Source organism: Psychroserpens sp. BH13MA-6 (assembly GCF_052983595.1).
This window is the reverse complement of sequence record NZ_JBRJGE010000004.1, coordinates 230,685-288,355: the sequence shown is the minus strand read 5'-3', so window position 1 is coordinate 288,355 and position 57,671 is coordinate 230,685. Positions and strand designations below refer to the sequence as shown.

Genomic DNA, 57,671 nt, shown 5'->3' with positions numbered 1-57,671 from the left:
ATGCAAACATTGTCTAGCCATGACTTATTTCAAATTGGATTTTATAATTTTATTGTTGGTGACTTTGCAGGTATTGAACACGTTATAATTTCTGCTACAGGCTATACAGGCAGCGGAGGTTTTGAAATCTATTGCAAAAATAGTGAGGTGAAGCAAATTTGGGATAAGGTTATGGAAGCTGGTGAACCCTATGGTATCAAACCTATTGGTTTAGCAGCCAGAGACACTTTGCGTCTTGAAATGGGTTACAGCCTTTATGGAAATGATATTGACGACAGTACATCGCCTTTTGAAGCAGGTTTGGGTTGGATTGTAAAATTCACGAAGTCCTTCACCAATTCTGATAATTTATCTGAGCAAAAAAAGCGTATTTTAAACAGAAAATTAGTCGCATTTGAATTGGATGAGAAAGGCGTGCCAAGACGCGGTTATGACATTGTAGACGCCAATGGAAAAGCAATTGGTAAAGTAACTTCAGGCACGATGTCACCATCCTTAAAAAAGGGCATTGGCCTAGGGTATGTCTCACCCATTTTTTCTGATTTTGGCAGCAAAATTTTCATTCAGGTACGCAAAAATGCGATTCCTGCAACGGTTGTAAAATTACCTTTCTACAAGGCATAGCCAATCAATGAGGAAAGATTCATGAAGGCGTTCGACAGTAAACATCGTATTTTGATTTTAGGCGCTAGTGGATTCATTGGTAATGCCATCTACAAAGAGCTCTGCGCTTATTTTAAAACGTTTGGCACCTATCGCATTCCAAAGAAAGACTATGATAACAACCAGCATTTCTTTCAGTATAATGTGGAGGAAGATGATATTTATGACATCCTAAAAGCGACGAATCCTTCCATAGTGATTTCCTGTTTGAGAGGTGATTTTAGAGCGCAAACCATCGCACACCAACACATTTCAGAATACCTTCTAGAACACGATTGTAAAATCATATTTTTATCTTCTGCCAATGTATTTGATGCCTACAGCAAATACCCAAGTTATGAATTTGACAAAACCCTTAGCGGAAGTATTTACGGACACTTCAAGATTAAAATAGAGAACATGCTATTGCGGTTACCAAAGAAAAAAGTGGCCATTGTTCGTTTACCTATGGTTTTGGGGTCGCAATCACCAAGACTCAAGGAAATCAAACAGCATTTACGAGATAAGACAGCGATAGAAATTTTTCCAAATATCATTATGAATGTTACGACTGACTCTAAGGTCACGCAGCAAATTCATTATATGATCAATCGAAATAAATATGGCATTTTTCATTTAGGAAGTATTGATTTGGTGCACCATGATGAATATATCAAGGATATCATCAAACAAATTCCCTATAAAAATGGTGTCACCTACAAACACGTCTACACCACCAATGAAGACCGATATCTGGCCGTTTTACCTAAATTTAATAAGCTGCCTAAACATCTTGAAATCACGAGTGCTGAAGTGCTCAAAGACCTTACAAAATAAGGTTAAGCATTCTGCGAAAGCAATAGCTTTACGAAGTCACTTCAAAGAAAAAACCATTCGCTTTATCTTTTTTTATAGCCTCAGTTATCAATATGCCTTATATTTATAAGAAATACACTAATTTTATTTAAAATACCTACCTATGAGTTTAATGAAAGATGAAACGATAGAAAAGCGATTACTTCGCTTTCCTGACTGGGAACACAGAAACAACACCTTATATGCTGAATTTGAATTTGATAATTTCAAAGATTGTTTTAGCGCGATGAGTAGAATTGCCTTCGAGTGTGAATCGCAAAATCATCATCCAGAATGGACGAACGTTTACAATGTGCTTAAAATTTCATTGTCAACACATGATGTCAATGGTGTCACTGAAAAAGACTTCAAATTAGCCCAAGCCATTGAAGATATCGTAGAAGTACAAGACTGAAGTTGACCACGTTTATTTATGTTACACGTCACTACCATTCATTATGCTTAAACGCACCGTATTTTTTTTATGCACTTGTTTTTCGTTGTCATTCGGTTTCTCTCAAGACAACCAACGCTTTTGTGAACAGTTACAAGCGCTACAGAAGTTAGTAACATCTAATCATTACCAACCTAAAGTCATTAATGATAGTTTATCGAGTAGCGTTTATGATTTATTCCTAGATAACTTGGATGATAGTAATCGTTTATTTATGCAGGAAGATATCGATGTTTTTGAAAGCGACCGCCTTCAAATAGATGATTATATCCATACGAATAATTGTGAGTTCGTCACTAAATATGCCGAGGTTCTGAATCAACGCATTGAGGATTCAAAAGATATTCTTAGAGCATTAGAAACCGTCACTTTTGACTATTCTGGTAAAGATACTTTACGATTTAAAAAAGATTCCAAGTGGCCTTATTTTAGAAGTAAGGAAGCTGTTAAAAGCTATTGGAGCAAGCGCATGCGCTATAATATTTTATATGCTTTAGTAGAAAATGATTCGGTTTTAGACCGTTTAAAAACGGACTTTAAAGACCTAGAAAAAGAACTAAAACCCAAACTCATTCAAAAAGAAATTTGTCAGTTAGAAGCTTTACAAAATAAGCTGGGAAGTCTTGATGCTTTTGTTAAAGAATCCTTTCTTAATGCCTATCTCCATTATCACGATCCAAATTCATCGTTCTTTACACCTACGGAAAAGGAAATTTTTGAAAGTTCGCTATCTAACCATCAATTTTCATTTGGTATCACCACAGAAAAAAACGATGATGGTGATATTGTCATCGTACATATTTCTCCTGGAAGTGCCGCCTTCAATAACGGTGAAATTGAAGTCAACGATGTAATTAAATCGCTTCAAACAACCTCACAAACGTTGGAGACTTATTGTGTTTCCAATGAAGACGTTATAGACTTTTTATTTGATCAAAAGCACAACACCATCACCTTTAAAATAAAAAAGAAAAATGGTCCTGTTCTTGATATTGAACTCACGAAGACCGAGACCAAAACTGAAGATAATACGGTTTCAGGATTCATCATAGAAGACCAATCAAAGGTAGGGTATATCAGTATTCCTAGTTTTTATTCAGATATGGATTCTCCAAATGGCCTCGGACTTGCGAATGACGTCGCCAAAGAATTATACAAACTACAAAAAGAGAATATTGAAGGCTTGATTCTTGATTTAAGATTCAATGGTGGTGGTTCCATGAAAGAGGCAGCAGATCTTTCTGGAATGTTTATCAATAGAGGTCCGCTGTCCATTTTGAGATACAACAATGGTGAGACCATAACTATTAAAGACTTTAACAGAGGATCGCTTTTTACAAAGCCCATAGTCGTTTTGGTAAATAATTACAGTGCTTCTGCTTCTGAATTTTTCGCGGCTTCTATGCAAGATTATAACAGAGCCGTCATTGTTGGAGCCACAACCCATGGCAAGGCTTCTGCTCAAGTGATATTTCCGCTCGATGAAGATGAAACACTTGGTTATTCAAAATTAACAGTTGAAAAATTTTATCGGGTGACCGGACAAAGCCACCAATCTAAAGGCGTTGTGCCAGACATCATTCTACCTAATTTATACGACGGCTTTAAAACTCAAGAGCAATTTGAAGCCTTCGCTCTTAAAAACGACACGGTAGGTAAAACCATCAAATTTCCGAAACTAAAAAAACTACCCGTTTTAGAGCTCAAGAAAAAAAGTTTCAACCGATTAGTAAATCACACACCATTTGAGGCTATAAAAGGACTCAATCAATTGATTTTGAATAACTATTTCAATTTGGATACCGAATACCAGTTAACGCTTGATAATGTCTATAACGAAATCATGAATTATCGCCAACATTGGAGCACTATCAGTCAACCACTGGACGTCCACCAATCTAGATTTTTAGTCAAAAACTCGCAATCAACAAAAGAAGTGATGCGTTATAATGAAGACCAAAAGCGTTTAAACGAAACCATTCTTAAAGACATTAAACAAGATATATATATAGAAGAAGCTCAAGCCATACTTCAAGACTTACTCAAATTAAACGCCTTAAACTAAACATGAAAACCATTACTTTAAAACTTACCGTCACATTATTCTTAGTTGTTCAATTCTCGAACGCGCAAAAATTTAATAATGCCGCAGAATATCTAGACTTTATAGGTGCTGAACAACAGACCATCATAAAAAACATGTGGAAATATACCAAAGCAATTGCCCACAGTAAGAGCGACAGAAGTATCAATGGTAAGCGACAAAATCTTCTAAAATCAATGGAGCGTGCTATCGCAAAAATTCAAAAAGCGGAAGGTTTTGACGGTGACGATTATAAAAATAAAGTTTTAGAACAGCTCATTTTTAAAAAGGATTTACTCAACCAGGATTATGCAAAGATCATTGATATGAAAGCAGTCGCCGAACAATCCTATGATGCCATGGAAGCTTACATTATTGCGCAAGAGATGGCCGACAAAAAGATGGAGGAATCCCAACAAGAATATGAAAAGAACTTCTACGATTTTGCCGCTAAACACCAAATTGACATCATTGAAAGTGAAACGGATTTAGGCCATAAAATGAAACTTTCTAATGAAGTATTCACGCATTACAATGACTTATACCTTATTTATTTTAAAGTCTACATGAATGAAATATACTTGTGGGAAGCTATTGAGGAAGGTAATGTTAGTGCGATTCAGCAAAATGCCAATGCCCTGAGTGTGTCAGCCCATGAAGGCCTAGAAATCTTAGAAACGCAAACAGCTTATAACAACGACGACTCCATTATCAAAGCGACAAAAAATGCCTTTGAATTTTTTATTGATGAAAGTGAAAATAAAATACCTCAAATCACTGAATTTTTAATTTTAAATGAAGATTTTGAATCTATAAAATCCAATTTAGAACAAACACCTGAAAAAAAACGAACTAAGGAACAAATTGATAACTATAACAAAAAAGTAAAAGCCATTAATAAAGCCGTGAATACTTACAATAAGACCAATACAGAGCTGAATAATGAGCGACAAAATATGATCAATAGCCTCAATAACACAAATGCCAACTTTTTGTCTAAACACATCCCAAATGATTAAGCATGGGTATTGTCTGTTAGCTATAATTTCAATAATTTTGAATCGAATTAAAACGATATAAATAAGAAAAACCATGGGAAGAGCTTTTGAATTTCGCAAAGCAAGGAAAATGAAACGATGGTCTGCAATGAGCAAAGCCTTTACACGTATTGGCAAAGACATTGTTATGGCCGTTAAAGAAGGTGGTCCAGATCCTGATGCAAATTCTCGCTTACGTGCCGTCATTCAAAATGCAAAAGCCGTTAATATGCCTAAAGATAATATTGAACGCGCGATCAAGCGAGCGTCTGATAAATCTCAAGGTGATTATAAAGAAGTGGTTTTTGAAGGCTATGCACCGCATGGTATTGCTGTTTTAGTAGAGACAGCTACAGATAACAATACGCGAACAGTAGCCAATGTTAGAAGTTACTTTAATAAGTGTGATGGTAGTTTAGGAACTTCTGGTTCAGTGGTATTTATGTTTGATCATACTTGTAATTTTAGAATCGACGCTGAAGGTTTAGATCCGGAAGAAATTGAACTTGAATTTATAGATTATGGAGCTGAAGAGGTGTTTGCTGATGACGACGGTATATTAATTTATGCTCCTTTCGAAAGCTTTGGAGCCATACAAGCAGAATTGGAGTCTCGTGGGATCGAAATACTATCCTCTGGTTTTGAACGTATCCCGCAAGTCACTAAAAAGCTTACACCTGAAGAAGCCGAAGATGTTGAAAAACTTTTGGAAAAACTAGAAGAAGATGATGATGTTCAAAATGTCTATCACACCATGGAAGAATCCACAGAAGAATAAATTTTCTTAAATAATTTTACAACCCGAACCCTGTTTCGGGTTTTTTTATACCTCATTTTGAGAGGTCTTTATCTCAATCCACCGACTCATATATTTCGTACTTTGCATCGTATGATGCTGCAACATTTGACCGACGAAATTTTGTCGTCGATGTGCTTCTAAATCTGCCGTTAAGCGCTGTAACCTTTCGGTTAGTTTAATGATATAATCGTCTTTTGAAAAATCTGATTCCAATAATTCAAAACCAAATTCTTGTTGTGCAGACCAAAGTGTATGGTCCTTATATAACGCCACAGCAAAGGCTACAAATTTTTCTGGATCATCACAGACTACCATGGTATCATCATCCGTTTCAATAATACCCTCTGCTCCTATAGTTGTTGAGACAAAGGGTGTTCCACTTTGCATAGCATCAAACAGCTTTCCTTTTAATCCAGCTCCAAATCGCAGTGGTGCTAAAAGCACTTTCGCTCCTTGCATGACCTCACGGGCATTTTCTGCAAATCCTTTGATTAAGAAGCCTTCCTTTTCATTATGCAATTGGTCAATCTTTTGAGAACTATAAGCGCCGTAATTGTGTAATTCTGCAGTTGGCAGCTGCTTACGAATAGCTTTCCATAGGGATTGTTTCAAATAAAGCAGAGCATCATAATTGGGTTCATGCAGAAAGTTTCCAATACTGATAAAGTGCTTACGTGAAGCAAATTCTGGAAGCGCCATTTTGACATCCTGAGGTATTGGATCCAATAAAAAGGGCACGTAAAGTAATAAGGATGGATCCAATTTGAAGGTATTCATGAGCACTCGCATTTCAGCTTTAGAGATAATCAAACTCAAATCACATCGATAGATACTGGCTATTTCTCGTTTTGTCGTGTCATTTATCAAATGCTGTTCGATACTTTCAGAAGCACGCTTAAAAGCATCTTGTCTAGCACGTCTTAAAAAATGTAAGTCTTCAGTATCCAAAATTTTAAGTGCTTGCGGACACTGCTGAGATACACGCCAACCAAATTGTTCTTCGGTCATAAACCTGTCAAATAAAACGATTTGTGGCTGTAAGTCTAAAATGAACGTATCAAAGCTCGAATGATTCAATTGAATAGGAACACTATCAATGGCCATGGCCGTTAAATCCGTGGCATTGTCTGTTTTGTTGCAAGCACTAGCAAAAGTAATCTGGTAATCATGGTTTTTAAAAAAGGAAATGAGTTGCATCATTCTTTGACCTGCTGCAGAACTATTAGGTTCAGGCCATACGAAACCTATGATTAAAAGCTTTTTCAATTGATGCAATGCCTATTGTGGTTGTTCTTCACGCATGACATAACTAAATCGTGCCATTTCTGCCCATTCTACAATGGCTTTGATCTCTTCATCGGTAAGTTTGGCGTCATCATGGGTATAAGTATATGATTCCAAAGGCATTTTTTTCTCCTTCACCTCCTCTATCAATTCCTCCAACTTGTGGCGCTTCTTTTTTACACTGTAATTTTCCCAGTCTGAAACATCGAAATGTTTCTTTCCATCTTCAACATGCTCTGCCATCCAATAATTAACAGGTGTAATACTGCTATACCAAGGATATCTTGTGACATCGCTATGACAGTCAAAACACGTGTTTTTTAAAATGCCATGAACTTTTTCTGGTGGATTGGTATCGGCAATAAAGTTATCAATTGAGGATAATTCACCTTGATTTCTGTCTGGACCAAAAAATTGCATGACCACAAAAACAAACAATAAAGCCACTAGTATTTTTTTTACGATTTTCATATTTTTAGGAATTAAAAGACAACTATTTCGAATACATAAGAAACCAAGAATGGTTTGTTTTACAATCCATAATATTCATGTCATACGTTCGCTAAAATTAACAAAAACAACTTGACGACAAAAGAACTTTATAAAGAATTAACGTATGTAAATCATTCTAGGGAGAAGCGTTTACATTATGCGTATTTAGTTATTAATCATCCTGAGCTAATTCCCAAGCTATTGAATATATTATTCATGGTGGACGACAAAATCTCCTGTCGAGCTGCTTGGGTGTTTGAGTTTATGTGTGGTGAAAAATTGGAAGCCTGTATTCCATATTTGGATGAATTTACCGAGAATATCCATCGGGTTCATTTGGATCCTGCTGTACGTCCAGTCGCTAAAATATGTGAATATTTAGCGAAAGCTTATTACGCGAAAGACGCTAACCGAATCAAGACTTCTTTGAGTCGTAAACACCAAGAACGCATTATTGAAGCATGTTTTGATTGGATGATTAACGACGAAAAAATTGCACCTAAGGCCTATGCTATGAATACCTTATTTCTTTTTGGAAATGATCATGATTGGGTACATCCTGAATTACGCATGATCATAGAGCGCGATTATCAAATGCAAAGCTCAGGTTTTAAAGCCAGAGCACGACAAATACTTAAAAAATTGAATAAAAATTCGTAATCCTAGATGGCAAATCGCCAATCAAATGCTTATCTTTGCGCCTTCTAAAACACACAACCAATGTCAATTTCATCTCTCAATGCTATCTCACCAATAGATGGCAGATATCGTAATAAAGTCGATAAACTAGCGCCCTATTTTTCTGAAGAAGCACTCATAAAATATCGCGTTTTGGTTGAAATTGAATATTTCATTGCATTATGTGAGCTCAAACTACCGCAACTCGCTGATATAGACTCTAAGGTGTTTGATGATTTAAGAGCCATTTATAAAGGCTTCACACCGAATGATGCACAAGCGATTAAGAAGATAGAAGCCATCACGAATCATGATGTAAAGGCTGTGGAGTATTTTATCAAAGAACAATTTGACAAGCTCCATCTTTCACAGTACAAGGAGTTTATACATTTTGGATTGACATCGCAAGACATCAATAATACCGCGATTCCTTTGAGTATAAAGGAAGCTATGAACGATGTCTATATACCAGAATATTTAGAGGTATTAGAAAAATTAAAGTCCTTAGCCGAAGAATGGAAGTCGATTCCTATGTTGGCAAGAACCCATGGACAACCTGCCTCTCCTACGCGATTAGGCAAGGAAATTCAAGTATTTGCAGTGCGGTTGGAAGAGCAATTCAATTTATTAAATGACATTCCAAGTGCTGCTAAATTTGGAGGAGCCACTGGAAATTTCAATGCGCATAAAGTCGCTTACCCAACTGTAGATTGGAAAGCTTTCGGAACCGAATTCGTGCAAACAAAATTAGGATTGCAACATTCGTTTCCAACCACTCAAATTGAGCATTATGACCATATGGCAGCCTTATTTGATGCCTTGAAACGTATCAATACCATCATTATAGATTTAGATCGTGATATTTGGACTTATGTCTCTATGGACTACTTCAAACAGAAAATTAAAAAAGGGGAAGTTGGTAGTAGCGCCATGCCACACAAAGTGAATCCTATAGATTTTGAAAATTCCGAAGGTAATTTAGGAATTGCCAATGCCATTTTTGAACACTTATCTGCAAAATTACCTATATCCAGATTACAACGTGATTTGACAGATAGTACAGTATTGCGAAATGTAGGTGTTCCTTTTGGCCACACATTAATTGGATTTAAATCGACGTTAAAAGGCTTGAACAAGTTATTACTGAATGAAAGTAAATTTGCACAAGATCTAGAAAATAATTGGGCTGTTGTTGCAGAGGCTATTCAAACCATCCTCAGACGTGAAGGTTATCCCAATCCATATGAAGCGTTAAAAGGGTTAACCCGAACCAATGACACAATCAACGAACAATCCATTTCAGAATTTATTGATACCTTAGCAGTCTCTGACGCCATAAAATCAGAATTAAAAGCCATCAGCCCAAGCAATTATACAGGCATTTAAATAGCATGAAAAAACCGACACGAAATACGTTGACCTTAATTTACTCAGGGCTCATAGTTGTTGGCTTTTTTATCGCTGGTGTCCTAGATATTTTAGATTATTTAATCGTAAAAGCCATTCTCTTTTTGGCATTCGCATTGCTGGCCGTATATCTAGTGATGATTATCTTGAAGGATTCTGAAAAAGAAAACCACCCTAAGTAGTCAGACCTAAGGTGGTTCATTAACATTAAATAAATATCTGTGATAAGCTTATTTAAAGAATTTACTTATTTGTTTTAATTGTCCTTGTTGAAAATCGCCTTCATCCAAAACAGATGACAATTTCATAATCTTATTGAAATTCATATCATCTCCTAAAATTCGTACTACGGCAAATCCCGTTTCCTCAGAGTTTCCAAAAAGTATAAATTCATCAACATCTTCACCATCACCTATACATTTGATGACAAATTTCCCTTCTGTAGAATTTCCACCACGCATTAATTCTTCATACTTAGGATCTTTAAGAATAGCTTGTACTTTTGCAATTTCCACTTCCATTTTAGAGGCATTGACACTGTCTTTTAAAAAAGCTAAAACACTTAATTTTTCAACAGATTCATAAGCTTCTTTTAACTCTTCAGACAACTGTTCCTCATTAATATTCAAGATACTCACAGGAACGTCCAAAGAGGTAAATCCCGGTGACAATTCATGATCAACATAATAGGACTGAAGCGTTAAATCTTGGTTGCAACTCTGTAAAGTCACAACCAAAATTAACAACTTGATTATAGTTTTGATTGATGTGTTCATAATCTAATTATTGCTTTTTACCAGCTTTTTTCAACTGCTCTCCACCAGGCATGTTCATTTGACTGGTCAACTTAGAGATTTGTCTTAAATCGATATCTCCAGTTAAGGATAATAATACCGTTTCTACTTCTCGCTTTTTACCATTGATAGTAATGTCCTGTCCATTAGTAAATTCCTTTAAACCATTCACGAACATTAAAAGTTCCTTTACATGATTCTCATCTTTACCTTCCTTTACATAAAAGTTAACGGTTTGGTCACCATCCTTAATACGCATCAACTCATCCAATTTTGAAGTTCTCAAATAACTGGTAACTGTTGCGTTCATATCTGCAGAAATTTTTTCATCACCTGTTGTAAAAACTTTCAAACCTGTGATATTCTTTGCCATATTGATATATTCTTGCGCTTCCGGATCGTCTACGTCTATATTCATTGTGGCCAACATGCTAAACATTTTTTGGTTCACAACTACGGACATCACACCTTTTTGATCTTCATATTTATCAAAAATTCCTTGGGCAAAACTTACTGATGATGTCAAAACGACTGCTAATATTACTACTAATTTCTTCATGATTTCTACTGTTTAAGTGTTTTTTTCTTTTTTACTAATTTGTTTGTTGATTTTGCAAATTCATTTACATGATTAACTTGCTCTGCACCTTTATTTAAATTGGATGATACAAGATCCAATGTATTCACGCTACTTGCTGCATCGTTAAAATTAATTGACAACATTGATAACGCTTGTTTGGTTTTTTGGTAAGTTTCCTGTTGTTCTTGTGGCAAATCTGCTACCGAAGAATAGGTCTCTCCTCCAAAAACCTGCGGGATAAAAATCCCTAACATTAGAACGATTACGGCTGCGACAGAAATCCATTGATAGATATAACTTTTTCTAGGTTTTAATGGAACGTCTTTGGTATAATGTTCTTGTTTTGTATTATTAAAGTATTGAAATAGAATTTTATAGGATTCTAAATGTGGTGCTACGTCATCTTGAGCAAAATAAGCTTTTAACTGCTGCTCTTCTTTTAGTGTCGTTTCACCATTATCATACTTTTCAAGTAATTTCTCTATACTATTTAATACCATAGCGATGTGTATTAGTTAATTTTTCTCTTATTGTTTTTCTTGCTCTGGATAAGGCCACTCTAATAGCTGTAGGGTTCATATCCACTACTTTCGCTATCTCATCAAACTCATAATCCTCAATATCTCTAAGCTGTAATATTATTTTTTGTTGTTCTGGTAATTCTTCAATTATTCGCGATACCCAGTCTACACTATCTTTGTTTTCAACTTCTTTTTGTAACGACGTGTTATTATCTTGATAATTACTGTGAACTATTTTCAAATTCTGTGCCTGTTTTGATTTGAGTCGGTCTAAACAGAAGTTTTTAGTCATCGTCATTGAAAATGCTTCCACATTTTTATAGTCACTTATTTTCTGTTTATTACGCCACAATTTCATTAAAATCTCTTGCGTTGCATCTTCAGCTTCCTCTTTGGAAACCAGAAGTCTTTTAGCTAGACGAAAGACTTTATCCTTAAAAGGCATCACTAATTTTATAAAATCAGTTTGTGTCATTGGTGGTTTGTTAGTTAGAAGCAGTTGATTATGCCGCTTTCTATTATTACGACGACTATGTATAAGTTTTGTTACACGATATTTTTAAAATTACAATAATGTCAGTAAATTTAGAGTTTAATAGGAGGTGCTTTCTGGCAGTTCCACGAGTTTTAAAAAAGAAAAAAGTATAGAAGTTATTCGGTTTTTGCTATGGTCCATATAAACTTCTGAAATGTTATATTAAAGAAAAATTACAAATGAAATTATTAAAATTAAGTGTCGTATGTCTTCTAACCCTTGTTATGACAAGTTGTTATGAGGATAGAGATGATAATACCATCTCTGCCAGTGAAATCAACGATTTCGTATGGAAAGGTATGAATGCCGTTTATCTCTATAAAGCTGAAATTCCTGATTTAGCCAATGATCGGTTTTCAACCAATGAAGAATATGCTAGTTACTTGAATAGTTACGGAACTCCCGAGGAATTGTTTGAAAGTTTAATCTATGAAAGAGAAACTGTCGATCGCTTTAGTGTTATCATTCCAGACTATATTGCTTTTGAACAATTACTGGCTGGAACCTCTAAAAGTAATGGCTTAGAATACAATTTCTACTTCAAGCCTGGAAGTGCAACGGAAGTGTTTGGAATCATTCGATTAGTGCTCAATAACAGTGTCGCGAGTGGTCTTGGCTTAGAACGCGGACAAATTTTTGATGCGGTCAATGGCACACCACTAACCCAAGACAACCTCAGTAGTTTATTAAACCAAGACTCATATACCCTGAATTTTGCAACCTATAACGACAACGGTACTGAAACCATTGACGATGATACGATAGATTCTACAACGGATAGTGTTCAGTTAACCAAGCAAACCTATACCGAAAATCCAGTGCACCAAACCAATATTTTAAATGTAGGTGGCACTAATGTTGGATATCTGGTTTACAATGCTTTTAACAATAATTTCAGCAACCAATTGAATGCTGCATTTGCCGAATTTCAAGCTAATAACGTTCAAGAACTCGTATTAGATCTCCGTTATAATCCTGGTGGCAGTGTTTTAACGGCATCTTATTTAGGGAGCTTGATCACAGGGCAATTTACTGGAAGTGTTTATTCTAAGTTAGTATATAACGATGACTTACAAGAATTGAATACTGATTTTAACTTTGTAGACAATATTAATAACACTGCCTTGAATAGTTTGAACTTAAATAAAGTATATGTTTTAACAACTTCCCGCTCTGCTTCAGCAAGCGAACTTGTTATTAATAGTTTAAGCGCCTATATTGACGTTGTTCAAATTGGTGATTTTACTACTGGAAAAACTCAGGCTTCTGTGACCATTTATGACTCTCCAGATTTATCTTCTCAAAACATCAATCCGAGTCATACCTATGCTATGCAACCATTAGTAGCAAATTCTATTAATGTCAATGATGTTGAAGTGCCTTCCAATGGTATTGCTCCAGATATTACTATTATAGAATCCCCTAGAAACTTTGGCACGTTAGGAGATGTTAATGAACCGCTTTTAGCTGCTGCCTTGGCCGATATTGAGGGCTTAGGACGTTTCACACAGCCACAAATAGAATTTAGACCGTTGATGACCACAGTGGATAAAAAGGTTCACGAAGAACGTTTGTACATAGACAACGACATGTATTTCAACAGACTAACTATCGAATAACATAAAAAAAGAGCCACACGGATGTGGCTCTTTTTCTTTACAGCTTAATCTGACAACCTAAAAGCACATTTCGACCTTTTGTAGTGTATCCATATAATTCTTGATAATCAGTATTTAGAATATTGCTCATATCTAAAAAGAAGGTCACTTTTTCATTGATTATCTTTTGACTAAAATAGATATTGAATAAACTGTAAGCATCCAATGACACAAAGTCGGTCATAAAGGTCTCATTATTGAAAAACGAATCATTACGTTGATCATTAAATTGGTAGCTCAATCGGAAATAAGTACGCTTATAAGTATAATCCATGGTCGCATTTACTTTGACTTCAGGAATTCTTAAATTTAAATCCTCTTCCACTTTGGTGTAGGCGCCATTAACTCTTAAATTCAAACGCTTTGCCATAGTGAGATCTGCTACCACCTCAATACCACTTGCTGTGAAATCGTTATTCGTATTCGCATATTGATATACAAATTGTCCTAAATCCACAAAGTCTACAAAATTTTTCTCATGCCTGTTGAAGTAGACCACACTCAAAGTTGCTTTCTTATCAAATTTTACTTCGGCTCCTATTTCTATTGTTCTGTTTTCCTCGGGTTGTAAGTCTGTATTTCCGTAGGTAGGTTCAAATAATTGGTACAGTGATGGTGCTATAAAAGCGGTGCTATAACTTGCCAAACCTTTTATGTATCCAAATTCAAACGCTTTTTTATAAGATGGATTCACACTGTACACCACGTGATTACCATAGATATTATGATGATGCCATCGCAATCCAGCGTTCACATTTAACCCAAAATCTGAAGCAAAGACAACATTAGCATAAGGGTCTATGGTTTTAAAAGTCGCTTGGTCTGAACTGATATCTTGAGACAAACTAGTACCACCAAATGGTATCGATGAACTCTCCATACTATTTTGCTGGGCATTCACACCTAGAACGACATAAAATGTATCTTTAAAATTATAACGGTTATACAAATCACCGATATAGCTCTTGGCATAAAATTCAGTTGGAAAACTAGATGATATCTCACGATGCGTTTCATTAAATGCCGCATTCAAAACAACACTCCCTTTATCGTAAGTGAACTCAGGAGATATACCTATACGGTGTTGTTCGGTAGTTGACAAATTATCAGCGTCCATAAGGCTAAACCCATCATCAAACTCGGCCTTGAACTTATCAAAACTAGCATAGCCTTGAAATTTTAAGTTATCAAAAAAGCGATACCCTAATTTTAAATAACCATTATGAGCGTTGTAAGCATCTGCTTCCGAGCCATTGACTACAGCAGATAATCCATTGGTATATTGGTGACCAAAACTCGCCAAATAATTCCAAGACGCAGTACCTCCATTAACCGACACACTATTCATGAAATGTTCTAAAGCATAATCGGTAACCGTTTGTGATTGATTTGATCCAATGGCTGTGTTGACGCTTACAGCTATCGGTCGCTTACTTGAATCCTTTAGTTTAATATTGATAACAGCAGTCGCGGCTCCAGAGCCATATAGGGTACTTGACGCTCCTTTTAAAATTTCGATATTCTCAACCTGGTCTACATTTAACAACCGTAAATCATAGTCATTTGCAATTTGTGAAGCATCTGTTACGGCAATACCATCAATAAGCACTAATACTTGTCGGTTGCGTCCACCACGAATAAAATAACTTAAATTTTGCCCTGCATGGCTCCTTGATCCATTAATTTCAATACCTACGGTATTATTGATAATCTCTGCCACAGTCTTACCTTGTAAATGTTGCAGCTCTTTTTGTGTAATTTTTGTAATCACCTTTCCTGAATTCTCTCGTTTCAATTTGAATTTAGAATCTGTCACTACAACTTCCTTTAGATGTTCCACTTCTAAGGAATCGGTTTGCTGCTGTGCAAAACCACATGTTGATATACCAAGAAATAGCATACCCAAAAACCTGTTTTTTTTGTGCATTATAATGTTTAAAATACTCGGAATAGCATGACTAATCACACCAAAACTTTTATCCCGAAAGTTTGACTTCTATGTTTGAATTTGGCAGGTCTCCTGACTTGCGTCTTGCTATTGGTCTTCCCGGAGTTATATTTCCAGTGACATTGAAGGTAATAACAAGCTGAATAGCTTACAGTTGCGGGAACAGTTCTGGATTTGCACCAGATTCCCTTTTAATCTACGAGGTTACGCCTAGTAGAACCTAAATTCATTGCAAAAATAGATGCTTTTTTAAACAGACACTTAAAAAACTTATTTTTTCTTACTTAATTTATAAACCAAATAAACAAATCCGATCAAAAAATGCCCCAAAATAAGGCCTCCTGCTATATATATTAGTACATTTGAACTATGATGCATCCGCATAAATTTTTAATCAAATTTAAAGACTTGACAACTTTCAAGGCGTTACAAATGTTACATAGGAACTACGTTTTCATCCTTTTTTTACCCTTCTTTGTATTCACCCATTGTAAAGGTGATAAATCAGAAAACAAAGACCTGACCGAGCTTGCTGCTCAAAACAACAATTCCTACGCTACAGGATTCAATGTAGAGCAACAATCTATCGGTAAAATTCTTAGCATTACGAATCCTTGGCCAAAATCCGATAAAAGTTATAAGTATTTATTACTGACCCAAGAAGAGGCTATAAAAAGCACCTTTAATAAAGAGGCGTATGACGGTATTATCACCGTTCCAGTAGAACGAATTGTGGTGACTTCCACAACACATATTCCAGCCTTAGAGCTTTTAGATGTTGAACACACCTTAGTTGGTTTTCCAGGCACAGATTATGTGTCATCAGAAAAAACGAGAGTTAGAATCGATAACCAAGCCATTCGAGAATTAGGGAAAAACGAAGGAATCAATACAGAAGTTCTATTGGAATTACAACCAGAACTGGTCGTTGCTTTTGGCGTAGATGGTACGAATAAAAGCATGGCAACGATAGAGAAAACAGGAATTCCAGTGATTTACAATGGTGATTGGGTTGAAGCTTCGCCATTAGCAAAAGCAGAATGGCTTAAGTTTTTTGGTGCATTGTACAACAAAGAAAAACAAGCTGACTCTATATTCCAACGAATAGAAGCCGATTATTTAAATGCCAAAGCCATAGCTGCGAAAGCCACCAATAAACCAACAGTACTTTGTGGAGCGATGTATAAGGATATTTGGTATTTACCGAGCGGTACGAGTCCGGAAGCGCAATTTCTAAAAGACGCGAACACCAACTATTTATGGCATACTACTGAAGAAGCAGGTAGCCTAGCACTTAGCTTTGAAGCTGTCTATGAAAAAGCTAAAGATGCCCAAATATGGTTGAGCCCTTCTTATTATGACAGTTACAAGGCCTTGGAAGCATCTAATGAGCATTACACCCAGTTTGATGCCTTTCAGAATAAGAATATCTTTACATTTTCTAACACGACTGGCGCAACAGGTGGTGTAACTTATTACGAGTTAGGGACAGCTAGGCCTGATCTCGTATTAAAAGATATGATTAAAATTTGCCATCCGCAATTGCTAACAAACTATGATACGACGTTTTTCAAACCTCTAAAATAATTGAAAACAACATACACATATACTTTTCTAATCCTCATTTTTATCACCTTGATATGCTTTTTAATGAATATTAGTTTGGGATCTGTTCAAATTCCTTTTACAGAAGTGGTAGGGAGCATTTTTGGACATTCAGAAAACAGTTCGTGGCAATACATTGTTCAAGACTATCGCCTGCCAAAAGCTATGACTGCAGTTTTAGTCGGTTCAGGATTAGGCATTGCAGGTCTCATCATGCAAACACTTTTTAGAAATCCTTTGGCTGGACCATTTGTTCTTGGCATTAGTTCTGGAGCTAGTTTGGGTGTGGCACTAATTATTTTGGGTTCTGGTTTGTTCGGTGGAATTTTTGCTGCTTTTTTAGCCTCTAAATGGAGTATCGTCATTGCGGCAAGTTTAGGTAGTTTTCTGGTGCTGTTAGCTGTTTTGGTGGTATCATCTAAAGTTAGAGACACGATGGCTATATTAATCATTGGATTGATGTTTGGGAGTATCACCGCTGCCGTGGTGAGTGTGCTTTCCTATTTCAGCTCTGCCGAACAATTACAACAGTATATTTTTTGGGGATTTGGAAGTTTGGGAAATTTGTCATGGCAAGAGCTCTTTATTTTCTTATGTATTTATCTTTTAGGACTCTTTTTATCCATTCGATCTATAAAAGCCTTAAATTCCTTTCTATTAGGTGAAAATTATGCAAAAAGTTTAGGATTGAATATAAAACAAAGCCGTTTGATGATCATCGCAGCAACTAGTTTATTGGCAGGAACTATAACAGTCTTTGCCGGACCGATAGCTTTTATTGGTTTAGCCATTCCACATATGACGCGGCAATTTTTTAACACCTCTGATCACAAAATTTTATTGCCAGCCGTGTTTTTGTTTGGTGCTATCGTCATGCTCGTTTGCGATAGTATCGCTCAGTTACCGGCAACTGACTACACGCTACCTATCAATGCTATAACATCACTAATAGGAGCTCCAGTTGTGGTTTGGTTACTGGTGAGACAACGAAAAATGATATTTTAAGGGTCATGACAGACAAGCACACACATAGCATTCTAGAGACCAAAAATCTTTGTATTGGCTACCCATCCAATAAGACTAAAAAGGTAATTGCCGAACATATTAATATTCAGCTGAAGGAAGGAGAACTTATTGGACTTGTAGGTGCCAATGGTATTGGTAAATCAACGATGCTGCGAACCTTAGCCAGTATTCAGCCTGCATTGAGTGGTGATATTTCTATCAATGGGAAATTATTGGGCACCTATACACCTATCACGCTAGCTAAAACCATGAGTTTGGTTTTAACGGAACAACTCATGTCCAAAAACCTGTCTGTTTTTGAATTGATTGCCTTAGGAAGACAGCCTTACACGAATTGGGTTGGCAACCTGACAGAAACGGATACCGTGATTGTTGAAAGCGCCATGGAGCAGACCAACATCACCGATTTAAAGCATCGAAAATGCTATGAATTAAGTGACGGTCAGTTTCAAAAAGTTTTGATTGCGCGTGCGTTGGCACAAGATACCGATTTAATTATTTTGGATGAACCCACAACACATCTTGACATGTATCATAAAGCCTATATTTTAAAACTACTACAACGATTAGCGCAAGATACGGGTAAAACCATCCTATTTTCCTCACACGAAATTGATTTGGCCATTCAGCTTTGTGATCGAATGGTTGTTATGACCAAAACAGGTGTGATTTCCGACACGCCATGTCACCTTATTGAACTAGGCGTTTTTGAAACACTGTTCCCTAAGGACTTAATTGGGTTTGATGATAAAACAGGAAGTTTTCGGGTAAAAAAATAAGTCGGTAGTTTTCAATGCCTGTTTTCAATCTTACAACCTTTTCCATTATCTTTGGTTAAATTTCAATAGTATACATGAACGACAACCTCATTCTTATTTTAGCAATCTTAATATCTGGTGGTTTGGGCGCCTATATTGGTATGCTCTTTATTAAGCTGAAAAGTAAAAGTGAACAGAGTACATTAGAAGAACGCCAACACCAAATGACCACGACCATCAATGAACTTAAACAACACCTGTCGCGTATAGAATCAGAACGTGACACTATAAGACAAGAAAAAGAATTTCTAAATACAGAACTCACAAGACGCAATACAGAATACGACAACCTTCAGCAACAAAACCTAAAGCGCGATCAAGAATTAGAAGAGCGTCAAGAACAATTGCGCAAGGACTTTGAATTGTTGGCCAATAAAATTCTCGATGAAAAATCTGAGAAATTCACCCTTCAGAATAAAGAAAATATTAAAAACATACTAAATCCTCTGCAAGAGAAGATTCAAGTATTTGAGAAAAAAGTTGAAGACACACAAAAGGAAAGTATTAGCATGCATTCGGCTCTGAAAGAGCAGCTACTTGGGTTAAAAGATCTCAATCAACAAATGACTAAGGAAGCTACCAATTTAACAAAAGCCTTAAAAGGCGATAGTAAAATGCAGGGGAATTGGGGCGAATTGGTATTAGAGCGTGTTTTAGAAAAGTCAGGATTGGAAAAAGATCGTGAATATTATGTACAACAAAGTTTTACGCTTCCAGATGGCACACGTGTCTTACCAGATGTGGTACTGCACTTACCTGACAGTAAAAAAATGATCATAGATAGTAAAGTATCGCTCACCGATTATGAGCGCTACGTGAATGCAGACGATGAGGACCGAGCCCTATTTTTAAAAGCCCATATCAATTCCATCAAAAAGCATGTGGATCAACTTTCGGAAAAAAATTATCAAGATTTGTACGATATAGAATCGCCAGATTTTGTCTTATTGTTTATTCCGATAGAACCTGCTTTCGCTGTGGCTATTAACGAGGATAATTCGCTGTACAACAAGGCTTTCGAACAAAATATTGTCATTGTAACACCTGCGACCTTATTGGCTACTTTACGTACCATTGACACCATGTGGAATAATGAAAAACAGCAACGAAATGCCATTGAAATTGCCAGACAAGCTGGCGCTTTATATGATAAATTTGAAGGATTGGTCAAAGATCTTACTGGTGTAGGTAAAAAGATGGATGATGCTAAAAAGGATTATTCGGCGGCCATGAATAAACTCGTGGACGGTAGAGGCAACCTCATCACCACCGTTGAAAAACTGAAAAAAATGGGTGCCAAGGCTAAAAAATCACTTCCTGAAGCGATTGTTAAGCGTGCGAAGGACCATCAATAATTTAAAAATGACTTATAAAACTGTTGACGCAACGCGGATTAGCATTTCCGAATTAATGCAACCCTCCCACTCCAATTTTGGCGGTAAGATTCATGGTGGCTACATTTTAAACCTCATGGATCAAATTGCGTTCGCTTGTGCCTCTAAACATTCAGAAACGTATTGCGTGACAGCTTCTGTAGACACGGTAGATTTTTTAAATCCAATTGAAATTGGTGAATTGGTAACCATGAAAGCCTCTATCAATTTTGTGGGTCGGACCTCTATGGTTGTTGGTATTCGCGTTGAATCTGAAAACATTAGAACAGGTAAAGTAAAGCACTGTAATTCCTCATACTTTACGATGGTTGCCAAGGATGCATCTGGGAATAGTGTCGAAGTTCCTGGCTTAATTGTTAATGACAACACTGAGGTCAAGCGTTTTTTAAAATCCATTAAGCGTAGTGAAACAAAGCGCTCAAGACAGCAAGAATTTGATCGCGCTGATTTTACACACATGGATTATCTTGACGATTTAAAACCTTACCGCGTAAAAGTGGAGCTTCCAGAAAATCATTAAAAATAAAAGCCACCAATAATTTGGTGGCTTCAATGATCATTTTAAGTGAATGCGCTTTATTGTTTGATAAAACGCTTCGTTTGAGAGATATCATCATTAGCGACTCTCACAATATAAATTCCAGTATTCCAATCACTGACATCTATAGAGATCGATGTTAAATTACTTAAGGTCGTATCTAATACTTTTTTGCCTAATAAATCAAATACACGTAATGTAGCATCTTCAATATTGCTAGGAATTGAGATATTTAAGCTAAGCGTAGCCGGATTAGGAGAAATTGAAAATTTTAAATTATCATTAATTTCTTCCACGCCTAAAAGCGTATCCCAAAATGCTACACCATAATCAGTAACTGTTCCAGTAAATTCATAAGGCGGACTCACATTGATAAAGGTTCCTGCGGTCCAAAAACCATTTTGAACTGCGAGGTTTTCTCGTCCGTTGCCACCACTTCCCCATTGCGTAAAATCAATCATATTTGCAGCCGTACCGAAACTCCCTGTTGGCAAATACAAACCTAGATCGGCTTGATCATCTAAGGCATTACCACCCGATAAAGCGACAGTTACAGAGACTTCAGCATTTGGCATCAATTGCAATGAACCACTTACTACCGTCATATTACTTAACGTTCCATATTTTATTTTGGAGCACAATCGGTAAGTAGAAATATCCAGCATCGACGCACCGAAATTCTTAATTGTTGCTCTTTCAGTAGCTGGATCTACTTCAACAATCCTGACTTGGGCGTTGAAAAAAGCAGTCGTTATTCCAAAAATGAATAACATTAAAAGGCTTATTCGTAAGTAATTTTTTTTCATAGAATTTACTTTAAAAATCTTAAATGCTTTTACAATTTAGTGATTTTTTTTAATTAGTTCTCAATTATTAACATAAAAATATGCCCATCAATAGCGTTGATGGGCATACTCATGTTTTAAAAAGAAATATTTTATTGCTTCACAAATCGTTTAGAAATTGTACCGTTATTACTTGAAATTCTTACAAGATATACTCCTGAATTCCATTTTGAGACGTCAATTGAAGAAACCATGGTATTTAATGATTTTGAATAGACTCTTTTCCCCAAAACATCGTAAACCGCCACAGTTGCATCCATAGATGATTGTGGAAGTTTGATATTGAGTTTAGAAGACGCAGGATTTGGTGAAATTTCAAAACCTATTTGATTGACTTCCGTCGTACCCAAAGTGGTTGATGCTGTGATATTATCAAGATCCATGGTTGCATCTATCGCGTCACCAATCCATCCTGGCGTTGTTCTACTAAGAATTCTCATAATGGTGACATCTCCTAAGGTAGCATTAATATCTGAACCTCCGAAGGGTGTAAACCCAGCAGGAGAAATTGGAATAGTTACTGACTGCCAACCAGAACCTGCAGGGACTACTACAGCATCCGTTGTACAAAAAATACCACCAGCACCATCAAATGCTACACGCACATGCAAATCATTGTCGGTCGCTCTAACGTCCATTTTTATCGCAACAACTCCTTGACTTGTATAGTTACCAGTCCAGTTGCCTGCTTGATTAATGATAATCATTTTACTTCCAGCTCCTCCTGGAGAACCCGTAGTTTCGTATCTCAAAAAGTTATCATCTACACCTGAAGGACCATCGGTAGCGACGTTAAAAGGTAAAGGCGGATTAGAAGCAAACCCACTTCCATTGATAATCCAACCCTGTACGGTACCATCCTCAAAATCATCAACCTGATTTGCTACCACTTGAGCAGTCATAACAAATGAGACCAACATAAAAGATAAAAAAAGTAGTTTTGTTTTCATAGCTTATAATTCATTTTCAAAAATTCCTTATCAAAAAGGTATCAATAATGATTCCATTTTAAATCTGACCTAAAATTTTTAGCTAAATTAATCATTTAGTGACAATTGAAGTCTACAGTTTAACGAAAATTTCAGACGTATACCTTTATAAACTTCCATGCTTCCACATCACAATAACAGCAGACTTTTAAACTTATTTGCTCAAATACATTTTACGTCGTGAGTACAAATTGTAAAAATCGTCATCTTTTAAACTATCAATAAACAAGATACTTTCACCTGTACTCTTCATTTCTGGCCCTAACTTCTTATTGACATTAGGAAATTTATTAAAAGAGAAAACAGGCTGTTTAATAGCATAGCCTTTTAAATGTGGTTTAAAATCAAAATCTGTCACCTTCTTTTCACCCAGCATCACTTTCGTCGCATAGTTGACATATGGTTCGCCATAGGCTTTCGCGATAAATGGTACTGTTCGAGACGCTCGCGGATTTGCTTCGATGATATAGACTTTATCATCTTTAATCGCAAACTGGATATTAATAAGTCCGACGGTTTTTAAAGCCAAGGCAATATTTTTTGTATGATCTTTAATTTGCTGCATCACAAACTCCCCTAAATTAAAAGGAGGCAATGTGGCATTACTATCACCAGAATGAATACCACATGGTTCGATGTGCTCCATAATTCCGATAATGTAAACATTTTCACCATCACAGATCGCATCAGCTTCTGCTTCAATGGCACCATCTAAATAGTGATCCAATAATAACTTGTTGTTTGGAATTTTACGTAATAAATCGACGACATGCTCTTCCAATTCCTGTTTATTAATCACAATTTTCATTCCTTGTCCGCCCAGTACATACGATGGTCTTACCAAGATTGGAAAATCAAGTTTATCTGCTACTGCAAGGGCTTCATCAGCTGTTTCAGCAACATCAAATTCTGGATAAGGAATATTATTTTCTTTTAAGATGTTAGAAAAACTTCCACGATCCTCAGCTAAATCTAAGGATTGGTAAGTGGTTCCTAAAATTTTAATACCATAGCGGTCTAATTTCTCAGCTAGTTTTAATGCCGTTTGACCACCTAACTGTACAATGACACCTTCCGGTTTTTCATGACGGATGATGTCATAAATATGTTCCCAAAACACGGGCTCAAAATACAGCTTATCGGCAATATCAAAATCGGTAGAGACCGTTTCAGGATTACAATTAATCATGATGGTTTCATAACCACATTCAGAAGCTGCTAAGACCCCATGAACACAGCAATAATCAAATTCAATTCCTTGACCAATACGGTTTGGTCCAGACCCAAGTACTATGATTTTCTTTTTATCAGTGACTTCACTTTCATTAGCTGGATGGATAGCACCATCTGAGGTTTCTACTTCATTTTCGAAAGTTGAATAGTAATATGGTGTTTGTGCTTTAAACTCGGCTGCACAGGTATCTACTAACTTGTAAACTCTATTGATATTTAACTCATCGCGTTTATTATACACTTGGCTTTCTAAACATTTAAGCATATGTGCGATTTGGCGATCTCCATATCCTTTTTGCTTTGCTTCAAGTAATAAGTCGCGTTCTATCGTATCAATAGTAAATGTTGAAATCTGCTTTTCGAGTTCATGTAATTCTTCGTATTGCTTTAAGAACCACATATCAATTTTCGTAATTTCATGAATTCTACTCAACGGAATTCCGATTTGGATAGCATCATAAATTGCGAATACACGATCCCAACTAGCATAGGTTAATTTCTCGATAATTTGCTGATAATTCGTATACCCCTTACCATCAGCACCAAGACCGTTACGTTTGATTTCTAAAGACTGAGTTGCTTTGTGCAAGGCTTCTTGGAACGAACGTCCGATAGCCATAACCTCACCAACCGCTTTCATTTGTAGACCCAATGTTCTATCAGATCCTTCGAATTTATCAAAATTCCATCTAGGTATTTTAACGACCACATAATCTAATGTTGGTTCAAATAATGCTGATGTGGATCCTGTAATTTGATTGCTTAGTTCATCGAGGTTGTAACCCGTAGCCAGTTTGGCAGCTACTTTAGCAATAGGATATCCTGTAGCTTTACTTGCCAAAGCAGAAGAACGGGATACTCTTGGATTAATTTCAATCGCAATAATATCTTCATTATCGTCCGGACTCACAGCAAATTGCACGTTACATCCACCCGCAAAATCACCGATACTGCGCATCATATGAATGGCCATGTCACGCATTTTTTGGAAGGTCTTATCAGATAAGGTCATTGCCGGAGCAACCGTAATGGAATCTCCTGTATGAATACCCATAGGATCCATATTCTCTATAGTACAGATAATGACGACATTATCATTTTTATCACGTAAAAGCTCTAATTCATATTCCTTCCAACCTATCAAAGCTTTGTCAATCATGACTTCATGGATAGGTGAAATTTCTAATCCTCTAGTCAATGACTCATCAAACTCCTTCTCATTATATACAATGGAGGCTCCGGCACCACCTAGAGTAAAAGACGCCCTTATACATAAAGGAAATCCAAATTCTTGGGCAATTTCTTTTCCTTTCAAAAAAGATGTAGCCGTTGCTTGAGGCGCCATTCCGATGCCAATCTTAAGCATCAATTCTCTAAACTTCTCTCGGTCTTCAGTGATATTAATGGCATCAATATCCACACCAATAATTTCTACGTTGAAGTCTTCCCATATGCCTTTTTCATCTGCTTCAATGCATAAATTCAAAGCCGTTTGCCCACCCATCGTTGGCAACACAGCATCAATTTGGGGGTGTTCCTTTAATATTTTAATGATAGACTTTGTCGTCAATGGTAATAAATAAACGTGATCTGCCATGGTAGGATCTGTCATGATCGTAGCAGGATTAGAGTTTATTAATATGGTTTCGATTCCGTCTTCTCTCAAAGATCTTAAGGCTTGTGTTCCGGAGTAATCAAACTCACAGGCTTGACCAATGATTATTGGACCTGAGCCAATGATAAGGATGGATTTTAACTTTTCGTTCTTTGGCATTTTTGTTATTTTAAGTGTTCAAAAATAGGTAACATATAGGTACAAAAAAAGGTGTTACACCTAAGCAACACCTTTAAAATATTAACAATTGTTAATCATTATCTTTTATGTCTAGTTTCAGATGATACAGACAATTTCTTTCTTCCTTTAGCTCTTCTACGTGCTAAAACTTTTCTTCCGTTCACAGAAGCCATTCTTTCTCTAAAACCGTGTTTATTTCTTCTTTTTCTTTTTGACGGTTGAAACGTTCTTTTTGGCATTGTCTTATATTTTTAAAAAACTTATCTCTTTATTTAGGGTTTCGAGCTGTCCTCAAAACTGCGTGCAAATATACAAAGAGTTTTTACTTTGCCAAACCTAAAATTAAATTTATTTTCATTTTTAGTCATCCCTTTCTTCTAATCCTATAAATATCGTCCTTTGAAGTTAAAATTTCAGGATATGACATGGAATTGCTAGCGACATATTGATAAAAAATTAGTTTCTTTGTAACCTCTAAAAATAATAGACGATGAAGTCCTTTTTAATAACGTTTTCCCTGGCTTTTTTGGCAACCATTCATTTGGTTTCTGGACAGGATAAATTATCATACCGATTGCAAGTTGGTGATAAATTCACTGTTCATCAAGTGGCCAAACAAGATATTGTACAAGAAATGAATGGCTCCAAACATGAAATGGAAAATCATGTTGAAGGCGATTATATTTTCACGGTGACAGGCGTTTCGGATAGTTTATACAATATCACCTTTAGGTTTGCACGATTTAAAATGTCATCGAACTCTAATCAATTAGGCACCATTATATCTATAGATACCGATAAACAGGTGACGGACGAAGATATTGAAGCTAAGTTATTTTCACAATTAATCACGGTAGATCTTCAAATGGAAATGTACAAAAGCGGTAAAATAAAATCAATTGAAGGTGCTGATCGTATGATTGATAAAATGGCAAGTGCTGCTGGTGATTTTGATGAATTTACGAAAGAATTGATCCGAGAATCGATGAGATCTGAATTCAGTAATGAAAGCTTAGCGAAAAGCTTTGAACAAATGACCTTTATCTATCCAACGGAATCTATTAAAAAAGGAGAATCGTGGACAAATACTTTTGAAGGAGAATTAAGCTCTCAAAATACATGGACCTTAGATGAGATGACTAAAAACAACATCCTTATTAGTGGAAAAAGTACCATAAAGTTTGTCAATGCAGACGCAGACTTAGAAATGAATTTAACTGGAGATATGACTAGTAATGTGGTGACATCTACGGATCATGGTTTTGTAAAATCGATGTCTAGCACATCAGTTGCAAAGGGACACTCTATTATGCATAATATGAATGATCTTAAAGTACCAACATCCATTACCTCTAATATAACTTACAAAATAGAAAAGCATGTTCAATAAAAACATAAAACTTGTCATTGCAGGTTTAATCATCGCCTACGCCATTTATCAATTTACAGAAGGCTACATTGGAAATGGTATTATGTTTATTTTATTATCCTTAATATTTGTATTTCTTTACTTTAAAAATGAGTTCATCCTTTTGGCGTTTCTTAAACTTAGAAAGCAAGATTTTGAAGGTGCTAAAAACTGGCTTAATAAAATAAAGAATCCGTCAAGTGCTTTGGTCAAAAAGCAAGAAGGTTACTACAATTACCTACATGGTATTATGGTGTCACAAAGTAATATGAATGAGGCTGAAAAGTATTTTAAAAAAGCTTTGAATTTGGGACTTTCCATGGATCATGATGTGGCCATGGCTAAATTGAATCTTGCGGGTATTGCTTTTAGTAAACGACGGCCAATGGAAGCCAAGCAACTTCTTGCGGAAGCACAGAAACTTGATAAACGAGGTATTCTTACGGAGCAAATCAAGATGATGAAAGATGGGATGAAACGTTCTCAAGGCCCTAAACAACACTATGGTAATCGCCATATGAGACGTCGCTAAACCAGCGAAACAACGTTCCTTTTGTCGATTTATTGTTCCATTTTCTTTCATTTCCCTAATAATTTGACGTTTCAACGACTATTTTAGCCCTTCTACATATGCGCTAATACATTTGTAATCAATTGTTAACCTACAAATAATTAGACATGCGAATTAGTTTAACCATTACCATGTTTGTATGTACGCTTTTAGTATTCCCTCAACAACAAAAGAGGTACTTCGACACCCAAATCGACAAACATTTAAGAGCTTATAATAGGCAATCTGAAACCGCCATTCAAAATGGGGATTCAGAACGTGCGGAGTTTTTATATGATTCTCTCTTCAATAATCATCTTAAATCGAGCTATCTTAGAGACTTTAAAATGAATAAAGTAAATGGTGGTCATTTTAATACAGCGAAATTAGATAGGCCTTTTTTATTGGTTACAAAATCTGCTTGGGAAAAAATCGATGAAGATGAGATCAAGGAAATTAATAGAATGTCTAAAATGTATAAAGGTCAAGTAGAGATTATTATACTTTTTTGGGATACGAAATTGAATGCCAAGGCACGATCTAAAGATTACAATTCCAACGTCACAATCACCTATATTGATGAGCGTGATAATGACGCTAATCATATTATAAGACCTTTTAAACATTCGTTTGGAGCGCCTGCATGTTTCTTCTTTTCAGAAACCAAGCAACTCATGAAAATTGATAGAAAGTTCGCGATTTCAAAGCCTGATGCGCATTCAGAAATTGCTTTTCATGTCATCCATGAAGATATTAAGAAGATGATATTTGAAGAGGGACCTACGCAAGAAGGCATGATAACAACACTTCAGTAGTTTACAATAAAGGTGCCCACAATCTACAGAAGGATTCTTTTAACTTAGAGAATTTAGAGCGTTGTTTCCACCTTTCAAAATCAATGATTTCACAATCGTCCAAATCTTTCAAAAATTGTTCTTTTAAAAGTAAGCTTTCTGATTCATCATAAATTAAAGCATTAATTTCAAAATTTATGTTGAAGCTGCGATTATCAAGGTTACACGTACCAATAGTACTGAAAACATTATCCACCACCATAGTTTTTGCGTGCACAAATCCTTTACAATATCTATAAACTTCGGCACCAGCCTCTAATAGTGGTTCTATAAATGAATTTGTAGCGTTTTCAGCAACCCAACTATCGGAAACCTTCGGAATAATGACCTTGACATCCACACCTATTTTGGAGGCAATTTGAAGCGCAGTAATAACCTGATCGTTGGGAATAAAGTAAGGTGTCGTAATATAAACATAACTTTCAGCATTGTTGATGGCCGTTAAAATAGCCTCCATAATGTTCGCCCAATCCGTGTCTGGTCCACTAGCTGCAATCTGAATAGCGACATCTTTCTCACAATCTACCTCAGGAAAATAACATGGCTTTATGTCTATGTCAACCTTATCATCAGTAACAAAATCCCAAGTGGTTAAGAAATGAAATTGCAATACCTTAACCGCTTCACCGTAAATTCTCAAATGCGTATCACGCCAATACCGCTTTGAAGTTTCCGTGTTGACATAATTATCAGATACATTGATACCGCCAACATAACCAATAACACCGTCTATTACCACAATTTTTCTGTGATTTCTGTAATTCGATTTTCCTGTGAGACTTGAAAAAACAACTGGCATAAACGGAAAATGTACCACGCCACTTTCATCGAGTTGTCGTTTCATTGCCGAAGACAATTTGCTACCTACATCATCATAGCTCATTTTGACTTCTACACCATTTCTTGCTTTTTCACATATGATGTCAAGCAATTCAGTGCCAATATCGTCATCTTTAATAACGTAATATTCTATATGAATATGGTCTTTAGCTTGTCTTAAATCTTCAAACAAACGTTTAAATTTCACCTCACCATTAAACAACACTTCTACCTCATTTCGTATGGTGAGTGGCGATCGCTCACTCGTTTTTAGAAGTTTCACTAGTTTTATTTTATCATCCAGTTTTTCATTGATGACTCTTAAGTCGCGCCCTTCCATTTTAAAACTCTGGCTAGCTTTTTGAATGACGTTTGAATTGACGATGTGTTTCCGATTAAAAATCTTGGACTTGCGATACTGCTGTCCGAATAAATAGTAGATGACTAAGCCAAAAAAAGGAAACAGTGCCAATACAATAATGTATGACACTGTTTTTGTAGGATTAATATTTTTAAGGAGTACTGTGGCAATTGCTGAAATTACCAGTAAATAGTTAATAATTATGACTATGGACCAGACGTGCTCCTTTACAAATGCTATCATCTATGGTTTTATCGTATAATATCCTTCTTTTGGGATGTCTATGTAATAAGTTTTGCGCGATGCATTGTTCAATTTTGGTTCGCGTAACCACGGATTGTGAATCTTCAATATTTTATAGTTGATACCAAAATTCTCTGCAAATTTTGTAAAATCAGTGACTACGGTATCCACCTTCACTTTATAGGTAGGCACATTTTGATACAGATCATCTGAGGTAAAATTGAAACCATACTTTTTAGGATGACTCAATATTTCTTTGAGAGCGACAATTCTAAACAAATAACGTCCCGTCTCTTCGCCGAGTAATAAATCATAATAATCTGATACACCTTGTTCTTCTAGTCGTCGAGAAACACCAGCGTTACCAGCATTGTATGCTGCTGCAGCCAAAGTCCAAGAGCCCAAGTCTTCTTTGGACTTTTTTAAGTACTTACAGGCAACTTCTGTCGCCATCTCCAAATGGTAGCGCTCATCTACATTAGAGTTCACTTCTAAGCCATTCTCGCGTCCTGTAGCTGGCATAATCTGCCAAACACCCTTCGCACCAGCTGGTGATACGGCATTAGTGAGTCCACTTTCTATGACGGCTAAATACTTAAAATCTTCTGGAATTCCATTCTTTTTCAGAATTGGTTCTATGATAGGAAAATACTTCTCTGCTCGCTTAAACATGAGAAGTCCGTTAGACTGCCAATAGGTATTGACTAGCAATTCTCTATCCATACGTTCAAAAATATCTGGATTATCGAGTGGCACAGGTTCACCAGCAAAATTTAAATCCTTTGGAACAGATAGGGCGTAAACATTATAATCGTTGACTTCTTTAGTTGGTTGTATTTCCGTAGAAGTTTCTGATTTGGTTTGATCTGACTGAACGGCAAAAATAAAAAGCCCAGACACGCAAATCAATCCAATAGCTGCTAATATATTTTTAATAATGGTCATAATTCTTTTTTTTATAAATGTATAAAATTAATCGCTTGCTTTCAAGTGCCTTGCAGGATTAGTTTTGGTAAATGTTCGTTAAACCATTTGAACTTATTTATGACCATAATGTGGGTTCCGCCTTTGATCACAATGCAATTTCCATTACATGAGTGTGGAAATACACGATCCTTATCGCCATGAATATAAATAGCGTTGTTCAATGGCGCATCTTGATCCCATTCGATGACCTGTTCAATGGCCCAATCCAAATAACGTTTATCATTTACAGATAAATACTTTCGATACAAATCCAGACGTTTTGTTACCGTTTCTCCAAAAGCATATTTTGCTAAAACATCAATATTGGCCACTAATTGAGTTGGTAATAGTTTATAGGCCTTTGTGAGTTTCATCAATTTCATGCGCTTAGGCAGTTCATGCTTCGATTTAACACTTGATACGACAATAAGCCTACGCACATTCATATGTTTACTCATCTCTTGAACCAAAATACCACCAAATGACACTCCGAGTAATACCACATTAGCCGCTTCAATCTTTTCAATCATCCGTTTGGCATAAGATTCTAAGGTCTCATTCTTATTGGGAATGAACCATTCGAGCCAATGGATTTTAAATTGAGCTTCTGGGAGTTTGATATGTTCAAAAATCGTAGGATTTGCCGCCATTCCTGGCATTAAATAAACATGTATAATTTCTTGCTGCATAAGTCTTTAAAACATACGGTTTTTAATATCTATGATATTTTTTGTAAATTTGCAACACAAAACTATGCAAAAGTATAGTTCCACCCTACCGACCATTGAATTAAATACAAAAAATTATGATTGATGCTGCTGAATTAACAGACAATGACTTCTTACGTCAATTCGAATTAAAAGTAGGTACTGAACTAGCAAAAATTGAGTATTCTTTACAAGACCGCAAAATTTTCTTAACAAAGCTTATTATTCCTGACGCTGTCACTGATGAAGATTTTCAAGAAGAATTCTTGACCTTGGTTTTTGAAAACATTTCTGAACGCAATATTAGTGTGGTTCCTACCAGTCCAGAAATCGCTAAATTTATTAGGCGTCATCGAAAATATAAGAAAATGTTGCCCGTAGGCATCAGAATATAGCTAGCATTTACCGCTATAAAAGCGGATTTTTTTTGCTTCTAGCTCAAACTTTCTTCGATAAATTCAAAACGTACGAGTCCGTCATCATCAATTTTTGTGAGAGCTACGTCTTGAAGTGTATTGACTAGTTCTGGATTCCAAGGTGATTTTACCTTCACGTAGTTTTCAGTAAAACCGTGAATATACCCTTCTTTATTTTCGCCTTCGAACAACACACTATGCCGACTACCTATTTGACTTTCATAAAAAGCTCTTCGCTTTTTGGCCGATAAGCCTCGTAGCATCTTACTGCGCTTTGCTCTTACTTTTTTAGGGACCACACCAGCCATATCAGCTGCCTTTGTATTGGCACGTTCTGAATACGTAAAGACATGTAAATAGGAAATATCAAGCTGACTTAAAAACTCATAGGTCTCTAAAAAGTGTTCGTCAGTTTCGCCAGGAAAACCAACAATCACATCCACACCAATACAAGCATTCGGCATGGTTTGTTTGATTTTTTCAACACGATCCATATACAGTTCCTTCATGTAACGACGTCGCATTAATTTAAGAATGGTGTTACTCCCGCTTTGTAAAGGAATATGAAAGTGCGGCACAAATGTTTTACTTTTTGAAACAAATTCAATGGTTTCATTTTTAAGCAGATTCGGTTCAATAGAAGATATTCTTAATCGTTCTATACCATCAACCTCATCTAGCGCTTCCACCAATTCGTAAAAGGTATGTTGGTGCTTTTTATTGCCAAACTCACCTTTACCATAATCGCCTATATTGACACCTGTTAATACAATTTCCTTAATATTTTTTTCTGAAATTTTCTTCGCATTTTGTAAGACATTCTCTAAGGTATCACTGCGTGAAATCCCACGTGCCAGCGGAATGGTACAATACGTACATTTATAATCACATCCGTCTTGCACTTTTAAAAAGGCTCTTGTTCGGTCTCCAAATGAATAACTACCTACATAAAAATCGGCTTCTTGAATTTCACAACTATGTACCTCACCCATATCATTCTTGGATAAATCATTGAGGTAATCTGTGATTTTGAATTTTTCCGTTGCTCCTAATACCAAGTCTACGCCTTCAACATCTGCTAGTTCCTGCGGCTTCAGTTGTGCATAGCAACCAACAGCGGCTACAAATGCTTCAGGATTGTTTTTTTGTGCTTGTTTGACAATCGACTTAAAGCGCTTGTCTGCATTTTCTGTAACGGAACAGGTGTTGATCACATAAATATCTGCACGTTCTTTAAAATCAACGCGTTCAAATCCTTCCGAAGAAAAATTCCGAGCAATCGTAGAAGTTTCAGAAAAATTGAGCTTACAACCCAAGGTGTAAAATGCGACTTTTTTATCCATATATCCCTATAGAGTTTCTGTGCGCACAGAAATCTAATTATATTTACTTGTTTATAATTTTAGAGTGTGCAAATTTACACAATTGTTCCATGTCTCACAATGTCTTAACAATCTCTATCGTTTATAAGCAATAATTTATAGAATATATGACGAAAGCTGAAGCTAGAATTCAAGAGGTGATTTCCTTTTTCAAAAATAAGGACACAGTTCTAGGGTACCGAAAATTAATGGATTGTGTGATGGATACCCAAAATTTAGATTTATATAGAAAAGTCATTGCGCTTACCGATTGGAAAGAACGACATCCAGATAAAACGACCGAATTTATTGATAAAGCCATGGCTATTCTAGAGGAAACTTCTAAAATTCAAATTGCTGAATATGACACCAATATTCCTATCGTCATAGGTAAAAACCTCACAAAAAGCTACGGTCGTCATCGCTTTAAGCTTGGTCCCATTTCATTAAAACTGAAAAAAGGAGAAGTGTATGGTTTGGTTGGTGAGAATGGCAATGGAAAAACGACACTTTTACGAGTTTTAGCAAAGGAAATTCAGTATCAAGGCGGACACCTAGAATTTCATTTTAAAAACGCCTATCATTCTGACTACGATTTGAGATCTCATTTAGTGTATATACCTCAGCGAACACAAAAGTGGTATGGTAGTTTAAAAGATAATCTCAAGTTTGTATTATCTAATTATAACATGTCACCTGAAGAAAATGAAACCAGAGTACTGATGATGATTGCGCGTTTCGGACTATGGAATTATAAGGACCTTAAATGGCATGAATTATCATCAGGCTATAAAATGCGATTCGAACTCGCTAGAACCCTTTTGCGACAACCAGAATTATTATTGTTAGATGAACCTTTAGCTAATCTCGATGTCTTAGCGCAACAAGTGATCCTTGAAGACTTAAAATCGGTGTGCAATTCTATTAACAATCCCATTGCTCTCATTTTAAGTTCCCAGCAATTATATGAGGTTGAAAAGATTTCTGATAAAGTGATTTATTTAAAAGATGGCCAATACAAGGATAATAAAGCGATCATTGAAGACGAAAACAACCAACTCATTATAGAAATAGATTGTGATGCCAAACGTGAGAACCTGTTAAAAATATTTGAAGACTTACATTTAGAAAAACTCATTTACAATGGTGGTATATATGTTGGATATTTTAACGAAACCACCACTTTCTCGCAAGTTTTAGAGGTTTTAGGAAAGCAACAAATAGAGGTTACCTATACCAGAAATATTACCAAATCAACGAGACGCTTCTTTGTATCATAACCGAATTTAAGATGAGAAAATTTATATATAACACCAATCAATATTTATTAGAGCGTTTCCCAACTATTTGGAATACGAGAATCGTTTGGATGCTCCTCATAGCGCTCACTCTGCATGTGATTTTCTTCGTATTTGGCTTCCTGACTTTAAGCAATGTGAAACTCATGCATGAGTATCGTATTAAAGACATATTTTTTGAAAATGGAACTGTTTTCTTGAATACCATTATTTCTTTGCTGCTCATTGTAGCGTGGCTCATTTATATGTTTAAAAACAACGCATTCAAAAATTTTTATCCCATGTCTGGAACAAAAATTTTTGGACAATTTATGGCCTATCTTGTCATTATTTTTAGTTGTACGACCTTCTTTTTATCCTATAATTACGGTATCAAGTCCTATATAGCAACAACCTATCCTTTAGCACAAACCAACAAACATATCGAGATTTCAAACGACGCAGCCATGTTTTTGTCTGAAAAAATTTCGACGTACACTTTAGATCAAAGACGGTATCCAAAACCCTTTTATGATTTGTATTGTGATGTCAGAACTAACCAGAATAAAGATAGTTTATACGCTTTAACATTTCTCAATCAAGAATACCGTTTCTATACACTCTCTACTAAAAAGATACCTATTGAAGAAACCTATACATTTGAAGATTCTAGCTTCCAAAATTATGTGTATTACAAAACAACAGACTCCTTACGTATTTATTACTACAAAGACAGTTTAGTGAACCCTGAGCCCTTCGTAAAATCAGCGAAACCAACGTATTACAATGCTTCCTTTACATTTTTTAAATCTAAAAACGACACCCTTGTTGAAGATGCCTATAGTATTGGCTATAATGATTATGATTATTCCTATGATTATACTTATTCTCCTGATTTTACTATACGACATCAATTAAGAAATAAACGAAACTACGAATTGCTTGAACGACAGGATAAAACTGAAATCAGTCATTTGTTGGAAGATTTTTTAACACTGTCGAACCTATACAAGATTGATCATAATTTAACAACTGAAGCATGGTTAGCATTGGTTTATCATCCTGAGAATTTTGAAGTTAAAAATTTCATTAGAACTGAACCTGCAGATCGTTTTGATGAAGACTACTCTAACATTGACGTCTATGATATTGAAAATTCTGATTTATCCCAATTAGACCTCTTCCATAGTAAGCACTTAACGGATTTCTATTATGACAATGATCAGCTCTTCAACGTCTTTCATAATATTGAAGATATAAAACAAAGCAATCCATTCATGGAGAGTATTCATTTTTTCATGTGGTTCAGTTTTTTCTTGAGTTGTATCATTTTAATGTTTAGAGTCACCGGATTAAAAGCGCTTTTATTTACCATAATCACTACGGGAGTACTCATGCTTTTTGTAACGCTATTAACTGTAGTGACATCCTATATACTACAAGGGCGTGGTGATAGCGAGACCTATTTCGCCATGTATTTAACCTTCCTATTGGGCAGTGTGATTTTAGCAATTCCGCTGTTCTTTCGTAAAGCGCTGAAAAAATTAATTGTAGGTATTTGTCTAAACATCACCATGGTTGGCTTTGGTACTTACATACTTTTGATCATTGGCATTATATCGATGCACCAATACGATTATTGTTCAGACCATTCTATAGATCAATATTCTGATGATTGTAGCAGCCTTATTACAAGTCTGGGTGTTAATTGGAGTTTTGTCATCTTTGGAATCAGTCTATTATTTTTATATTTCTATTCAAAAATCATTAAAAGCTGGAAGGCATTACCAGAAGGTTGATCTATGTTAAAACACACATTTCATTTTATATTTGCTCTAGGTTTCTTACTATTTTTTGCCTGCGGAAGTGATCGTCAAGAATCCAAAGATCATTTAGTTTTTAGGTATAATGAACATAAAAATATTGGGTCGTTGGATCCTGCATTTGCGAAGGACAATGCAGACATATGGGCTATTAACCAGTTATTTAATGGGTTGGTTCAGATGGATGAAAACCTCAATGTTCAACCCTGTATTGCTGAGAATTGGAGCATTTCCGAGGATGGCCTCACCTACACCTTTACCCTTCGAGATGATGTCTTCTTCCATAAACATGAACTTTTTGGAACACAGGGTACTCGAACTGTTACTGCTCAAGATTTCGAATACAGTTTTAACCGACTTTTAGATAAGAATGTTGCCTCACCAGGACGTTGGACACTCAATAAAGTGGCCGCGTTTAAAGCTTTGAATGACCGCACTTTTGAAATTAGATTGAAGCAACCTTTCCCTGTATTTTTAGGACTGCTAACCATGAAATACTGCTCTGTTGTTCCAAAGGAAATTGTATCACATTACAACACAGACTTTCGATCGCATCCCATAGGTACAGGACCTTTTAAATTTAAAGCTTGGGAAGAAAATCTAAAATTGGTGTTCCGCAAAAATGATAATTACTTTGAAACCGATGAGAATGGGAAAAAACTACCATACATGGAAGCGGTAGCCATTACTTTTTTACCTGATAAACAAAGTGAATTTCTACAATTTGCCCAAGGAAATATTGATTTTGTCTCGGGTCTAGATGCCTCTTACAAAGATGAGATTCTTACGGCAACAGGTCAGCTTCGTGAGCGTTATGCCAACTCGGTGAATATGATTCGTGGCCCTTATTTAAATACAGAATACCTGGCCTTCTTCATGGATTCTGATATTCCAGAAATACAGTCAACGTATTTAAGACAAGCGATTAATTTTGGTTTTGATAAGCAAAAAATGATGACCTACTTACGAAATGGCATCGGAATTCCAGCCAATGGTGGTTTTATTCCTAAAGGACTACCTGGTCATGATGCTTCTATCGGTTTTTCATTTCAACCAGAAAAGGCCAAAGCATTAGTAGCACAATTTAAAGCAGAAACTGGCATTAAAAGCCCAGAAATTACGATTACAACCACCAGTAACTACCTAAGTTTTTGTGAATATATCCAACGTGAATTGCAAAAAATAGGTATTACCGTAAATGTGGATGTGATTCCTGCGGCGACTTTAAAAGATGCGAAAGCCAATGGTAAATTAGATCTGTTTAGAGCGAGTTGGGTGGCCGATTATCCAGATGCTGAAAATTATTTATCGCTGTATTATAGCAAGAATTTTGCACCTAATGGTCCCAATTACACGCATTTTAAAAGTGAGATTTTTGATACCTGGTACAACAAAGCATTTACGATTACAGATACGAAAGAGCGTGAAACGCTTTATAGTAAAATGGATAGCTTAGTGATGTCTCAAACACCTGTAGTTCCTTTGTTTTATGATGAAGTCGTTCGTTTTACAGGCAAAAACGTTCAAGATTTAGGCATTAATCCGATTAACTTATTAGACTTGAAACGGGTGCGAAAAACTATTTCAGAGTAAAATAATAAATATCATCTTCCCCTTTACCCTTGGGTCTTCTTGAAGAAAAATAACCTGCTGTTTTATCAGCATTGATAATGTAACAGAAATCATCGCTCCTAGAGTTAATGGGACTTGGTAACAACTTTGGTTTTTCTGTCTCTGGATTAGCGTTTAAGTCATAACTATAAACATCTAATCCACCTACACCTCCTACTCGATCGGAAGCGAAATATAAGATGTTGTCTTGACTCACAAATGGAAACATGTCTTTACGAGGTGAATTAATAGTTTTTCCAAGATTTTCAACCTTACCATATTCACCATTCCCTAATATTTTAACCTTAAACAAATCTGTTTGGCCATGCGCACCGTCAGCGTTGGAAGTAAAATACATGGTAGAGCCATCTGGACTTAGAGCTGCATGACCATAATTATAACTCGGTTTACAAAATGGTAAAGCCTCAAAATTGGTCCAACCCCTTCCTTCGATGTATTCTCCACGTTGAATATTTAAATTAATTGATTTCACCTTGCGCTTATAAGATTTTCCACGCTTCATGAAATTGGTGGTAATGTACATGTATTTACCGTCGGGACTAAAAGCAGCGCTAGAGGTATTGAACACAAACTGCTCAGACTTATTAAATTGTTTTGGGTTGATGATTTCACCATCTTCGGTCATATCTCCTTCAAACATGGTAAAAATGAGTCGTTTATCTTGATCTCTTCTGGCTCTATTTCTATTATCCAGCATATAGGACGTATAATAGACCTTATCACCTTTATAAAACACAACACCGTATTGGCTTTTGTCATCATTAAGTTTGAGATTTTTGATGGTGTAGGTCTGTGCAACCGCAAACGTAGTTGCTAATAATAACATGATATTACAAATGAACTTCATATCGTATTTTGTTTTCAATTAACTTTTTCTCCAAGGTTTTGTGATTTCGAAGACATGTTCCAAAATCTTTTTATCTTCTTCTGAAAAGTGGATGTTGCGACGCTTCATCACTACTTCAGCAACTTCAAACGCTTTATTGGTGTTATAAGTCGTGAATCCTGAGTGGCCTCCCCAAGAAAAACTTGGCACGAAATTTCTCGGAAAACCGCTACCAAAGATATTGGCACTTACTCCAACAACTGTACCAGTATTAAACATCGTATTGATACCACATTTACTATGATCTCCCATCATTAAGCCGCAAAACTGCAAGCCCGTTTTCGCAAATCCCTCTTTTTGATAGTCCCAGAGTCTGACTTCAGCGTAATTATTTTTAAGATTAGAATTATTCGTATCTGCGCCTAAGTTACACCATTCGCCAATGACAGAATTACCCAAAAAGCCATCATGGCCTTTATTTGAAAAGCCAAAAATGACAGAATTATTGACTTCACCTCCTACTTTACTATGAGGACCTACCGTTGTTGGTCCATAAATTTTAGCACCTAATTTTAAAGTGGCATGTTCACATAACGCAAATGGTCCTCTAATAATACTCCCTTCCATTATTTCCGCATTGGCTCCAATATATATGGGTCCAGTACTCGCATTTAAGGTAGCGAACTCTAACTTGGCACCTTCCTCGATAAAAATGTTTTGAGCATTAATGACATTATTGGAATTAGGTATTGGTTGAGATGTTCTGTCGCGTGTCAATAACTCGAAATCGGCTTGTATCGCTTCACCGTTATTAGCAAAAATATCCCAAGTATGCTCAATTTTAAGCACCTCTTCATCATATTCAATAGCTTGATAGGTAGAAAAGTCAATTTCATCTTGACTATCTTTCGAATAAAAAGCAATGACGTCCTCACCTTGAAATACGGCTTGATTATCTTCTAATCCTTTAATGATTTCTACCAATTCTTGATTAGGTAAATACGAGGCATTAATCATCACATTCTCGTCCATTTCAACCATTGGGTATTTTTCAGCTAGAAAATCTTCAGTGAGCGTTGTTGTAGTAAATCCAAGAAACTGCTCCCACTTTTCTCTTATCGTCAAAATCCCTACCCTGATATCAGCTACAGGTCTTGTAAACGTAAACGGCAACAAATTTTGTCTTGATGGTCCGTCAAAAAGAATATAATTCATAATCGCATGTCAAGTTAGATGTTAAAAGTAAATCAATTATAGAAAACAAAAAAGCCTTCAAGGTAAATCCTGAAGGCTTTCAACTATATATTATGCTCTAAGCTTACTTTTTAAACTTAGCGTATTTGTTTTTGAATTTATCAATACGTCCTGCTGTATCAACTAATTTAGACTTACCTGTATAGTAAGGGTGAGATGTTCTAGAAATCTCCAATTTAACTACTGGATATTCAACACCATCAACATCAATTGTTTCACTAGTCTCAGCAGTAGATTTAGTTAAGAAAACGTCATCATTCGACATGTCTTTAAATGCTACTAATCTATAATTTTCTGGATGTATTCCTTTTTTCATCGCTCTAAACTTTAAATTCCTTAATATTTTGGAGGTGCAAATTTAAGTAAATTTTGTAAATTACCAATAAAATATTTCTTTTTTTATATCAGTCAATTTTGTAACAAATTTAAGCAAAAAGATACTAACCGATTAAATTAACTAAACAATCAACTCAAATTATGGAAAAATCATTAAAATCAATCGCCTCAAACTATGGGCTATATCTAGCTCTCATTCTATCCTGTTTCACGATCATAGGCTATGCCATCTATTTGGATCTTTTCACAAAATGGTGGTTGGGCATTATACAAATGTTATTGGTAATCGTGTTTGGAATTATATCTGCTTCAAAAGCACGTAGCAGTTTAGGTGGATTTATCTCCTTTAAAAACGCATTTACAGCTTATTTCATTACCATTGTAATCGGTATTACGATTAGCGCGTTACTTGGCATGATCATCTTCAATTTTGTTGACACGGAAGCTGCCGCTATTCTACAAGAAAAGATTATTGAATCTCAAATTTCTATGATGGAAAATTTTGGTGCACCTCAGGATGCTATCGATACTGCTAGACAACAACTAGAAGCTGAAGAGAATTTCTTTTCGATACCCAACGTCTTGAAATCAATTGTCTATCAACTTCTCGGATTTAGCATCGTTGGTTTAATTGTAGCATTGGTTATTAAGAAGAAAGATCCGAATGAAGCTTAAAAAAAATCAGTATTTTTGAAACATTAATTTTTCAAAATCGCTGCATGAATATATCAGTAGTCATACCGCTACTTAACGAACAAGAATCATTAACAGAATTACACGATTGGATTGCAAAAGTCATGCAGTCCAATCGTTTTTCTTATGAAATCATCTTTATTGATGATGGCAGTACAGATGACTCTTGGGCTACCATCATGCAATTATCGCAAAAAGATGCTAACGTCAAAGGAATTCGTTTTTTAAAAAACTTCGGAAAATCGCAAGCGTTGCATGCAGGCTTTGCAAAAGCAGAAGGTGATGTGGTGATTACCATGGATGCCGACTTACAAGATAATCCTGAAGAAATCCCAGAACTCTACAACATGATTGTCGTTGATAAATACGACTTAGTGTCTGGCTGGAAAAAAAAGCGTTATGATTCTGTTATTTCAAAAAACTTACCTTCTAAGTTATTTAATTGGGCAGCCAGAAAAACATCTGGTGTCAAACTTCATGATTTTAATTGCGGACTCAAAGCGTACAATAAAGCTGTTGTCAAAAATATCGATGTCAACGGTGAAATGCATCGCTATATCCCTGTGTTGGCCAAAAATGCAGGATTCACACAAATAGGTGAAAAAATAGTGAAGCATCAGGCTAGAAAATACGGTCAGACTAAGTTTGGAATGGATCGTTTTATCAATGGTTTTCTAGACCTCATTACCATTTGGTTTCTGTCGCGTTTCGGCAAACGTCCTATGCATTTATTTGGTGCTTTGGGTGTGATCATGTTTGCGATCGGTTTTGTATTTGCTTTGTATTTAGGGGTTGATAAGTTATTTCTTAATACCCAAGGACGATTAATTACACAGCGACCGCAATTCTTTATCGCACTCACCACGATGATTTTGGGAACACAATTTTTTGTGGCTGGATTTTTAGGTGAAATCATTCTGAGATCCAAACGGGATTCAAATCGCTATTTGATCAAGCAAGAACTTAATTTATAATACACACATTTAATACCAGCTTCGCAATTCAAAATTTTTGAATTGTGTACTTTTGCACTATAATTACGACTTATGACACATATTGAACCTCAACTAATGGCACGTGTTAACACTTGGTTGACACCTACTTTTGACCAAGAGACTCAAAATTATATCAAAGACCTAATTGAAAATAATCCAAAAGAACTCAAAGAGAGCTTTTACAAAGATCTTGAATTTGGAACTGGTGGTATGCGAGGTGTTATGGGTATTGGCACCAACCGCATCAATAAATTCACCTTGGGAAAAAACACCCAAGGACTTAGCAATTACTTGAAGACACAATTTCCTTCGGAAGCTATAAAAGTAGCCATTGCCTATGATTGTAGACATAATAGTCAATCGTTAGCTAAAGTGGTGGCCGATGTTTTTTCAGCAAATGAAATCCAAGTATTTCTTTTTGAAGATTTAAGACCAACGCCTGAGTTATCATTTGCACTCAAGCACCTCGATTGTCATTGTGGTATTGTACTAACCGCTTCGCACAATCCACCAGAATATAACGGTTACAAAGTCTATTGGCAAGATGGTGGACAATTAGTTCCGCCTCAAGATGCTGAAATTATTGCAGAAATCAATCGCTTAGATTATTCTGAAATCAACTTTGAAGAACGACCTAAAAACATCACTTATATTGGACAAGAAATTGACGATGTTTTTATTGAAGAATCCATAAAAAATGGAAGTTTCCAGACCTCTGAGGTTGCTAAAGCAAATCTAAATATTGTATTTACATCGTTACATGGAACGTCTATTACCGCAATTCCTGAGACTTTAAAGCGTGCAGGCTATTCAAATGTGCATATTGTTGAAGAACAACGTATTCCTAATGGCGATTTCCCTACCGTAAAATCACCAAATCCTGAAGAACCTGAGGCTTTAAAAATGGCTTTGGAGTTAGCGAAAAAAGTAAATGGTGATATTGTTATTGGAACGGATCCTGATTGTGACCGATTGGGTGTTGCTGTGAGAAACTTAGATGATGAACTCGTCATTTTAAATGGTAATCAAACCATGATATTAATGACCGATTTCCTATTAAAACAATGGAAGAAAGCTGGCAACATCAATGGGAATCAATTTGTAGGATCTACCATTGTCTCCACACCGATGATGTCTGTGCTGGCTAACGCCTATGATGTGGAATGTAAAATAGGATTGACTGGTTTCAAATGGATTGCAAAAATGATTAAAGATTTTCCAGATATGGACTTCATTGGTGGTGGTGAAGAAAGTTTTGGATTTATGGTGGGTGATTTCGTTAGAGATAAAGATGCGGTAACTTCGACACTTTTAGCGTGTGAAATTGCAGCACAAGCCAAAGCAAATGGTCAAACCATGTACGAATCATTGATTGATTTATATGTGACACACGGCTTTTATAAAGAACGTCTAGTATCCTTAACAAAAAAAGGCATTGAAGGTGCAGAAGAAATCAAACAAATGATGATAGACGCTAGGGAAAACCCCTTACAAGAAGTGAATGGCTCCAGAGTGATAAAGGTTGAAGACTATCAACTATCAATTACTAAAAATTTAGTGTCTGGTGACATATCTCCTATCGCTATTCCAAAATCGAATGTCCTCATCTATTACACGGAAGATGGTAGTAAAATTGCCTTACGACCAAGTGGGACAGAACCTAAAATAAAATTTTACATTAGCGTTAATACCACCTTAGACAATGTGGCAGCGTTTAAAACAACGGAACAGAAATTGGAATCTCGTATTGACGCCATTCTTAAAGACATGAAACTCACCTAATGAACTATCTCAAGAAAATATTTGTATATGCCGTGCCTTATAAGCGCTATGCGTTTTTAAACATTCTTTTCAACATACTCTATGCTCTTTTTGGTGCATTATCCTTTGTTGTTTTGATGCCCATGTTAAATATTTTATTCGGTGAGGATCAAAAAACTATTGAGAAGAAGCCCGTTCTGGACGGCTTTAAAAATATTGGTGAGTACTTCAAGGATTCACTGACCTATAGCGTACAGAATTTCGCAAAAGATGATCAACTCAAAGCATTGACTTTCGTTATTATTTTGGTTATTGTAGTGTTTTTACTGAAGAATATTTTTAATTATCTCGCCTTGTATTTTGGAACCTTCCTTCGGAATGGTATCCTCAAGGATTTAAGAGACACCCTCTACACCAAGACGGTTAATTTACCCATGAGTTTCTTTTCAGAAAAAAGAAAAGGCGATTTAATGGCTCGTGTTTCAAATGATGTGAATGAAGTACAAAATTCATTTTTATCAGTTTTAGAAATTATCGTGAGAGAGCCTTTAAGTGTTATTTTTTCCATTGTTATTATGTTAACAATAAGTGCAAAATTAACGCTGTTTGTCTTCGTATTTATACCCACTGCAGGTTATATTATCTCGGTCATCGCGAAACGTTTACGTCAACAATCCGCTGATGTACAACGCGAGCAAGGGACGTTTTTATCTATTCTAGAAGAAACCTTGAACGGATTAAAAATCATCAAAGGCTTTAATGCTGAACGATTATTCAATTCAAAATTTACGGATTCTACGAGACGTTACTTTAATTTCTCGAATAAGATGATGAACCGTCAAAACATTGCAACACCACTCAGCGAATTTCTCGGTATTGTAACTATTGCTTTTTTGTTGTGGTTTGGCGGTCGTATGGTGTTAATAGACAAAACCCTCTTAGCCTCATCATTTATCGCTTTTATGGGACTCGCTTATAACATCTTAACACCTATTAAGGCACTTAGTAAGGCTAATAATAATGTTAAACGAGGGAATGCTGCTGCGGAACGAGTTCTGGAAATCATTGAAACGATTAGCCCAATCGAAGATAAGGCGAATGCCATGACCAAGGAAGGATTTAACGCTGCTATTGAAATTAAAAACGTGTCCTTTAAATATGAAGATGATTTAGTTCTTAACAATTTCTCGGCGACATTGCATAAGGGAAAAAGTATCGCACTTGTAGGGCAATCTGGTAGTGGTAAATCGACCATAGCTAACCTTGTCACACGTTTCTATGATGTGAACGAGGGAAGTATTAATATTGACGGAGAAGACATCCGAGACCTCTCTAAGAGTTCCTTGAGAAGTCTTATCGGTCTCGTCACACAAGACTCGATTTTATTTAATGATACGGTCAAAAATAACATCCTTCTAGGAAAGCCTAATGCCACAGACGACGATGTTCTCGAAGCACTCAAAGTAGCCAATGCTTGGGAGTTCGTAAAGGACCTTCCTCATGGAATTGACACCAATATTGGTGATGGTGGTGGCAAACTTTCTGGCGGACAAAAACAGCGTTTGAGTATTGCAAGAGCTGTTCTGAAAAATCCCCCTATCATGATTCTAGACGAAGCCACTTCAGCATTAGATACAGAAAGTGAACGTTTGGTTCAAGTGGCACTTGAAAACATGATGAAGAACCGAACATCTTTAGTCATTGCTCACAGGTTATCGACTATCCAAAATGCCGATCAAATAATCGTAATGCAAAAAGGAGAAATTGCGGAACAAGGAACGCACAATGAACTGATTGCAAAAAATGGTGTTTATAAAAAACTCGTGGAAATGCAGAGTTTTGAATAGCTATTATTGTGATCGTACGAGCAAATAAGCATTTACAATCGTCATACCCGCTCCAAAATTTGACCAGCCATGCACGTGCACCTCATGTGCATTCGTACCCGCGTTAAATGTTTTCCATGGACTCGTAGCTACGCCTCCCGTTTGTGTAGATGAATAAGTCCAGGCATCTCCGAATACAATAGGAAAAGTCTCTGTTGTACCATCGTGAACACGTAATTGCAAGTTATTCGTTCCTGTAGCATTGATGTATCGTATAACCAACTTAATCTCTATATTTCCGGTAGCGTTATATATAGCTGGTTCCAATGCCCCATCCATATTAGGAACATCAGCTCCTGACAAAGAAGGGAGATTCTCACTGCTTCCAGAAAACAATGGTATCACAGATACTGGATTTAAATTATCGACCCAATTGACATTTCCAGTACCATCGGTTGCCATAATTTGTCCGTTAGTTCCTCTTGATGCAGGAAGGACATAAGTATTCGCTAAAGTGGTTCCAATGGAGACATTTCCTAAGAAAAAACCGGCATAGCTTCCAGATTTCAATGCTTCTGAATACAGTCCGAAATGGGTGCCTGGTGTGGTCGAATTTATAAAATTATAACTACCATAACGGTCGCCAGTTCCATTTGTTCCAATCAGTCGATTACTAACACCATACTGACTTCCAGAGCCACCACCCGATAAAGTATTTCTAACGCCATACTGACTAGAAGCGCCACCTGTGGCAGATATTTGATTAGTCACACCGCTCAATAATCCAGAATTATTTCCGTAAATAAGGTTTAATGTTCCCGTACTCGTACCAGAACCATTGGTAATATGGTTGGAGACACCAGTTTGGTTTCCAGGTCCAGAACCCAAAAGATTATAAACACCATAATGGGTATTACTTCCAGAATTAATGATTGTATTTCGTGTACCAACCTGTATTCCTGTACCAGTTCCAGCTAAAATATTATCGACACCAAAATGCTGAGCATTGCCACTGTTATTAATGGAATTGTACACGCCGAATTGTTCTCCAGATTTGTTACCAGTTATTAAATTGTAAACACCATAGTTCTCTCCTGTACCCGAACCAGCCAAACTCGAGTATAGTCCAAATTGCCCTGCCGAAGAATCTGAACTCATTAAATTTTGAAACCCGACATTTAAAGCTAAGTTATTCACTAAATAATTAGCGAAGCCATAGACTGTGCTCGATTGGTTCTGCATATCAACATAATGACCAATCATTTTTCCGGTGCCAGCATTGTTTCCTGTAAAAAACGTACCATTTACCGTTGTATTTGAATTGGCATTCAACTCCAAATTTATCATTCTTGAATTGGCTGTTTCGTAAATATCAAGTACGTAATCTGCGGTAGTTTTGCCAATGGCCAGATATCCTAATGTAAAGAGGTCATCATTAATATCATTTGGTGCAGTGGTGGTCCCTTCCTCATAAAAATCGCTATCATCAGTAGGCGTTTGCTGAATGGGCATCCATTGGAGTCCGTTGAAAAAATAAAAACCAACACCATTACCTCCTATAACGACAGCATTTGTATTCCAGACTAATAACCCAGTAGCAGGTGCATTTATTGGTGCTGTTGTGTTGGACACATTAACCAACGAAACCCTTGGTACCAACACGCCTTTATCATTTGCATCTATATCTAATAAGGAAGATGCATCCGGGTTGGTCGTACCAATACCTACTTGTGCATGACCTAATCCTAAGTAAAAAAAGACTATTGTAATGACGAAAAATCTCATCTTAAAACCATACTAAACAGTTAGTTACATCTAATATAATCGTTTATTTACTGATATAAAAATTTCACCTTTAAATAACCAAAAGAATAGACCAATGATTACCAAAAAGAAAAGGACACAAGTTTTGTGTCCTTTTCAGTTCTATTACCACATTTGGGGAAAATGGTAATAATTAAGTAGGTTAGGCTGAGACAAACATAAATCAAATTAATGTACTGTGCAAGAAAAATTTGCATTTCATCGTAATTTTTTTACACTTTGTCGATATTTTTTTTATTTAAACGTCTGTTTTACAGCACTTTAAATAATTTATTTTTTTTGATTAAACTTTCTGTAAATTAGAAGGTCTTAGTATAAAATGGAATTTATTGGATAGCGAACAGGAATTTATCAGCCGTTTATGTACTTCATCTACTAAAGATGCTGCCTTTAAAGAGCTTCTAGCAACTTATAAAGAGCGGCTCTATTGGCACATACGACATATTGTGAAAACCCATGATGATGCTGATGACGTTTTACAAAATACATTTATTAAAGTTTATAAAAACATTCATAATTTTAAAGGAGATAGTCAATTGTTTTCATGGATGTACCGCATCGCTACCAACGAGTCCTTGACTCATATTAAAAAAATTGCAAAACAACATCAAATCAATAATGAAGAAATACAACAGCACTTAGTAAATAAGTTACAAGCCGATGTATATTTCGAAGGTGATGCCATTCAATTGAAATTACAAAACGCCATTGCTACTTTACCTGAAAAACAACAATTAGTATTTAACATGAAATATTTTCAAGATTTAAAATACCGAGAGATGTCAGAAATATTAGAAACAAGTGAAGGTGCCTTGAAAGCCTCTTATCATATTGCTGTAAAAAAAATCGAAACGCTCTTAACCTCAGATTAAACTAAAACTAATTGTACAAGTCTAAGATATATGACACTTAAAAAGCTACATAAGAATTTAGGATTTAAAGTTCCGAAAGATTACTTCTCTCAAGTTGAAGAAAACATTCTGAACGATGTCCGATTGAAAGCTAAGGCAAAGGATTCAGGTTTTGGAATTCCAGAGTCGTATTTTGTCGAGGTGGAAACCGCTATTTTAAGTCATGTAAAACCCGATTCTAAAGTTATCACACTGAAATCGAAATCTGCGTGGTACTACATCGCTAGTATTGCTGCGTCCATAGTGTTAATATTTAGTATTTTTAACCACCAAAGTAGCACCAAAGAAATTTCAGTTGAAATGGTTGAAACGCATTTAGAAAATAGTGATTTAGACACTTATGAATTAGCGCAACTACTCACAGATGCTGATTTGCTTGAAGAAGATTTTGTCATTGTGGATGCCACTTATGATGAAGCGAATTTAGAAACCTATCTACTGAACAATGCAGATATTGAAATATTATTAGAATAAAACCTTATGAAAACATTTATCCCTATTCTCTTTTTACTCATGTCCGTTTCAACCTTGGCGCAACCGAGGGGAAAAATGAACGAGCGTATTCAAGCGCAAAAAATTGCGTTTATTACCGAGAGGCTCAGCTTAACACCAGAAGAAGCACAAAAGTTTTGGCCTATCTACAATGCTTTTGAAGAGAAAACTGAAAAAATTCGAACGGAAGATCTTAGAAGCATTAAAAAAACGATGTATCAGAATCCTGAGTTATCTGAAGCTGATGCCAACAAATTATTAAATCAATTGATGACCGCTGAAAATGACATGCATAATGCTAAGTTGCAATTAGTTCAAGACTTAAAAGATGTTATTTCATCTGAAAAAATTCTGCGCTTAAAGGCATCTGAAGAAGCTTTTAATCGAAAGCTTCTCGAAAAACTGCGGCAATTCAAGGAAAAGCGTAACAATTAAATTAGTAGCAAAATGCTAAAATGATGACAAGGTTCACCTGAAGGTCAGTTTCGAGATTCGTCCGTTTCCAGCGGCATAAGCAACACTATCATTTAAAAATCGAATCGTGTAAAACCCTTCATCACTGAAATGCGACCAGGTGTCTCCCGAATCACTTGAATAATCAATACCTTTGAAACCAATTGCTACTAACTGTTTTCCCTCACTATTCGGTACATATTGCACACAACTTCTATAACCCGGACTCGAATTTTCAGCTGCCAAATGCCAAGTTTTACCACCATCATTCGTCCTAATTTTATTAGCTGAACTGTCTGCAGGTTTTGTATAATCACCGCCAATGGCAAAACCCTGTAATGCATCGTAAAAATCTAAAGAATAAATACCTTCGGTAGGTTTCTCCTTAACAATGGGTGTATCAAAAACTTGCCAAGTGTGTCCCTTGTCATCAGAATAATAAATGCGTCCTGAAGTTGTGGCGACCCAAGTTTTATCCCCAACAATAGCAATATTAGTGTCACTAGCAGCAAAAGCCCCTTCTCCTTCGGATGCCTGCGGCAAATCATCACAATGCAATTTAGTCCATGTCTCACCTCCATCTCTCGTGATAATAACACTCAAGCAACCATCCATAGCATCGCCAATAGCGATACCTTCCTCATCATTCCAAAACTCCATAGCGTCGTAAAAGACCTTCGGGTGTGCTTCTCGATAAACGATTTTGTTCTTCTCTAAATCGGCATTCAACTTAAACACAAGCGCTGGGTTACCAATGGTAATTCCAAATCCTTGGTTTTGTCGTACTGCTAAAGCTCTAAAATTTAATTTAAGACTATCAGTGGATAAATTGATTTGATGATGATAAAACGGTCTTCCTTTTAAAGAATCTACATGATTAAACAATGTTGAATTCATTAGAATTCCCAATGAACCAGTCGATGAGAGATAAATGGGTCCAATAGAATCGACAATCTCCAAAGCTCTTATATTGAGGCCTTCATCTACGACCAAAGGCTCAATTTGCACTGAATTAAATGGTCTTTGATCTGGCATGGCTATTTCCATCATTTTATGACTTGCCAATCCTATGACCATAATAAGTCCCAAAAAAATAAAAGGAATTCGTTTCATAAGCATTGAATTTTCTTTAAAAATAGAAAAGCTCATCGAAATAAAAGCCAAACCCTGTAACAATTGATAATAAAATGTACCTTTGCATGCTTAATTTTTTATAATGCGTTTACACAGAAACTTATGCTTTGCAATTATTGATGGCTTAACACTCATCTTTAACGAAGGCAAATATGCAGACAAAGTCATCCAACAACTCCTTAAAAGGGATAAGCGTTGGGGAAGTAGAGATCGTGCATTTGTTGCAGAAACCACCTATGATATTGTACGTTGGAAACGCTTATATGCTGAAATAGCTGAAGTTAAAGAGCCTTTTGACAGAGACAATTTATGGCGCATATTTGCAGTATGGGCGACCTTAAGAGGAATTAAATTACCCGATTGGAAATATTTTGAAAATACACCTCAACGTAAAATCAAAGGACGTTTTGATGAATTATCGCAAACGCGAAAATTCAGGGAAGCTATTCCTGGGTGGTTGGACGCATTAGGCGTCAAAGAACTAGGAGAATCTATTTGGACTAAAGAAATTGCGGCCTTAAATGAGCAAGCCGATGTCATTCTACGAGTCAATACTCTCAAAACAACAAAGGAGCAACTACAATCTGCCTTATTTGATGATCATATAGAAACTGAAAGCATCAAAGGTTATCCCAATGCACTAAAGCTAAAAGAGCGCGCCAATGTTTTTCAAACAGACGCCTTTAAAAATGGTTGGTTTGAAGTACAAGATGCATCCTCACAATTAGTTGCCGAGTTTTTAGATGTGCAACCTGGAATGCGAGTTGTAGATGCCTGTGCAGGAGCTGGTGGTAAAGCGCTTCACATCGCCTCTCTCATGGAGAACAAAGGTCAAGTGATTGCTTTAGATATTTATGCCAATAAGTTGCACGAATTAAAACGTAGAGCCAAACGAAATGGTGCATTCAATATAGAAACCAGACCTATTGAATCCACAAAAACCGTAAAAAAACTCTATGACAAAGCGGACCGTGTTTTAATAGATGCGCCGTGTTCTGGTCTTGGAGTGCTAAGAAGAAACCCAGATGCTAAGTGGAAATTACAACCAGAATTCATCGAGGATATTAAGAAAACGCAACAAGAAATTATTCAGCAATATTCAAGGATAGTTAAAGATGGTGGTAAGCTAGTCTATGCAACTTGTTCTATACTTCCTTCTGAAAACAAGCATCAAGTTGACAGCTTCCTATCTTCTGAATGGGGAAAAGATTTTACCTTTGTAAAAGATAAATCCATTTTGTCGCATCAATCTGGCTATGATGGTTTCTATATGGCCTTATTAGAAAAGAAAAAATAATACCCAAATAAATGAAACAATTTTACACATTACTATCGGCATTTGTCACCACATTTGCATTTGCGCAATTAACACCTCCTTCTGAATTACAATCCTATTATGGAACAGAAATAAATACTACCGGATTAGCGCTTAAAACGGAATTAATTACTTTAACAGTTAATAATCACACCAATTTTTTAACGTATAGCGAAGTATGGGAAGCATTAAGAGAGACAGATTTGGATCCCACTAATGCTAATGATGTCCTACTTATTTATGGCTACAATGACTTCGATGGTGATATCACGACCGATCGCACCAGAGGTAAATTCCAAAATGGTGGTAATGTTGGTGATTGGAATCGCGAACACACCTACCCGCGCTCTCTAGGAAATCCAGACTTAGGTAGTTCAGGACCAGGTTCTGATGCACAAATGTTAAGACCAAGCGATGTTCAAAGAAACGGACAACGTGGCAATCAACCTTACGCAGATGGCACAGGTTTGGCCTCTGGCAATTCTAATGGTGGGTGGTATCCTGGCGACGAATGGAAAGGTGATTGTGCGCGTATCATCATGTACATGTACTTAAGATATGGTGATCAATGCTTACCTTCTGTTGTGGGTATTGGTAGCAGTGCAGCCACACCAGATGATATGATCGATTTATTTTTACAATGGAACGCTGAAGATCCTGTAGTCCCAGGTGGCATTGAAGATATCAGAAATAGTTACCACGCCAATACGTCAAACACGTACGCACAAGGCAATAGAAATCCTTTTATCGACAACCCATACTTAGCAACACTGATTTGGGGTGGCCCAGATGCTGAAAATAGATGGGAAAGCTTATCTGTCACTGATATTGTACAGCATACTGTGAAAGTGTTTCCTAATCCTGTGACTGGTAATGAAGTCACCATAGTGTCTAATTTAGATATCTTAGCTGAAGTATACGATGTTCTAGGTAAAAAAGTGACCATACAAAACTTGACTTCCCAACAAAAGAAACTTAATATTTCAGGCTTATCTAAAGGTGTTTATCTCATCAGGATGAATTCAACTCAAGGTAGTATCACAAAGAAATTGATCAAACAATAACTCAACTATTTTAAAAGCGACTTTCAGGTCGCTTTTTTTATGTTCAAAACCTAGTGAATAACTCCAAGCATTCAAATTAAAAAAATAGGCCAAACTTCTATTGAAAAAGCGTAAATTTGACCTTTCAAAACAAACAATAAAATCGACATAATGATTCATTTCTTCGGAAACCAAAACAGTAAAGTATTTGCTGTTCAAGCAACAAAAGAATTATCAACAGAAACCATCGCTAAATTGATATGGTTATTTGGCAACCAACCCAAAATAGAACAAGCATCATTGGATGCTTTTTTTGTTGGTCCGAGAGCCGCTATGATCACACCGTGGAGTACAAACGCAGTTGAAATTACTCAAAACATGGGAATCGATGGGATAGTACGTATTGAAGAATTTGAATCCTGCCAAGCAGATTTTAATGGCTACGACCCAATGATTTCAGAAAAATACAACGGTCTAAATCAAACTATTTTCACCATTGACATTCAACCTGAAGACATTCTGGAAATTGAAGACATTGCAGCTTACAATCAACAAGAAGGCTTGGCATTAAGTGATGAAGAAATAGCCTATTTGGAAGGTGTTTCAAAAAAAATTGGTCGACCCCTTACCGATTCTGAGGTTTTTGGTTTTTCACAAGTGAACAGTGAACACTGTCGTCATAAAATTTTTAACGGGACATTCATCATTGATGGAAAAGAACAGCCTACATCCCTGTTTAAAATGATAAAGGAGACCTCAAAGCAAAACCCTAATGATATCGTTTCTGCCTACAAGGATAATGTCGCATTTGTGAGAGGACCTAAAATAGAACAATTTGCACCTAAACGTCCTGACGTGCCCGATTTTTATGAGAAAAAAACTTTTGAATCGGTGATTTCCTTAAAAGCTGAAACGCATAATTTCCCAACAACTGTCGAGCCATTTAACGGTGCGGCTACGGGTTCTGGTGGTGAAATTAGAGATCGATTAGCTGGAGGCAAAGGGTCGCTACCTCTAGCAGGAACAGCAGTTTATATGACCTCCTATTCTCGATTGGAAGCTAATCGTCCGTGGGAACAACAATTCAAAGCCCGACCTTGGCTCTACCAAACACCAATGGACATCTTAATTAAAGCCAGTAATGGTGCTTCAGACTTCGGCAATAAATTTGGCCAACCGTTAATCTGTGGTTCGGTCCTCACCTTCGAAAATGAAGAAGATAACAGAAAGTTAGGTTACGATAAAGTGATCATGCAAGCTGGAGGTATTGGCTATGGCAAATTAGATCAAGCCATTAAAGATACTCCAGAAGCTGGTGATAAAATAGTAGTGCTTGGTGGCGAAAATTACCGAATTGGTATGGGTGGTGCTGCTGTATCAAGTGCAGATACTGGAGAATTTTCATCAGGTATTGAACTCAACGCAGTGCAACGGTCAAATCCAGAAATGCAGAAACGTGCAGCGAATGTAGTTCGTGGTATGGTAGAAAGTGATAACAATCATATCATCTCCATTCATGACCATGGCGCAGGAGGACACCTAAATTGTTTGAGTGAATTGATTGAAGATACTGGTGGATGTATTGACTTAGACAAACTACCTGTAGGTGACCCAACTTTATCAGACAAAGAAATCATCGGTAATGAATCTCAAGAACGTATGGGATTACTGATAGCAGAGAAGCATTTGGAGCATATTAGTAAAATTGCAGAACGGGAACGTTCACCTCTTTATACTGTTGGAAATGTCACTGATGATAAACATTTTTGTTTTAAATCTGAAACGAACGGTAATACACCAATGGATTTAGATTTAGAGGATATGTTTGGAAGTTCTCCAAAGACCATTATGAATGATATTACGGTTAATCGCAGCTATAAAAATTTAGAATACAATCCAGATCATTTCTATGACTACCTTGATCAAGTGCTGCAACTAGAAGCTGTAGCCTGTAAAGATTGGCTTACCAATAAAGTTGATCGCTGTGTTGGAGGAAAGGTTGCCAAACAGCAATGTGCTGGACCTTTACAACTGCCACTAAACAATCTTGGTGTGATGGCTTTAGATTACAACGGAAAGGAAGGGATTGCGACCGCAATCGGACACTCTCCTATTTCCGGATTAGTCAACCCAGAAGCAGGAAGTAGAAATAGTATCACAGAAGCCTTAACCAATATCATTTGGGCTCCCTTAAAAGACGGACTCAAAAGTGTTTCTTTATCTGCCAATTGGATGTGGCCATGTAAAAATGAAGGCGAAGATGCTCGACTGTACAAGGCTGTAAAGGCTGTTTCAGAGTTTTCAATAGATTTAGGAATCAATGTACCAACGGGAAAAGACTCCCTATCCATGAAGCAGAAATATGGCAATGAAGAGGTGATTTCTCCAGGTACTGTCATTATATCTGCAGCTGCAAATTGCAACAATATTAGAAATGTTGTAGAACCTGTATTTAAAAAACAAGGAGGCGACATCTATTACATCAATATCTCTCAAGATGCATATCACTTGGGTGGTAGTTCATTTGCACAAATTTTAAATAAAATTGGTAACGAAGTTCCAGATGTAAAAAATACCACTTATGTAAAAACGGTTTTTAATACCATACAAGCGCTGATAAAAAATGAGCAAATAATGGCTGGTCATGATGTGGCTTCTGGTGGTTTAATTACGACATTATTGGAGATGTGCTTTGCAGACACAAACTTGGGAGCAGAATTAGATCTTTCGGAGCTCAATGAAAAAGATTCTGTCAAGCTACTCTTTTCGGAAAATGCCGGAATTGTATTCCAATCTGCCGATGCTAGTATAGAACAAATCCTTAAAGATGCACAAATTAAATTTTCTAAAATAGGTAAGGTCACTCAAAGTGATGTTTTGAGCATTATTAACGATAACGAGGTGTTTACCATGACCGTATCAAGATTACGTGATATGTGGTATAAAACATCCTTCCTACTTGATCAAAAACAAACCGCTAACAACTTAGCTGAATTACGCTTCCACAACTACGTGAAGCAACCATTAAAATATCATTTCCCAAGTAACTTTACAGGTAAATTACCAACGATAGATACCAGTAAACCCAGACCAAAAGCAGCTATTTTACGAGAAAAAGGAAGTAATTCTGAACGTGAAATGGCGAATGCTATGTATCTCGCAGGTTTTGATGTAAAAGATGTACACATGACCGATTTAATCTCTGGTCGTGAAACCTTAGAGGATATTCAATTCCTTGGAGCTGTCGGAGGATTCTCCAATAGTGATGTTTTAGGTTCAGCGAAGGGATGGGCTGGTGCCATAAAATATAATACCAATGCTAACAAAGCCATTAAAAACTTTTTTCAGAGGGATGATACCTTATCTGTAGGCATCTGTAATGGCTGTCAATTGTTCATGGAATTAGAACTTATCAATCCGGAGCATGATGAACATGGTAAAATGCACCACAATGACTCTCATAAACATGAAAGTGCGTTTACTTCAGTGACGGTTCAAGAAAACAACTCGGTCATGTTATCGAGTTTAAAGAACACGACCTTGGGCGTTTGGATTAGTCATGGTGAAGGTAAATTTCATTTACCAAAAGCAGAAAGCAACTATGACATTGTGGCCAAGTATGGTTACGACAATTATCCAGCAAATCCGAATGGATCCGATTTTAACACAGCTATGTTGTGTGACAAAACCGGTCGTCATTTAGTGATGATGCCACATATCGAGCGTTCTACTTTCCCATGGAATTGGGCACATTATCCTGAAAACCGACAGGACGAAGTGTCACCATGGCTGGAGGCTTTTGTGAATGCAAGAAAATGGATTGAGAGAAAGAATGCTTAATTGATATATTCAGATACATAAAAAAGGCCAACTCAAATTATGAATTTTTAAGTTAGCCTTTATTTGTAATCAGTCGGGATGACAGGATTTGAACCTGCGACCTCACGGCCCCCAGCCGTGCGCGCTTACCGGACTGCGCCACATCCCGATACTAATTTCAAAAATATAATTGCATTTTTTATTGCCAGAGTCTTCTTAAAAAATCAAGTATATTTCTTATTTTGCAACGTTACTACTTTTTTATCACATACCCATGACAGACATAAAGAGACTTTTTGACTTTCCTTATTACCAACTAGAAGTTCATAACTTAGAAGCAGCATTAGTGACTAAATATGATGGTGAATGGAAAAAGACATCCACAAAAGAATACATCGAAAAGTCGAATGCTGTAAGTAGAGCCTTATTAAAATTAGGAATTCAAAAAGATGATAAGATTGCTGTCATATCCTCCACCAACAGAACGGAATGGAATATCATGGATATTGGTATTCTGCAAACTGGAGCACAAAACATTCCAATTTACCCGACCATCTGTGCG

General features: G+C 36.3%; 53 protein-coding genes, 1 tRNA gene and 1 riboswitch (2 of these 55 cut by a window edge). Of the genes, 33 read left to right on the top strand and 21 right to left on the bottom strand.

What is annotated here, in order from left to right:
- The 6 genes from gcvT to ACU8DI_RS10340 all read left to right on the top strand — a co-directional run.
- Window positions 1–624, top strand: the 3' portion of a protein-coding gene (gene gcvT / locus ACU8DI_RS10365) for a glycine cleavage system aminomethyltransferase GcvT (RefSeq protein WP_447112703.1). Its footprint begins 459 nt before the window's first position; 624 of the gene's 1,083 nt are visible here — the last part of the coding sequence; its start codon lies off the left edge, out of view; the stop codon is at window positions 622–624.
- Window positions 625–645: 21 nt separating this feature from the next.
- Window positions 646–1,479, top strand: a complete 834-nt coding sequence (locus ACU8DI_RS10360; protein ID WP_447112702.1) for a sugar nucleotide-binding protein — start codon at window positions 646–648, stop codon at window positions 1,477–1,479.
- A gap of 142 nt (window positions 1,480–1,621) precedes the next feature.
- The gene (locus tag ACU8DI_RS10355; protein WP_447112701.1) at window positions 1,622–1,912 is read left to right on the top strand and encodes a 4a-hydroxytetrahydrobiopterin dehydratase; all 291 of its coding nucleotides are present in this window, start codon (window positions 1,622–1,624) and stop codon (window positions 1,910–1,912) included.
- 43 nt (window positions 1,913–1,955) lie between these two features.
- On the top strand, window positions 1,956–4,016 hold the full coding sequence (locus ACU8DI_RS10350) for a S41 family peptidase (protein ID WP_447112700.1): 2,061 nt from the start codon (window positions 1,956–1,958) through the stop codon (window positions 4,014–4,016).
- A gap of 2 nt (window positions 4,017–4,018) precedes the next feature.
- On the top strand, window positions 4,019–5,053 hold the full coding sequence (locus tag ACU8DI_RS10345) for an LIC11966 family surface protein (RefSeq protein WP_447112699.1): 1,035 nt from the start codon (window positions 4,019–4,021) through the stop codon (window positions 5,051–5,053).
- Between the two features lie 73 nt (window positions 5,054–5,126).
- A complete protein-coding gene (locus ACU8DI_RS10340; protein ID WP_447112698.1) occupies window positions 5,127–5,849 on the top strand; it encodes a YebC/PmpR family DNA-binding transcriptional regulator in 723 nt (240 codons plus the stop codon).
- Window positions 5,850–5,894: 45 nt separating this feature from the next.
- On the opposite strand, the gene ACU8DI_RS10335 is transcribed toward ACU8DI_RS10340, so the two are convergent.
- Together ACU8DI_RS10335 and ACU8DI_RS10330 are read right to left on the bottom strand one after the other, a co-directional pair.
- Window positions 5,895–7,136 carry a glycosyltransferase gene (locus ACU8DI_RS10335; protein ID WP_447112697.1) on the bottom strand — a complete coding sequence of 414 codons (1,242 nt, stop codon included), beginning with the start codon at window positions 7,134–7,136 and terminating at the stop codon, window positions 5,895–5,897.
- Window positions 7,137–7,148: 12 nt separating this feature from the next.
- Window positions 7,149–7,625 (bottom strand): heme-binding domain-containing protein, encoded by a 477-nt coding sequence (locus tag ACU8DI_RS10330; protein ID WP_447112696.1) that lies wholly within the window; start codon window positions 7,623–7,625, stop codon window positions 7,149–7,151.
- Between the two features lie 111 nt (window positions 7,626–7,736).
- On the opposite strand from ACU8DI_RS10330, the gene ACU8DI_RS10325 reads away from it, so the two are divergent.
- Genes ACU8DI_RS10325 through ACU8DI_RS10315 form a run of 3 tightly spaced genes read left to right on the top strand, consistent with a single transcriptional unit; the run spans window position 7,737 to window position 9,913 of the window.
- Complete coding sequence (locus tag ACU8DI_RS10325) at window positions 7,737–8,306, top strand: adenylosuccinate lyase (protein WP_447112695.1); 570 nt, start codon at window positions 7,737–7,739, stop codon at window positions 8,304–8,306.
- A 60-nt stretch (window positions 8,307–8,366) separates the two neighbouring features.
- Entirely contained in the window at window positions 8,367–9,710 is a 1,344-nt protein-coding gene (purB, locus tag ACU8DI_RS10320; protein ID WP_447112694.1) for an adenylosuccinate lyase, read from the top strand.
- A gap of 5 nt (window positions 9,711–9,715) precedes the next feature.
- On the top strand, window positions 9,716–9,913 hold the full coding sequence (locus ACU8DI_RS10315; protein WP_447112693.1) for a hypothetical protein: 198 nt from the start codon (window positions 9,716–9,718) through the stop codon (window positions 9,911–9,913).
- A gap of 48 nt (window positions 9,914–9,961) precedes the next feature.
- On the opposite strand, the gene ACU8DI_RS10310 is transcribed toward ACU8DI_RS10315, so the two are convergent.
- The 4 genes from ACU8DI_RS10310 to ACU8DI_RS10295 are packed head-to-tail and all read right to left on the bottom strand — an operon-like array spanning window position 9,962 to window position 12,101.
- A complete protein-coding gene (locus tag ACU8DI_RS10310; RefSeq protein ID WP_447112692.1) occupies window positions 9,962–10,507 on the bottom strand; it encodes a DUF4252 domain-containing protein in 546 nt (181 codons plus the stop codon).
- Window positions 10,508–10,514: 7 nt separating this feature from the next.
- Window positions 10,515–11,084, bottom strand: coding sequence for a DUF4252 domain-containing protein (locus ACU8DI_RS10305; protein WP_447112691.1), 570 nt, complete (start codon window positions 11,082–11,084; stop codon window positions 10,515–10,517).
- 5 nt (window positions 11,085–11,089) lie between these two features.
- Window positions 11,090–11,605, bottom strand: coding sequence for a hypothetical protein (locus ACU8DI_RS10300; RefSeq protein WP_447112690.1), 516 nt, complete (start codon window positions 11,603–11,605; stop codon window positions 11,090–11,092).
- Window positions 11,592–12,101, bottom strand: a complete 510-nt coding sequence (locus tag ACU8DI_RS10295) for an RNA polymerase sigma factor (RefSeq protein ID WP_447112689.1) — start codon at window positions 12,099–12,101, stop codon at window positions 11,592–11,594. The genes ACU8DI_RS10300 and ACU8DI_RS10295 overlap by 14 nt, the downstream gene beginning before the upstream one ends.
- A 239-nt stretch (window positions 12,102–12,340) precedes the next feature.
- Between ACU8DI_RS10295 and ACU8DI_RS10290 the strand changes: the two genes are divergently transcribed.
- Window positions 12,341–13,780 carry a S41 family peptidase gene (locus ACU8DI_RS10290; RefSeq protein WP_447112688.1) on the top strand — a complete coding sequence of 480 codons (1,440 nt, stop codon included), beginning with the start codon at window positions 12,341–12,343 and terminating at the stop codon, window positions 13,778–13,780.
- Between the two features lie 37 nt (window positions 13,781–13,817).
- Here ACU8DI_RS10290 and ACU8DI_RS10285 read toward each other — a convergent pair whose 3' ends face one another.
- A complete protein-coding gene (locus ACU8DI_RS10285) occupies window positions 13,818–15,746 on the bottom strand; it encodes a TonB-dependent receptor plug domain-containing protein (RefSeq protein WP_447112687.1) in 1,929 nt (642 codons plus the stop codon).
- 66 nt (window positions 15,747–15,812) lie between these two features.
- Window positions 15,813–16,006, bottom strand: a riboswitch (cobalamin riboswitch).
- A 193-nt stretch (window positions 16,007–16,199) separates the two neighbouring features.
- Here ACU8DI_RS10285 and ACU8DI_RS10280 point away from each other — a divergent pair.
- From ACU8DI_RS10280 to ACU8DI_RS10260, 5 genes are all read left to right on the top strand, one after another.
- Complete coding sequence (locus ACU8DI_RS10280; protein ID WP_447112686.1) at window positions 16,200–17,354, top strand: ABC transporter substrate-binding protein; 1,155 nt, start codon at window positions 16,200–16,202, stop codon at window positions 17,352–17,354.
- The gene (locus ACU8DI_RS10275; protein ID WP_447112685.1) at window positions 17,355–18,377 is read left to right on the top strand and encodes a FecCD family ABC transporter permease; all 1,023 of its coding nucleotides are present in this window, start codon (window positions 17,355–17,357) and stop codon (window positions 18,375–18,377) included. It abuts the gene before it with no gap.
- Window positions 18,378–18,382: 5 nt separating this feature from the next.
- Entirely contained in the window at window positions 18,383–19,177 is a 795-nt protein-coding gene (locus ACU8DI_RS10270; RefSeq protein ID WP_447112684.1) for an ABC transporter ATP-binding protein, read from the top strand.
- 74 nt (window positions 19,178–19,251) lie between these two features.
- Window positions 19,252–20,571 carry a DNA recombination protein RmuC gene (gene rmuC, locus ACU8DI_RS10265; protein WP_447112683.1) on the top strand — a complete coding sequence of 440 codons (1,320 nt, stop codon included), beginning with the start codon at window positions 19,252–19,254 and terminating at the stop codon, window positions 20,569–20,571.
- A gap of 7 nt (window positions 20,572–20,578) precedes the next feature.
- Window positions 20,579–21,130: an acyl-CoA thioesterase gene (locus ACU8DI_RS10260; RefSeq protein WP_447112682.1), complete on the top strand. Its 552-nt coding sequence runs from the start codon at window positions 20,579–20,581 to the stop codon at window positions 21,128–21,130.
- A gap of 56 nt (window positions 21,131–21,186) precedes the next feature.
- On the opposite strand, the gene ACU8DI_RS10255 is transcribed toward ACU8DI_RS10260, so the two are convergent.
- The 4 genes from ACU8DI_RS10255 to rpmH form a co-directional block, all read right to left on the bottom strand.
- Window positions 21,187–21,954: a T9SS type A sorting domain-containing protein gene (locus ACU8DI_RS10255; RefSeq protein WP_447112681.1), complete on the bottom strand. Its 768-nt coding sequence runs from the start codon at window positions 21,952–21,954 to the stop codon at window positions 21,187–21,189.
- A 131-nt stretch (window positions 21,955–22,085) separates the two neighbouring features.
- Window positions 22,086–22,943 (bottom strand): T9SS type A sorting domain-containing protein, encoded by an 858-nt coding sequence (locus tag ACU8DI_RS10250; RefSeq protein ID WP_447112680.1) that lies wholly within the window; start codon window positions 22,941–22,943, stop codon window positions 22,086–22,088.
- Window positions 22,944–23,136: 193 nt separating this feature from the next.
- A complete protein-coding gene (gene carB / locus ACU8DI_RS10245; protein WP_447112679.1) occupies window positions 23,137–25,989 on the bottom strand; it encodes a carbamoyl-phosphate synthase large subunit in 2,853 nt (950 codons plus the stop codon).
- 98 nt (window positions 25,990–26,087) lie between these two features.
- Window positions 26,088–26,249 (bottom strand): 50S ribosomal protein L34, encoded by a 162-nt coding sequence (gene rpmH, locus ACU8DI_RS10240; protein WP_028873397.1) that lies wholly within the window; start codon window positions 26,247–26,249, stop codon window positions 26,088–26,090.
- A 251-nt stretch (window positions 26,250–26,500) separates the two neighbouring features.
- Between rpmH and ACU8DI_RS10235 the strand changes: the two genes are divergently transcribed.
- The 3 genes from ACU8DI_RS10235 to ACU8DI_RS10225 all read left to right on the top strand — a co-directional run bounded on the left by ACU8DI_RS10235 (window position 26,501) and on the right by ACU8DI_RS10225 (window position 28,783).
- Window positions 26,501–27,400, top strand: a complete 900-nt coding sequence (locus tag ACU8DI_RS10235) for a DUF6263 family protein (protein WP_447112678.1) — start codon at window positions 26,501–26,503, stop codon at window positions 27,398–27,400.
- A complete protein-coding gene (locus ACU8DI_RS10230) occupies window positions 27,390–27,950 on the top strand; it encodes a DUF2892 domain-containing protein (RefSeq protein ID WP_447112677.1) in 561 nt (186 codons plus the stop codon). The genes ACU8DI_RS10235 and ACU8DI_RS10230 overlap by 11 nt, the downstream gene beginning before the upstream one ends.
- Before the next feature lie 146 nt (window positions 27,951–28,096).
- Window positions 28,097–28,783: a hypothetical protein gene (locus ACU8DI_RS10225; protein ID WP_447112676.1), complete on the top strand. Its 687-nt coding sequence runs from the start codon at window positions 28,097–28,099 to the stop codon at window positions 28,781–28,783.
- 1 nt (window position 28,784) lies between these two features.
- Here the strand turns inward: ACU8DI_RS10225 and cls are convergent, their stop codons facing one another.
- Genes cls through ACU8DI_RS10210 form a run of 3 tightly spaced genes read right to left on the bottom strand, consistent with a single transcriptional unit; the run spans window position 28,785 to window position 31,900 of the window.
- Window positions 28,785–30,245, bottom strand: coding sequence for a cardiolipin synthase (gene cls / locus ACU8DI_RS10220; RefSeq protein WP_447112675.1), 1,461 nt, complete (start codon window positions 30,243–30,245; stop codon window positions 28,785–28,787).
- Complete coding sequence (locus ACU8DI_RS10215) at window positions 30,246–31,190, bottom strand: lytic transglycosylase domain-containing protein (RefSeq protein WP_447112674.1); 945 nt, start codon at window positions 31,188–31,190, stop codon at window positions 30,246–30,248. It abuts the gene before it with no gap.
- 41 nt (window positions 31,191–31,231) lie between these two features.
- Window positions 31,232–31,900, bottom strand: a complete 669-nt coding sequence (locus ACU8DI_RS10210; protein WP_447112673.1) for an alpha/beta fold hydrolase — start codon at window positions 31,898–31,900, stop codon at window positions 31,232–31,234.
- A gap of 116 nt (window positions 31,901–32,016) precedes the next feature.
- Here ACU8DI_RS10210 and ACU8DI_RS10205 point away from each other — a divergent pair, with 116 nt between their 5' ends.
- Window positions 32,017–32,313 (top strand): GNAT family N-acetyltransferase, encoded by a 297-nt coding sequence (locus ACU8DI_RS10205; RefSeq protein WP_447112672.1) that lies wholly within the window; start codon window positions 32,017–32,019, stop codon window positions 32,311–32,313.
- A 38-nt stretch (window positions 32,314–32,351) separates the two neighbouring features.
- On the opposite strand, the gene mtaB is transcribed toward ACU8DI_RS10205, so the two are convergent.
- A complete protein-coding gene (mtaB, locus tag ACU8DI_RS10200) occupies window positions 32,352–33,677 on the bottom strand; it encodes a tRNA (N(6)-L-threonylcarbamoyladenosine(37)-C(2))-methylthiotransferase MtaB (protein WP_447112671.1) in 1,326 nt (441 codons plus the stop codon).
- 146 nt (window positions 33,678–33,823) lie between these two features.
- Between mtaB and ACU8DI_RS10195 the strand changes: the two genes are divergently transcribed.
- The 3 genes from ACU8DI_RS10195 to ACU8DI_RS10185 are packed head-to-tail and all read left to right on the top strand — an operon-like array spanning window position 33,824 to window position 38,388.
- Window positions 33,824–34,975, top strand: a complete 1,152-nt coding sequence (locus tag ACU8DI_RS10195; RefSeq protein WP_447112670.1) for an ATP-binding cassette domain-containing protein — start codon at window positions 33,824–33,826, stop codon at window positions 34,973–34,975.
- 11 nt (window positions 34,976–34,986) lie between these two features.
- Complete coding sequence (locus ACU8DI_RS10190; RefSeq protein WP_447112669.1) at window positions 34,987–36,771, top strand: hypothetical protein; 1,785 nt, start codon at window positions 34,987–34,989, stop codon at window positions 36,769–36,771.
- A 3-nt stretch (window positions 36,772–36,774) separates the two neighbouring features.
- Window positions 36,775–38,388, top strand: coding sequence for an ABC transporter substrate-binding protein (locus tag ACU8DI_RS10185; protein ID WP_447112668.1), 1,614 nt, complete (start codon window positions 36,775–36,777; stop codon window positions 38,386–38,388).
- Here the strand turns inward: ACU8DI_RS10185 and ACU8DI_RS10180 are convergent.
- The 3 genes from ACU8DI_RS10180 to ACU8DI_RS10170 all read right to left on the bottom strand — a co-directional run bounded on the left by ACU8DI_RS10180 (window position 38,375) and on the right by ACU8DI_RS10170 (window position 40,823).
- Window positions 38,375–39,274: a TolB family protein gene (locus tag ACU8DI_RS10180; RefSeq protein WP_447112667.1), complete on the bottom strand. Its 900-nt coding sequence runs from the start codon at window positions 39,272–39,274 to the stop codon at window positions 38,375–38,377. The genes ACU8DI_RS10185 and ACU8DI_RS10180 overlap by 14 nt on opposite strands.
- Before the next feature lie 18 nt (window positions 39,275–39,292).
- Window positions 39,293–40,468, bottom strand: coding sequence for a GlmU family protein (locus ACU8DI_RS10175; RefSeq protein WP_447112666.1), 1,176 nt, complete (start codon window positions 40,466–40,468; stop codon window positions 39,293–39,295).
- A gap of 103 nt (window positions 40,469–40,571) precedes the next feature.
- Entirely contained in the window at window positions 40,572–40,823 is a 252-nt protein-coding gene (locus ACU8DI_RS10170) for a type B 50S ribosomal protein L31 (RefSeq protein WP_447112665.1), read from the bottom strand.
- A 161-nt stretch (window positions 40,824–40,984) separates the two neighbouring features.
- On the opposite strand from ACU8DI_RS10170, the gene ACU8DI_RS10165 reads away from it, so the two are divergent.
- The 4 genes from ACU8DI_RS10165 (at window position 40,985) to ACU8DI_RS10150 (ending at window position 46,139) form a co-directional block, all read left to right on the top strand.
- Entirely contained in the window at window positions 40,985–41,518 is a 534-nt protein-coding gene (locus ACU8DI_RS10165; protein WP_447112664.1) for a DUF4199 domain-containing protein, read from the top strand.
- A 44-nt stretch (window positions 41,519–41,562) separates the two neighbouring features.
- Complete coding sequence (locus ACU8DI_RS10160) at window positions 41,563–42,510, top strand: glycosyltransferase family 2 protein (RefSeq protein WP_447112663.1); 948 nt, start codon at window positions 41,563–41,565, stop codon at window positions 42,508–42,510.
- 72 nt (window positions 42,511–42,582) lie between these two features.
- Complete coding sequence (locus ACU8DI_RS10155) at window positions 42,583–44,313, top strand: phospho-sugar mutase (protein WP_447112662.1); 1,731 nt, start codon at window positions 42,583–42,585, stop codon at window positions 44,311–44,313.
- Window positions 44,313–46,139, top strand: a complete 1,827-nt coding sequence (locus ACU8DI_RS10150) for an ABC transporter ATP-binding protein (RefSeq protein WP_447112661.1) — start codon at window positions 44,313–44,315, stop codon at window positions 46,137–46,139. The genes ACU8DI_RS10155 and ACU8DI_RS10150 overlap by 1 nt, the downstream gene beginning before the upstream one ends.
- A 3-nt stretch (window positions 46,140–46,142) precedes the next feature.
- On the opposite strand, the gene ACU8DI_RS10145 is transcribed toward ACU8DI_RS10150, so the two are convergent.
- Window positions 46,143–47,903 (bottom strand): hypothetical protein, encoded by a 1,761-nt coding sequence (locus ACU8DI_RS10145; RefSeq protein ID WP_447112660.1) that lies wholly within the window; start codon window positions 47,901–47,903, stop codon window positions 46,143–46,145.
- 368 nt (window positions 47,904–48,271) lie between these two features.
- Between ACU8DI_RS10145 and ACU8DI_RS10140 the strand changes: the two genes are divergently transcribed.
- The 3 genes from ACU8DI_RS10140 to ACU8DI_RS10130 are packed head-to-tail and all read left to right on the top strand — an operon-like array spanning window position 48,272 to window position 49,780.
- Window positions 48,272–48,814, top strand: coding sequence for an RNA polymerase sigma factor (locus ACU8DI_RS10140; RefSeq protein ID WP_447112659.1), 543 nt, complete (start codon window positions 48,272–48,274; stop codon window positions 48,812–48,814).
- 30 nt (window positions 48,815–48,844) lie between these two features.
- Window positions 48,845–49,327, top strand: coding sequence for a hypothetical protein (locus ACU8DI_RS10135; RefSeq protein WP_447112658.1), 483 nt, complete (start codon window positions 48,845–48,847; stop codon window positions 49,325–49,327).
- A 6-nt stretch (window positions 49,328–49,333) separates the two neighbouring features.
- Window positions 49,334–49,780 (top strand): sensor of ECF-type sigma factor, encoded by a 447-nt coding sequence (locus ACU8DI_RS10130; RefSeq protein WP_447112657.1) that lies wholly within the window; start codon window positions 49,334–49,336, stop codon window positions 49,778–49,780.
- Window positions 49,781–49,813: 33 nt separating this feature from the next.
- On the opposite strand, the gene ACU8DI_RS10125 is transcribed toward ACU8DI_RS10130, so the two are convergent.
- The gene (locus tag ACU8DI_RS10125; RefSeq protein WP_447112656.1) at window positions 49,814–50,911 is read right to left on the bottom strand and encodes a WD40/YVTN/BNR-like repeat-containing protein; all 1,098 of its coding nucleotides are present in this window, start codon (window positions 50,909–50,911) and stop codon (window positions 49,814–49,816) included.
- A 103-nt stretch (window positions 50,912–51,014) separates the two neighbouring features.
- Between ACU8DI_RS10125 and ACU8DI_RS10120 the strand changes: the two genes are divergently transcribed.
- The 3 genes from ACU8DI_RS10120 to purL all read left to right on the top strand — a co-directional run bounded on the left by ACU8DI_RS10120 (window position 51,015) and on the right by purL (window position 57,130).
- The gene (locus ACU8DI_RS10120; protein WP_447112655.1) at window positions 51,015–52,229 is read left to right on the top strand and encodes an RsmB/NOP family class I SAM-dependent RNA methyltransferase; all 1,215 of its coding nucleotides are present in this window, start codon (window positions 51,015–51,017) and stop codon (window positions 52,227–52,229) included.
- Between the two features lie 11 nt (window positions 52,230–52,240).
- Window positions 52,241–53,311: an endonuclease gene (locus tag ACU8DI_RS10115; protein WP_447112654.1), complete on the top strand. Its 1,071-nt coding sequence runs from the start codon at window positions 52,241–52,243 to the stop codon at window positions 53,309–53,311.
- Window positions 53,312–53,461: 150 nt separating this feature from the next.
- The gene (purL, locus tag ACU8DI_RS10110) at window positions 53,462–57,130 is read left to right on the top strand and encodes a phosphoribosylformylglycinamidine synthase (RefSeq protein WP_447112653.1); all 3,669 of its coding nucleotides are present in this window, start codon (window positions 53,462–53,464) and stop codon (window positions 57,128–57,130) included.
- A gap of 73 nt (window positions 57,131–57,203) precedes the next feature.
- Here purL and ACU8DI_RS10105 read toward each other — a convergent pair.
- Window positions 57,204–57,278 (bottom strand) — tRNA-Pro (locus ACU8DI_RS10105).
- Between the two features lie 105 nt (window positions 57,279–57,383).
- Here ACU8DI_RS10105 and ACU8DI_RS10100 point away from each other — a divergent pair.
- A protein-coding gene (locus ACU8DI_RS10100; protein ID WP_447112652.1) for an AMP-dependent synthetase/ligase crosses the window boundary here: on the top strand, window positions 57,384–57,671 show its 5' portion. The gene runs 1,485 nt beyond the window's last position; only the first 288 of its 1,773 coding nucleotides appear in the window; it begins with the start codon at window positions 57,384–57,386; its stop codon lies off the right edge, out of view.

Excerpts from the sequence above, each read along its gene's own strand:
- ACU8DI_RS10305 (WP_447112691.1), bottom strand. The coding sequence starts at position 11,084 with ATGAAGAAATTAGTAGTAATATTAGCAGTCGTTTTGACATCATCAGTA.
- ACU8DI_RS10155 (WP_447112662.1), top strand. The coding sequence starts at position 42,583 with ATGACACATATTGAACCTCAACTAATGGCACGTGTTAACACTTGGTTG.
- ACU8DI_RS10355 (WP_447112701.1), top strand. The coding sequence starts at position 1,622 with ATGAGTTTAATGAAAGATGAAACGATAGAAAAGCGATTACTTCGCTTT.
- ACU8DI_RS10315 (WP_447112693.1), top strand. The coding sequence starts at position 9,716 with ATGAAAAAACCGACACGAAATACGTTGACCTTAATTTACTCAGGGCTC.
- ACU8DI_RS10255 (WP_447112681.1), bottom strand. The coding sequence starts at position 21,954 with ATGAAAAAAAATTACTTACGAATAAGCCTTTTAATGTTATTCATTTTT.
- mtaB (WP_447112671.1), bottom strand. The coding sequence starts at position 33,677 with ATGGATAAAAAAGTCGCATTTTACACCTTGGGTTGTAAGCTCAATTTT.
- ACU8DI_RS10165 (WP_447112664.1), top strand. The coding sequence starts at position 40,985 with ATGGAAAAATCATTAAAATCAATCGCCTCAAACTATGGGCTATATCTA.
- ACU8DI_RS10345 (WP_447112699.1), top strand. The coding sequence starts at position 4,019 with ATGAAAACCATTACTTTAAAACTTACCGTCACATTATTCTTAGTTGTT.
- carB (WP_447112679.1), bottom strand. The coding sequence starts at position 25,989 with ATGCCAAAGAACGAAAAGTTAAAATCCATCCTTATCATTGGCTCAGGT.
- ACU8DI_RS10290 (WP_447112688.1), top strand. The coding sequence starts at position 12,341 with ATGAAATTATTAAAATTAAGTGTCGTATGTCTTCTAACCCTTGTTATG.
- cls (WP_447112675.1), bottom strand. The coding sequence starts at position 30,245 with ATGATAGCATTTGTAAAGGAGCACGTCTGGTCCATAGTCATAATTATT.
- ACU8DI_RS10230 (WP_447112677.1), top strand. The coding sequence starts at position 27,390 with ATGTTCAATAAAAACATAAAACTTGTCATTGCAGGTTTAATCATCGCC.
- ACU8DI_RS10180 (WP_447112667.1), bottom strand. The coding sequence starts at position 39,274 with ATGAAGTTCATTTGTAATATCATGTTATTATTAGCAACTACGTTTGCG.
- ACU8DI_RS10125 (WP_447112656.1), bottom strand. The coding sequence starts at position 50,911 with ATGAAACGAATTCCTTTTATTTTTTTGGGACTTATTATGGTCATAGGA.
- ACU8DI_RS10350 (WP_447112700.1), top strand. The coding sequence starts at position 1,956 with ATGCTTAAACGCACCGTATTTTTTTTATGCACTTGTTTTTCGTTGTCA.
- rmuC (WP_447112683.1), top strand. The coding sequence starts at position 19,252 with ATGAACGACAACCTCATTCTTATTTTAGCAATCTTAATATCTGGTGGT.
- ACU8DI_RS10190 (WP_447112669.1), top strand. The coding sequence starts at position 34,987 with ATGAGAAAATTTATATATAACACCAATCAATATTTATTAGAGCGTTTC.
- ACU8DI_RS10285 (WP_447112687.1), bottom strand. The coding sequence starts at position 15,746 with ATGCACAAAAAAAACAGGTTTTTGGGTATGCTATTTCTTGGTATATCA.
- ACU8DI_RS10175 (WP_447112666.1), bottom strand. The coding sequence starts at position 40,468 with ATGAATTATATTCTTTTTGACGGACCATCAAGACAAAATTTGTTGCCG.
- ACU8DI_RS10145 (WP_447112660.1), bottom strand. The coding sequence starts at position 47,903 with ATGAGATTTTTCGTCATTACAATAGTCTTTTTTTACTTAGGATTAGGT.
- ACU8DI_RS10210 (WP_447112673.1), bottom strand. The coding sequence starts at position 31,900 with ATGCAGCAAGAAATTATACATGTTTATTTAATGCCAGGAATGGCGGCA.
- ACU8DI_RS10130 (WP_447112657.1), top strand. The coding sequence starts at position 49,334 with ATGAAAACATTTATCCCTATTCTCTTTTTACTCATGTCCGTTTCAACC.
- ACU8DI_RS10360 (WP_447112702.1), top strand. The coding sequence starts at position 646 with ATGAAGGCGTTCGACAGTAAACATCGTATTTTGATTTTAGGCGCTAGT.
- ACU8DI_RS10170 (WP_447112665.1), bottom strand. The coding sequence starts at position 40,823 with ATGAAAAAAGGAATACATCCAGAAAATTATAGATTAGTAGCATTTAAA.
- purB (WP_447112694.1), top strand. The coding sequence starts at position 8,367 with ATGTCAATTTCATCTCTCAATGCTATCTCACCAATAGATGGCAGATAT.
- ACU8DI_RS10120 (WP_447112655.1), top strand. The coding sequence starts at position 51,015 with ATGCGTTTACACAGAAACTTATGCTTTGCAATTATTGATGGCTTAACA.
- ACU8DI_RS10150 (WP_447112661.1), top strand. The coding sequence starts at position 44,313 with ATGAACTATCTCAAGAAAATATTTGTATATGCCGTGCCTTATAAGCGC.
- ACU8DI_RS10310 (WP_447112692.1), bottom strand. The coding sequence starts at position 10,507 with ATGAACACATCAATCAAAACTATAATCAAGTTGTTAATTTTGGTTGTG.
- ACU8DI_RS10160 (WP_447112663.1), top strand. The coding sequence starts at position 41,563 with ATGAATATATCAGTAGTCATACCGCTACTTAACGAACAAGAATCATTA.
- ACU8DI_RS10295 (WP_447112689.1), bottom strand. The coding sequence starts at position 12,101 with ATGACACAAACTGATTTTATAAAATTAGTGATGCCTTTTAAGGATAAA.
- ACU8DI_RS10115 (WP_447112654.1), top strand. The coding sequence starts at position 52,241 with ATGAAACAATTTTACACATTACTATCGGCATTTGTCACCACATTTGCA.
- ACU8DI_RS10225 (WP_447112676.1), top strand. The coding sequence starts at position 28,097 with ATGCGAATTAGTTTAACCATTACCATGTTTGTATGTACGCTTTTAGTA.
- purL (WP_447112653.1), top strand. The coding sequence starts at position 53,462 with ATGATTCATTTCTTCGGAAACCAAAACAGTAAAGTATTTGCTGTTCAA.
- ACU8DI_RS10280 (WP_447112686.1), top strand. The coding sequence starts at position 16,200 with ATGTTACATAGGAACTACGTTTTCATCCTTTTTTTACCCTTCTTTGTA.
- rpmH (WP_028873397.1), bottom strand. The coding sequence starts at position 26,249 with ATGCCAAAAAGAACGTTTCAACCGTCAAAAAGAAAAAGAAGAAATAAA.
- ACU8DI_RS10300 (WP_447112690.1), bottom strand. The coding sequence starts at position 11,605 with ATGGTATTAAATAGTATAGAGAAATTACTTGAAAAGTATGATAATGGT.
- ACU8DI_RS10205 (WP_447112672.1), top strand. The coding sequence starts at position 32,017 with ATGATTGATGCTGCTGAATTAACAGACAATGACTTCTTACGTCAATTC.
- ACU8DI_RS10260 (WP_447112682.1), top strand. The coding sequence starts at position 20,579 with ATGACTTATAAAACTGTTGACGCAACGCGGATTAGCATTTCCGAATTA.
- ACU8DI_RS10135 (WP_447112658.1), top strand. The coding sequence starts at position 48,845 with ATGACACTTAAAAAGCTACATAAGAATTTAGGATTTAAAGTTCCGAAA.
- ACU8DI_RS10270 (WP_447112684.1), top strand. The coding sequence starts at position 18,383 with ATGACAGACAAGCACACACATAGCATTCTAGAGACCAAAAATCTTTGT.
- ACU8DI_RS10215 (WP_447112674.1), bottom strand. The coding sequence starts at position 31,190 with ATGACCATTATTAAAAATATATTAGCAGCTATTGGATTGATTTGCGTG.
- ACU8DI_RS10185 (WP_447112668.1), top strand. The coding sequence starts at position 36,775 with ATGTTAAAACACACATTTCATTTTATATTTGCTCTAGGTTTCTTACTA.
- ACU8DI_RS10340 (WP_447112698.1), top strand. The coding sequence starts at position 5,127 with ATGGGAAGAGCTTTTGAATTTCGCAAAGCAAGGAAAATGAAACGATGG.
- ACU8DI_RS10235 (WP_447112678.1), top strand. The coding sequence starts at position 26,501 with ATGAAGTCCTTTTTAATAACGTTTTCCCTGGCTTTTTTGGCAACCATT.
- ACU8DI_RS10195 (WP_447112670.1), top strand. The coding sequence starts at position 33,824 with ATGACGAAAGCTGAAGCTAGAATTCAAGAGGTGATTTCCTTTTTCAAA.
- ACU8DI_RS10250 (WP_447112680.1), bottom strand. The coding sequence starts at position 22,943 with ATGAAAACAAAACTACTTTTTTTATCTTTTATGTTGGTCTCATTTGTT.
- ACU8DI_RS10330 (WP_447112696.1), bottom strand. The coding sequence starts at position 7,625 with ATGAAAATCGTAAAAAAAATACTAGTGGCTTTATTGTTTGTTTTTGTG.